Below are 56,536 nucleotides of genomic sequence, written 5' to 3'. Positions count from 1 at the left end.
ACCGTCACGCTCGCCGACGAGCTCGCCTTCCCGCTGCGGCGCGCGAAGCCCGCGCTGCCGAAGCAGGAGGTGCCCGAGGGGCACACGCCGATGTCGTGGCTGCGCTCGCTCGTATGGGATGCGGTGCCGCGGAAGTATCCCGATCTCCGTCCGGAGGACCGGGAGCGCATCGAACGCGAGCTCGGCGTGATCGAGATGAAGGACTTCCCCGGTTACTTCCTCATCGTCCACGGCATCGTCCAGGAGGCGCGGCGGCGAGGCATCCTGTGCCAGGGGCGAGGCTCTGCCGCCAACAGCGCCGTCTGCTACCTGCTCGACATCACCGCGATCGACGCCATCTACTACCGGCTGCCGTTCGAGCGCTTCCTGTCGTCGCTGCGCGACGAGGAGCCCGACATCGACGTCGACTTCGACTCCGACCGCCGCGAGGAGATCATCCAGTGGGTCTACCAGGAGTACGGCCGGGATCGTGCGGCGCAGGTCGCGAACGTCATCCAGTACCGGCCGAAGAACGCCGTTCGCGACATGGCCAAGGCGCTCGGCCACTCGCCGGGACAGCAGGACGCGTGGTCGAAGCAGGTCGAGGGGTGGGGCGCCCACCTCGACACGGCAGCCGGGCACGACATCCCCGATCAGGTGATCGAGTTCGCCGGCGAGCTGCTCAAGGCGCCGCGGCACCTCGGCATCCACTCCGGCGGCATGGTGCTCACCGACCGGCCCGTCGGCGAGGTGGTGCCGATCGAGCACGCGCGCATGGAGAACCGGACGGTGATCCAGTGGGACAAGGACGACGCGGCGTGGATGGGGCTGGTGAAGTTCGACCTGCTCGGCCTGGGGATGCTCGCGGCCATCCAATACTGCTTCGACATGATCCGCGCCTCCACGGGGGAGGACTGGGAGCTCTCGACGATCCCCAAAGAGGAGAAGGCGGTCTACGACATGCTGTGCCGCGCGGACGCGGTCGGGGTGTTCCAGGTCGAGTCGCGGGCGCAGATGGGGCTGCTTCCGCGGCTGCAGCCTCGCGAGTTCTACGACCTGGCCATCGAGATCGCCCTCATCCGCCCCGGACCCATCCAGGGCGGCGCCGTGCACCCGTTCGTGCGCCGCAAGCTCGGCCAGGAGCCGGTCACCTATCCGCACGAGAAGCTCAAGCCGGTCCTGGAGCGCACCAAGGGCATCCCCGTCTTCCAGGAGCAGCTCATGCAGATGGGCATGGTCATCGGCGGACTCAGCGGCGAGGACGCCGATCTGCTGCGCCGGGCCATGGGGTCCAAGCGCGGCATCGAGCGCATCGAGTCGCTGCGCGACAAGCTCTACTCCGGCATGGCCGAGAACGGGCTGGTGGGGGATGCCGCCGACGCCATCTACGCCAAGATCCAGGCGTTCGCGAACTTCGGGTTCGCCGAGTCGCACTCGCTGTCGTTCGCGCTGCTCGTGTACGCCAGCTCGTGGATCAAGCTGCACTACCCGGGGGCGTTCCTCGCGGGGCTGCTGCGCGCACAGCCGATGGGCTTCTACTCGCCGGCGACGCTCGTCGCCGACGCGCGCCGCCACGGTGTGGACGTGCGGCGGCCTGACCTGCACCTGTCAGACGTCGAGGCGGTGCTCGAGGCGGTGGGCGGCGCGCCGGTCGCCGAGCCCGTCGCGGGGCCCACCGGCCTGGATTCGTGCCTCCGACGCCATCAGCCGCCCGTCGGGACCTTCGACATCGATGCGCCCGACGAGTCGGCGGCGCATCGCCGTGACACGGGGTTCGCGGTGCGGCTCGGCCTCGCAGGGGTGAAGGGCATCGGCGCCAAGGTCGCCCAGCGCATCGTCGACGCCCGTGCCTCCGGAGGGCTGTTCCGGGACCTGCGTGATCTCGTGCGTCGCACCAGCATCTCCGCCGCGCAGGTCGAGGCCCTCGCCACCGCGGGGGCGCTGGAGTGCCTGGGACTCAGCAGGCGCGAGGCGATCTGGCTCGCCGGATCGGCGGCGCAGGACCGCCCCGAGTACCTGCCGAACTCGCTGATCGCGGTGCAGCCGCCGCTGTTCGCGGACCCCACCAGCTACGAGCGTCTCGCAGCAGATCTGTGGGCCACCGGGATCTCGACCGACGACCACCCGATGACGCACTACCGCTCCGGACTGGATGCCCGCGGCGTCCTCACCTCGCGCGAACTGCGCGGCCACGAGACCGGTCGGCGGGTGGAGGTCGCAGGACTCGTGACCCATCGGCAGCGGCCGGCGACGGCATCCGGTGTCACGTTCATCAATCTCGAGGACGAGCACGGCCTCGTCAACATCGTGTGCTCGGTCGGGGTGTGGAACAGGTACCGGCGGATCGTCCGCGACTCTCCGGCGCTCATCGCGCGGGGCATTCTCGAGCGCTCCCCGGAAGGGGTCACCAACCTCGTCGCCGACGGCTTCGAAGACCTCCGCGTGGGTGTGCAGCACAAGGCGCGGGACTTCCGCTGATGCCGTACGGAGGATTTCCTAATCCAGCGCGTCCCAGTCCCGTTCGCTGGGCGGCTCGGCGTCGACGACCGCCACCGGGTGGAGCCGGCGCTGGATGGCGTTCAGTCGCTCCACAGCGGTGACATCCACGAGCTCATCCACCTCCACCTTCGCCTCCTTGGCGACGATCTGACTGGCAGGGCCGATGAGCACCGTCATCGTCGTGACGCTCCCGTCAGGCTCGACGATGGGCACCGACACCGTTTCGGCTTCACCTGCCTCGGCGAGAGCCTGGCTGCACTTCAGCAGCGCTGAGGTGATGTCATCCCCGGTCATGAATTCGCTTCCCGCGTAGATCACCCTCTTCACGTGCCCCTTTCTACTCCTGGGTGCGGCGGTACCTCTGGGGGGTTGCAGCCGGGGGAGGGAAGGGGTACAGGGCGAGGGGCGCTCAGCCATGGGTTCCCACGGAGAAGGGCGCCCCCCGGCTGAGTGATTCCTGAGGCTTGGGAGATTCACTAGCTTGTCTAGCGAATCGGCGTACTGTGGAGGCGAACCGAGGAGAGCGCCATGGAGGTTGTCAGGGCTCGCGTCGACGGACAGATGTTCATCCTCGACCCCGAGCAGGACGTCGCGGAACTGCAGCGGCTCATCATCGAGGCCGTCCAGCAGGGCGCGGGATTCGTCGACTTCCAGACCGTGGGTCGCTCCGGCATCTCGGTCATGATCACGCCGTACATCGGCGTCCGCTTCGAGACGATCGAGCGAAGCCCCGAGCAGGTGGAGGAATGGGAGTTCCATCCGCCGAGCATCGAGCCCGGTGACGGCGTCTACGACGACATGATCTATTGAGCGGACCCACGCCGGAGGTGATCTCCGCTGCGGTCATCCCCCGAGAAGCACGAGAAGGCCGCCGGCGAGATTGCTGAGGATGAACCCTCCCGCCAGCACCGCACCCAGGATGAGCGGGATGCGGGCATTGGGCTCATGCTGGGCCGCTGCCCTGTTGCTGTAGTGCAGCGTGAGGAGCAGCGGGGAGGCGAAGATCGCGGCAGCGCTCACGAGTGCGATGGCGATCACCCACCACGGCGGTGTGGTCACCGACGCGTCGGTCCCGGTCAGCAGCACCGGGACGCCTTCGCCGACGACGAAGGCGAGCGCGAACGACACGGGGAAGAGGGCGAGCGACCACCACGCCTTGGGCAGCTGGCGCTGTGCGCGGTGGCCGGCGGTGGTGCGGGTCTCGGTGATCATCGCGGCGTCTGCCTCTCCGCCTCCCGCCCGGACCGACGTGCGCGGCGGCGGGATCGCACATCCAGCGTCGCGCGGCGCATGCTCGCGCGCCGGGACGAACGTCCCTCGAACACGGCGCGGACCCGCCGCTGCCGCTCAGTCGCGCGACCGTCACGCGTCCGGTGTCGCTGGGCCGCGCCCTGGCCCTGCAGCGGCGGCGGCTTCGTCGAGCCACTCCTCCACCTCCTGGTCCACGTCCTCCACCGCGCCGATCTCGAGGTGGTGCATCCAGGTGCCTCGGGACGGCTGCACGACTTGCTTGAACCTCACGGACTCGAGGCGTCGCGATAGGGCAAGGGACAGCACGACTTCTGCGGAAGCGCTGCGCAGATACTGCCGCGGGCGCCACAGGAATGCGAACGCGCGCTCGCGGCGGAAGGCCACCTGACTCTTCGTCGTCCGGACGGCGACGTCCGGCCAGTTCGTCACCAGCAGATGGTGCACCTCGCGATGAACGGCGAGTCCGAGCGGGCTGTCCTGGAAGTACTCCTCCGGCGTGGTGGGATCCATCCTTCCTCCTCCGGATCGCCATCCGATATCGCCGGCGGATCGTCGGACTGATGGTGGAGGGGGCGACGCCGAGCGGCTAAGCCGTCGCGGCGGCGCGGTCACCGCCGGCGACCGGCCACGAGATGAGAGTGCGCCAGGTCGCCGGATCCGGCTCCGTCCCGGGATCGCTCAGGTAGCTCTCCCACATGACGTCACCCGGCGTCCAGCCTTCGGCGGCGAAGAAGCGCTCGATGGCGGCGTACGTCTGCTGCATGGTGTCGTACGGGCCGACGTGCACGGCTTCGACGACCCTGCCCCCAGGCAGCGATCCCGGCACCACATCTCCGGAGCCGGTCACCGGCCGGTCGACGGGGAATCCCGCCTCCACATCCACGGTCTCGCCGGGCATGCCGTAGTACTTGCCGAACGGCGGTCCGGATGGCTGAATCCCCTGCGCCCCGAGCACACGCATGGTCTCGGAGAAGGCGCGCGAGAAGAAGTCGGTCAGTTCGTTCATGGGCACCGTCCTGCGCACTCCGGCGGTGTGCGCACCGGCACGCTCGGTCACCTGCACCTCGGTGGTCATCTCGGCTCCTCACCGATCGGCCCGGTGCGAGAACGCCTCTGCGTCGCTCGCGGGCGGGCGGTTCTCTGCGTGACTCCAGGCTGCGGCGGGAAACCACGCCATTCCGGGCCTTTGGTCCCGCCGCACACCGCCGGGCTGCAGAGGAATCGAAAGGACCTTGGACCCGCCGCCGGCCGCCACCGGCGGACAGGGTCGTCCCATGACCAACATTCTTCCGCTGAGCGGGATCACGATGGCCGACCTGCCCCAGGTCGGCGGGAAGAACGCCTCACTGGGCGAGATGATCACGACGCTGAGCACGGCCGGCGTCCGGGTTCCCGGCGGTTTCGCGACCACGGCCGATGCGTACCGCTCGTTCCTCGCGGTCGACGGCCTGGCCGACCGCATCGAGGCGGAGCTGGCCCGGCTGGACGTGTCGGACGTGGTGGAGCTCAGCCGTGTCGGCGCCGTGATCCGCGGCTGGATCGAGGCGCAGCCCCTTCCTGCCGACCTCGAGCGCGACATCCGCGTCGCCTTCGCCGAGTCGACGGGGACGGATGCCGCGGCCCAGGGCGCGACCTGGGCGGTGCGCTCGTCGGCGACGGCCGAGGATCTGCCCGACGCATCGTTCGCGGGACAGCAGGAGACGTACCTGAACATCGCCGGCATCGACCATCTGCTGCACGCGGTGCGCAGCGTCTTCGCCTCGCTCTACAACGATCGCGCCATCGCCTATCGCGTGCATCAGGGATTCGCCCACGGCGACGTCGCGCTGTCCGCCGCGGTGCAGCGGATGGTGCGTTCGGACATCGGTGCGTCCGGAGTGATGTTCACCGTGGACACCGAGTCGGGCTTCGACCGCGCGGTGCTCATCACGAGCGCCTACGGACTGGGTGAGGCCGTGGTGCAGGGCGAGGTGAACCCGGATGAGTTCATGGTCTACAAGCCTTCGCTCCGAGACGGGCGGCCGGCGATCCTGCAGCGGCAGCTGGGTGAGAAGGCGGTCGCGCTGCGGTTCGCGGAGGGGCACGATGTGGGGACCAGCACCGCCATGACCAGCGTCGCCGCGGAGGACCGGCGTCGTTTCAGCATCTCGGATGACGAGGTGCACGAGCTCGCCCGGTACGCGCTGACCATCGAAGACCATTACGGCCGAGCCATGGACATCGAGTGGGCTCGAGACGGGGTCGACGGACGTCTGTACATTCTGCAGGCCCGACCCGAGACGGTGGTCTCACGCGCACACGGGCCCGTCCTGACGCGGTTCGTCCTGCGCGAGCGCGGGCCGGTGCTCCTCGAGGGGCGCGCGATCGGACAGCGCGTGGGCGCGGGTCGGGTGCGCGTGGTGACCTCCCCGGCGCAGATGTCGAAGGTCGAACCCGGCGACATCCTCGTGGCCGAGATGACCGACCCCGACTGGGAGCCGGTCATGCAGCGGGCCGCCGCGATCGTGACCGACCGGGGCGGTCGCACGTGCCACGCCGCGATCATCGCGCGCGAGCTCGGCATCCCCGCCGTCGTGGGAACGGGCACCGCGACGAGCGACCTCGTCGACGGCACCGAGGTCACCGTCTCGTGCGCGGAGGGCGACGACGGCTTCGTGTACGCCGGCCGGCTCGACTTCGTGGAGCAGACCATCCCGGTCGAGCGGATGGGCCAGCCCCCGGTCCGCGTGATGATGAACGTCGGCACGCCCGAGCAGGCCTTCGCGCTCGCGGCGCTGCCGCACCAGGGTGTGGGCCTGGCCCGGCTCGAGTTCATCGTCGGCCACCAGATCGGCATCCATCCGCGCGCGCTCCTGGACGCCGACGCGCTCGACGAACCTCTGCGGTCGGAGGTGGTGCGACGCGTCGCCGCCTATCCGTCGCCGCGCGACTTCTTCGTCCGGCGCGTCGCGGAGGGCGTGGCGACGATCGCCGCGGCCTTCGCGCCCGAGCCGGTAATCGTGCGCACGAGCGACTTCAAATCCAACGAATACGCCCACCTGCTCGGCGGCGAGCGGTACGAGCCGCGCGAGGAGAACCCGATGCTCGGGTGGCGGGGCGCGTCGCGCTACATCACGCCGAGTTTCGAGGAGTGCTTCGCCATGGAGTGCGAGGCGCTGCGCTTCGTCCGCGACGAGATGGGCCTGACCAACCTCAAGATCATGGTGCCGTTCGTGCGGACCGTCGCGGAGGCCGCGGCGGTGACGGCGGCACTGGAGGCCAACGGGCTGCAGCGAGGGCGCAACGGCCTCGAGGTCATGATGATGTGCGAGATCCCGTCCAACGCGCTGACGGCCGATCGCTTCCTCGATCACTTCGACGGCTTCTCCATCGGCTCCAACGACATGACGCAGCTCGTGCTCGGGATCGACCGCGACTCCGACCTGGTCGCGGCGGGGTTCGACGAGCGCGACCCCGCCGTGCTCGAGATCCTGCGCCTGGCGATCGACGCGTGCAACCGTCGCGGGAAGTACGTGGGGATCTGCGGCCAGGGCCCGTCCGATCACCCCGACTTCGCCGACTGGCTCGTCGACGCGGGCATCCAGTCGATCTCGCTCAATCCCGACTCCGTCGTCGACACGTGGCTGCGGCTCGCCGGCCGCCCGTCGTCGCGCGAACCGGGCCGTGACGCCGCGCCGGACCGCGTCGGCGCCTGAGGGCGCGCGGGGCGCGGCATCCGTCGCACATCAGGCGCCGAGCAGGACGAGCACGTGGTAGATCACGTACACCGGCCAGACCATCGCCTGCAGGAGTCCCAGGATCACGCCCCAGAAGGACCCGTCGGACGCCGAGACGAAGTAGATCGCCGCCCCGATGTACGCCAGCAGGAAGAACACCCCCCACGTGCCGTTGCTCTCGACCACCTGGACGCTGCGGCGGCTCTCGGTCATGGCCGACCCCTTTCGCTCGCCACCAGACTCGACCGCGGGGGCCCTCACGGTCGGGTCGAACGTCCCGCGGACCGGGGTCGTCGGCGCGCGGGACCTTCGGCCTATGGGGGCGGCGCGGCGGGCGCGAGGATGGCGGCATGTCCGAGTCGCAGACCGCTTCCGACCGTCACGCGGCACGCCCGACGCTGCCCTGGTCTGAGCCCGGGATCCTCGTCGGCGTCGACGGCTCCGCCGAGGCGCTGGACGGCCTCGCCTACGCCGCCGACATCGCGCCCAAGCTCGGCCTTCCCGTGCACGGACTGGTCGTCTGGGACTATCCGACCCTGCAGTGGAGCGACGGGCTGGGATGGTACTACCCGGGCACCTACGACGACCTGCAGCGCAACGCGGAAGAGCTGGGGGCGGATGCCGCGGCCCGCGTCTTCCCGGACGGCACGCCGAGCTGGTTCACCAGCAGCGCGTGGAACGGGAGTGCGGCCCGCGATCTCGTCGCCGCGTCGAAGGATGCGGCGATGCTCGTCGTCGGCACCCGCGGGCACGGGGGGCTGACCGGCCTCCTGCTCGGCTCGGTGAGCTCCGCCTGCGCCACGCACGCGCACTGCCCGGTCCTCATCGTCCGCGACCACTAGAGCTGGGGGAGCGGCCCGGGGTGTGGGGCCCCGGGCCGCGTTTTCGCATGCCTGTCCCGGCCGGCCCGGCGGGTCACGCGATAGCCACGGACTCCAGGTGCTCGGGCACGCGAGCGGGCCAGCCCAGCTCGTGGGCGATCCGCGCTCGCAGCGTGTCGGCGGCGGATGGCTCGCCGTGCGTCACGTAGACCGCGCCGGGGGCGCGCGGCGCGGACGTCATCCATTCGATCAGCTCATCGGCGTCGGCGTGCGCCGACATAGTGTCGAGGTTGTGGACCTCCGCGCGGATGGGCACGTCCCTGCCGAAGACCCGCAGCGACCGGATGCCGCGGGCCAGTGCCGCGCCGCGCGTTCCCCCGGCCTGGAACCCGGTCAGCACGATCGCGTTCGATCGCTCAGGGCCGTAGGCGGCGAGGTGATGCAGCACGCGGCCACCGGTGAGCATCCCGCTCGCCGAGATGATCACCATCGGCCCTCCGCGAAGATTCAGCAGCTTCGAGTCGTCGACGCTGGTGACGAGCGTGGGCAGGCGGTACATCCGTTCCAGCTCGTCGACCGCGATCCGATGCTCCGAGGGATGCCGCCGATAGACGTCGACCACGTCGACGGCCATCGGGCTGTTGACGTAGATCGGCACGGCGGGGATCTCGCCGCGGTCGAGCAGTCTCGACAGGTGCAGCAGGACCGTCTCGGTGCGGCCGACGGCGAACGCGGGGATCAGCACCACGCCGCCGCGACCGGTGACGCGGCGGACGACGTCGCCGAGGAGACGCTCCGGGTTCTCGGCGACGTGATGCCGATCGCCGTACGTGGACTCCGTGACGAGGACGTCGGCGGCCGCCATCGGAGCAGGAGGCCGCATGAGGGGGTCGTCCGCCCGCCCCAGATCGCCCGTGAAGTGGATCACGCGGCCGGCGACGCGAAGGCGCACGCCCGCGGCTCCCAGGATGTGCCCGGCGGGAACGAGCTCCAGTTCGACGCCGTCGGCGACGGCCCGCTGCTCGCCGAACGGCTGGGGATGCAGGTGCTCGAGCGCGGCCATCGCGTCGTCCACCCGGTACAGCGGCTCGGGATGAGCGTGCTTGGACCACCTTCCCTTGGCCGCGTACCGGGCCTCCTCCTCGAGCAGGTGTGCGGAGTCCGGCAGCATGATGCGGCACAGCTCTGCGGTGCCGTCGGTGGTGTGGACGCGGCCGCGGAAGCCGTCGCGGACGAGGGCCGGCAGGTATCCGGAGTGATCGAGGTGCGCGTGCGACAGCACGACGGCGTCGATCGACGAGGGCGGCACCGGGAACGCGGCGCGGTTGCGGTCGCGGAGCACCTTGTACCCCTGGAACATGCCGCAGTCCACGAGGACCCGCCGCTCTCCGACCGTGACGAGATAGCGTGACCCGGTCACGGTGTCGGCCGCGCCCAGGAACCGCAGTTGCGCGCTCATCGCCGGGCTCATCAGATCCCCTTTCTCATCTCCGACGACGCCGCGGGTGCGTCAGCGCTGCGGACGGAATCGTCGGCCGGTGACCGTGACCGGTGCGATCTCGACGTAGTCGTACTTGCCGGTCGGGCTGGTGGACTGGAGGTCGAGCACGCCGGACGCCTCGATCTCGTCGTCCCGATCGAGGCGGCGAGCGGTGCCGCGCAGCACGACGCTCCAGCGGAAGCCGTCCGCGTCCCCGTCGGCCTGGAAGGCGACGTGCGGGTTGCGGGCGAGGTCCTTCAGCTTCTGCCCGGGCCCGGAGCGGACGAAGACCCGTCCAGCCGAGACCAGATAGTCCATCGGGAAGATGTCGGGCCGCTCGTCGGAGCCGATCACGGCCAGGCGGCCGACGTGGGCGCCGGCGAGCAGCATCCAGCACTCCGCCTCGTCCAGCTCGTCGATCGCGGTGGCGATCAGCGCGGCGTGCACCGGGGCGGGGAGGATGCGGGGCGGGTCGGCGTCTCGGCGCGGCATCTCAGATCGCCGCCCATCCGCCGTCCACCGGGATGACCGCCCCCGACACGTTCGACGCATCGTCGCTGAGCAGCCAGGTGATCGCGGCGGCCAGCTGCGGGGGCTGCGCGACCGGCGGAAGGTTGGTCTGGAAGAACGGCCCGAGGCGGGTCTGCGCCCACTCCGAGCGGAAGGGGGCTTCGATGCTCGTGGCCACCGGACCCGGAGCCACGGCGTTGCACCGCACTCCCTTCGGCGTGTAGAAGAAGGCCGTGCTGACGGTGAAGCCGTTCACCGCGTGCTTCGACGTCGTGTAGGGGGTGCCGGCGGCCGAGCCGCGCTGACCCGCCTCGGAGCCGACATTGACGATGCTTCCGGCCCCGCGGGCGATCATCCCCGGCAGCACGGCGCGGGTCAGCATCATCATGCCGGTCAGGTTCACCGCGAGGACCCGTTCCCATGTGGCATCCGCGATCTCCGCCGTCGGCTCGAAGCCGTCCATGATGCCCGCCACATTCGCGAGGCCGTCGATGCGGGGCCCCGCCGCGGCGACGATGTCGTCGACGCCCGCCGCGTCCGAGATGTCGGCGGTGACGGTGACGAGGTCGCCGCCGATCTCGTCGGCGAGGGAGGTCAGTCGTTCGGCGGAGACATCGACCGCGATGACGCGGCACCCCTCCGCGGCGAGGCGCTCCACGGTCGCACGACCGATGCCGGCACCCGCTCCGGTGACGACGACGGTGCGCCCGGTGAACCGCTGGGATTGGAGAGTCATGGCTGTCCCTTTCCTGTCACCCTCATCCGAGCCGATCGTCGTCTCCTGGCTCGGGTCGAAGGTCCCGTCGGCGCGGCCCGAGACAGCACGGCGACGGCCGTGGGACCTTCGGCCCGAGCGGGCGACGACGCCGGGGTTTGACTCTCAGCAGCGGCAGACCTGCCGCGCGACACAGGGGAGCGGCTCATGGAACGCATCGTTCTCGGCTACGACGGGAGCCCGGCATCCGTCTCCGCGTTGTCCTGGGTGGCCGGGCGCGCAAGCCGCGAGATCGCGAACGTCGGTCTCGTGAACGTCGTGGGGCGTTCGGCGACGGACCGCGCGTCGGCGCTGGATCAGCTGGCGCACGCCGAGGAGTTCCTCCGCGAGCACGTCCCGGGCATCGGCGTCGAGCTGCACCGGCTCGAGGGCGGGGTGCCGGAGTCGCTGGCCGACATCGCGGACGACACCGATCTCCTCGTCGTCGGCATCAATCCCGGGCACCCGATCCGCACGGCGATGGCCGGTGCGATCCCACTGCGGCTCAGCACCATGGCGCAGGTGCCGGTCGTGATGGTGCCGGCCGGCTGGGTGGATCTCGGAGAACCCGTCACCATCGGGATCTCGGACGACGACTCGTCCGGCGCTGCGCTCGCCTTCGCGGCCGCAGAGGCGGCCGCCACCCGCACCGCGATCCGGCTCGTGCACGCCTGGCTCATGCCCGCTCCGTCCTTCTCCGGCGCCACCGCGCTCGTGCTCACCCCCGAGAGCGCGATGGCCGAGCACCGCGCGACGCTCGACGACGCGGTGAGCTGGGTGATGGACCGGTATCCGACCCTCGAGCTGAAGACCGAGCTCGTGCGCGACAGCCAGTCGTCCGCCCTGCTGCGCTACGGACCCCGCAGCTCGATGCTCGTCATGGGCACGCACCACCGCGGTGTGCTGGCGGGGAGCCTGCTCGGCTCGGTCGTGCAGGAGGTGCTCTGGCGCGCCGAATGCCCGGTCGCCGTCGTTCCACAGGACGTCGCAGCGTCCCGGACTGGATGAGACGCCGCGGCGTCCCGGACTCGATGAGGAGTGAACCATGGTCCGCGTCTCTCGCATGACCCTGCTGATCGTGCAGGCCTTCGTGGCCGTCACGGCGCTCGCGGGAGGTCTCGCGCTCGTCGTGGGAAGCATCGATCCGGCGCTCGCAACGGTGCTGATGCCGCCGGCCGAGTATCTCGAGGGCTCGCCCTTCCGGTCGTACCTCGTTCCGGGCCTGGCGCTCATCGTGCTCGTGGCCGGCGTCCACGCCATGGCGTTCGTCGCCGTGCTGACCGACTCCCGGTGGGGGACGGTGCTCGCGGCGGCGGGCGGGTTCAGCTGCGTCGTCTGGATCTTCGTCCAGATGGCCTACATCCCGTTCAGCTTCCTGCAGGCGCTGTACTTCGTCATCGGCCTGGTCGAGCTCGCGCTGACCATGGTGCTGCTGGGGGTCCTGGACGAGGTGAGGGCGATGCACCGGTCGACGTTCGTCCCCCTCCGGTCCCGCCGCGCGCCGCACGCGCACGGCTGAGCTCCCCGCGGATCAGTCGCCGCGGTGCTCCAGCTCGAACACCGCCGCCTGGGTGCGGCGTTCCAGCCCGAGCTTGCTCAGCAGCGAGGAGACGTAGTTCTTCACCGTCTTCTCGGCGATGCCCAGCTGCTCACCGATCTGCCGGTTGGTCAGTCCGTCGGCGATCAGGCGCAGGATCTGGCGCTCGCGGAGTCCCAGCGATCCCAGCCGCGGGTCGGTGTCGTCGGCGCGCTCGCGGATCCTGGCCGTCGCACGCTGCACGACGGCGTCGTTCATCAGCGAACGACCGGCCGCGACGGCGCGGATCGCGTCGACGAGCCTGGGCCCGCCGACGTCCTTGAGCACATACCCCGCCGCGCCGGCGAGCACCGACGCGCTCACCGCGGCGTCGTCGTCGTAGGCGGTGAGGATGAGGCAGGCCACGGTGGGGATGCGGGAGCGGATGTCGCGGCACAGGTCGATGCCGCTGCCATCGGGCAGGCGCACGTCCAGCACCGCGACATCCGGCACGGTGGCCTCGATCCGCCCTATCGCCTGGCGTACGGTCCCCGCCTCGCCGACGACCTCGAGGTCCGCCTGCGACCGGACGAGGTCGGAGAGCCCGCGACGGACGATCTCGTGATCGTCGACCAGGAAGACGCTGATCACCGGTTGCCTCCCTCACCCTGGGACCGGCTCGGGTGCAGGGGGGCGCTCCACCGGGCCGCGGTCGCGCCGGCGCGGGACTCGATTGCGAAGACTCCGCCGCGCTGTGCCGCCTTCTCGGTCAGGTTGGCCAGGCCGCTGCGCCGTCCGCCCTCGCCGACTCCCACTCCGTCGTCCTCGACCAGCACCACGACGTCGTCGTCCACGACCGCCACCTCCACCGAGATCCGATCGGCGCCGGAGTGCCGCACCGCGTTGCTCAGCAGCTCCCGGGCGACCCCCACGACGTCTTCGAGGAACGCGCCGGTGATCGCGTGGTCCACCGGTCCGGTGAACCTGATGGCGGGCGGATGCCGCAGCGTGGCCGACAGATCGGCCACGACGTCGATCACCCGGTGGCGCAGCGAGCTCTCGTCCCGATGCGACAGGGCGAAGACGACGGTCCGGATCTGCGAGATCGCATCGTCCAGCTGGTCGATGGACTCGTTCAGGCGGTCGGCATCGGGTCCCGGCGCGGTGCTGCCGGCGATCGCCTGGAGGGTCAGTCCGGTTCCGAACAGCTGCTGGATGACGTGGTCGTGGAGGTCTCGCGCGATGCGCCGACGGTCCTCAGCCAGCAGCGACCGCTGGCCCTCCTCCCGCGCGTACGCGAGCTCCAGGGCGATGGTCGCGCGCGAGGCGAAGTCGGCGATGCTCGTCAGCTCCGTGGCGGTGAAGCGTCGCCGGTCCGGGTGACGCGCTGCGCACACCACGCCCCACAGCCGGCTGCGGGTGCGCAGGGGCGCTGCGGCGATCGGTCCCGCCAGGCCGGCCTCCCACATGCGCACCGGGTCGTCCGCGGACGCCGGCTCCCGCCCGACCGCACGGGCGCGGCCCGAGGCGACCACGTCGCCCGCGCACGTGGCATCCGTCTCCACGACCCTTCCGCGCAGCTCCGCCTCATCGAGACCCCGCGCGGCGACGATCTTGAGCGCCGAGGTGGACTCGTCGGCGAGCAGGACGGTCACCTTGTCGTTGCCGGGCACGTCGAACAGCCGGCCGGCGATGAGGTCGAACGCGGTGTCGGTGGCCGACGACAGCAGTGCCGCCGACAGCTCGGCGGCCGCGGTCATCCACCGCTCGCGGGTGCGCGCCTCGTCGAGCAGCCGCGCGTTCTCCACCGCGAACCCCGCGGTGGTGGCCAGGGCCTCGACGAGCCTCTCGTCCTCGTCCGAGAAGGCGCCGTCGCGGTGGTTCGTGAGGTAGAGGTTGCCGAACACCTCGCCGCGCACGCGCACGGGCACACCGAGGAACGAGTCCATCCGCGGGTGGTGCGCCGGGAATCCCGCCGCCCGCGGGTCGTCGGACATCTGCGGAAGGCGGATGGGTCGCGGGTCGGCGATGAGAGCCCCCAGCAGGCCGTGCCCGGTCGGCAGATCGCCGATCTGGGAAGCCCGCTCCGGCGAGAGACCCACGTAGATGAACTCCTCCAGGGCGTCCCCTTCGGGGGCGATCACCCCGAGCGCACCGTACTGCGCGTTCACCAGCGAGGTCGCAGCTTCCGCGATCCGCCGCAGCACCGAGCTCAGATCGCTCTCTTCGACGACGGCCCGGGTGGCGCCCAGCAGTGCGCGCAGTCGTCCCTGGCTGGTTCGCACCCTCTCGGCCTGCACGAGGAGCGTCGCCAGCGCCTCGTCGAGGTCGAGGCGCGGACCATCGGGGAACGCCAGCTCATCCTCCGCCATCCTGTCCGCTCCCCTCGGCGCCGAGGCCCACAGTATGACACCGCGATCGGCCGCACCAGGGTGCGGCCGCCGTGTGCATGATGGCAGCCGCACGCAACAGAGGTCCGACGAAGATCGTCGTCCGGGCTTCTGATCACGAGCGCCAGGGCTCGTGACCTCACCCGTGCGCCGTCACGTAATCGACGATCTGCTGCACGGTCGTGAGCCCGCGGTAGTCCTCCTCCGGCGTGTCGACGCCGGTGGATTCCGCGAGCACCTCGAGCAGCTGGAGGAAATCCAGGGAGTCGAGCTCCAGGTCTTGGCGGAGGCGGGAGGCGGTGTCGAGCTCGGCCAGGTCGACGTCGGGGGCGACCTCGCCGAGGGCGGCGAGCACGGCGGCGCGGGCATCCTGTTCGTTCACAGTTCCTCCGGTTGCTGCAGCAGTTCGTCGATCGCGGCCAGGAATCGGCTGCCCGCGAGCCCGTCGCTCACCCGATGGTCGGCGGAGAGGGTCGCCGTCACCGTGGGGCGCACGCCGATCAGTCCGTCGCGCGCGACGGGCTGCTCGCGGATCGCGCCGAACCCGACGAGTGCGACCTGCGGCGGGTAGATGACACCGAAGATCTCCTGGACGCCGAGGTCTCCGAGGTTGGTCACGGTGATCGTCGGATCGGCCATCTCGGCGCGCTGCAGGCGTCCCGCCTTGGCCCGCCTCACGACGTCACGGAGCCCCCTCATCAGCTCGTCGACGGACAGGGTGTCGGCGTGGTGGATCGCCGGGGCGACCAGCCCACCGCCGCGCACCGCGACGGCGACGCCGAGATGGATCTCAGCACTGGGGTGAAAGGTGTCGTCGACGAAGAATCCGTTCATGTCGGCCGACGTCCTCGCCGCCCTGGCCGTCGCCGCCAGCAGGAGCGCCGACGGCACCAGGCGGTCGGCGATCGGGCGGGCGGCGTTGATGCGACGCATCCAGTCCAGCGCGCTTCCCATGTCGATCGTGGTGCTGAGGTAGTAGTGCGGGATCTCGTGCTTCGAACGCGCCATCAGTGCACCCACGGCGCGATGCAGCTTGGCGGCGCGCGCGTCGTCGTCGACGCGGCCGGCGGGGGCCGGCGAAGGCACGGGGCGGGAGGCGACCTGCACGGGCCCATGCCAGGCGTCGGCGCCGCGCACGTCCGCCGTCGTCACGGCGCCGCCGGGACCGGTGCCGTCGACCGCGGCGAGATCGATCCCCATCTCCTGGGCCAGACGACGCGCGGCGGGAGACGACCGGACGCGCGGGGATGTCGGCGGGGAGGCAGGGGAGCGGCCCTCGGCGGCGCGTTCGACATCGGACCGCGTGATGGCGCCGTGCTGACCTGTTCCCTGCAGGTGCTCCACGTCCACACCCAGTTCGTGCGCGAGGCGCCGCACGGGCGGCGTGACGTGCAGGACGACGGCGTGCGCCGGCGGCGGGAGAGGCTCCGGCGTGGGCTGCGGAACGGGTCCCGCCGGCGACGGAGCGGTCTCGGCGACCGGCGCCGGCTCGCCGGACGCGCCGTCCGCAGGGACGGCGTCGATGCGCGCGATCGGAGTGCCGACCGGCACGGTGTCGCCGATCTCGACCAGCAGCTCGGCGACGACCCCGTCTTCGAAGCTCTCGATCTCCATCACGGTCTTCTCGGTGTCGACCTCGGCGATGAGGTCGCCGCGGTGCACGCGGTCGCCCGGCTTCACCAGCCAGCCGGTGACCTTTCCCTCGGTCATGTCGGCGCCGAGCGACGGCATCCGGAATTCAGTCATTTCTGCCGACCACCTCGCGGGCCGCCGACAGGACCCGCTCGACGGAGGGGAGCGCGGCCTGCTCCAGATGCTTCGAGTACGGGATGGGGACCTCTGCGCTGCAGACGCGCGCGATCGGCGCGTCGAGGTCGTAGAAGGCGGACTCCGTGAGCCGGGCGCTGATCTCCGCCGAGATGCTCCCGCTGCGCCACCCCTCGTCGATGACGACGGCACGGTGCGTCTTGGCGACCGTGGCGAGGATCGACTCGTCGTCGAGCGGCCGCAGCGACCGCAGGTCGAGCACCTCCGCATCGATCGACTCCGAAGCGAGCGCGTCGGCCGCCTCGAGGGCGGTCGGGAGGGTGCCCCCGTAGGTGATGAGCGAGACATCGGTGCCCGTGCGACGCACCCGGGCCCGATCGATGTCGACGGCCGCGGCGTCGTCGGCCAGCTCGCCGGCGACGTTGTAGAGAGAGCCGTGTTCGAAGATCAGCACCGGATCGGGATCCTCGAGCGCCGTCCACAGCATGCCGCGGGCGTCTTCGAGCGTCGCGGGCGCGAGCACCCGCACACCCGGGATGTGCGCCATCCAGCCCTCGAGGCTGTGCGAGTGCTGTGCGGCCAGCTGGCGGCCGCCGCCCGTCGTCATCCGGATGACGATCGGCACGTTGAACTGCCCGCCCGACATATGGAGGAGCGTCGCGGCGTTGTTCACGATCTGATCCAGCGCGAGCAGGCTGAAGTTGACGGTCATGACCTCGACGATCGGGCGCATGCCGCCGAGGGCCGAGCCGATGCCCGCCCCGACGAAGCCGGCCTCCGACAGCGGCGTGTCCCTGACGCGCGTCGGACCGAACTCTTCGAGCAGGCCGAGGCTCACCGCGAAACCCCCGCCGTAGCGCCCGACGTCCTCGCCCATGAGGAACACCCGGTCGTCCCGTTGCAGCGCCTCGCGCAGTGCGGCACGCAGGGCTTCGCGGTACGTCGTCTTCATGTCGGCGTCCGCTCGCTGTACACGAACCGGGTGAGCTGGTCCACCGGCTCGAGGGTCCCGGACTCGGCGAAGGCGACCGCTTCGCGCACTTCGTCCCCGACCTCCTGCTCGAGGGCCGACCACGCGTCGGCAGACAGCTCGCCGGCCGCCTCCAGTGCCGCCTTCAGCTGTGCGATCGGATCCCGTTCCATCCAGCGCTCCACCTCCGCCTTCTGGCGGTAGCGCTCGGGATCGAACATGGAGTGGGCGCGGAATCGGTAGGTGCGCAGCTCGAGGAAGTGCGGACCCGACCCCGCGCGGATCCCTTCGAGCGCGCGGCGGGCGGATGCCTCGCACGCGAGCACGTCCATCCCGTCGACGGCCCACGCGGTGACCGCGTACCCGGACGCCTTGAGGGCGAGGTCGGTCTGCGATTCGGAGCGCTCGAGAGCCGTGCCCATCGCGTACAGGTTGTTCTCGCAGCAGAAGAGCACCGGGAGGTCCCACAGGGCCGCGAGGTTCATGCTCTCGTGGAACTCGCCCTCGGCGATCGCGCCTTCGCCGAAGAAACAGACGGTCACCGCTTCCCGGCCCGACATCTTGTCGGCCAGCGCGAGGCCGACGGCCAGCGGCAATCCGCCGGCGACGATGGCGTTGCCGCCGAAGAACCGGGTGTCCCGGTCGAAGAGGTGCATCGAGCCGCCCCGCCCCCGGCAGCACCCCTCTGCGCGGCCGTACATCTCCGCCATGATCGCCGTGGCAGGAACGCCCCGCAGCAGTGCGTGGCCGTGCTCGCGGTAGGTCGCCACCACGGAGTCCTCGGGTCCGATCGCGGCCATCACCCCCGCCGCGACCGCCTCCTCGCCGATGTAGACGTGCAGGAAGCCGCGGATCTTGGTCGCGCTGTACTGCTCGACGCACGCCTCCTCGAACCGCCGCACGCGCAGCATCTGCCGGAGCATTCCGCGGACGTGCTCGGGGTCGTGGACGATGGCCGCCGCCGTGCTCTCCTCGGTCATCTCCCGCCCTCCAGCGTCGAGGTGTCGCCCTCCGGCAGACCCAGCTCGCGGGCCTTGAGCAATCGCCGGAGGATCTTGCCGCTGCGCGTCTTGGGGAGCGCGGCGGCGAACTCCAGCCGGCGCGGTGCCACCGCGGCGCCGAGCCGCTTGCGGGCGAACCCGATCAGCTCGCGCTCGAGGGCGGCGGATGCCTCGAATCCGGGTTTCAGCTCGACGAAGGCCTTCACCACCTCGCCGGCGACGTCGTCGGGCACCCCGATCACACCGGCTTCGGCGACCGCGTCGTGCTCCATGAGGCAGCTCTCGACTTCGAAGGGGCCGATGAGGTGCCCGGCGGACTTTATGACATCGTCCGCGCGTCCGACGAACCAGAAGTAGCCGTCCTCGTCGCGGCGGGCGAGGTCGCCGGTGAGATACCAGCCGCCCACGAAGCAGCGGCGGTAGCGCTCCTCCTCGTCGAGATACGCGCGGAACATCGACGGCCAACCGGGGCGGAGGGCCAGTTCGCCCATCTCATCGGGATCCGTCACCAGCTGGGCCTCGTCGTCGTTGACGATCGGCTCGCCGGCGGCGTCCCGGGCCACGATGGCGGCATCGATTCCGGGGAGCGGACGGCCCATCGAGCCCGGACGCACGTCCATGGCCGCGTAGTTGGCGATCATGATGCCGCCCGTCTCGGTCTGCCACCAGTTGTCGTGGATGGGCAGGCCGAACGCCTCCTGCCCCCACACGACGACCTCGGGATTGAGGGGCTCGCCCACGCTCGCGATGAAGCGCAGCGCCGAGAGGTCATGCTCTCGCGCCCGATCGGCACCGGCCTTCATCAGCATCCGAAGCGCGGTGGGCGCGGTGTACCAGACCGTCACGCGCTGCTGGGCGAGGATCCGGTACCACCGATCGGCTTCGAGCTCGTCCTCGTCGACGACGGCGGTCACCCCGTGCACCAGCGGAGCGATGATCCCGTACGACGTGCCGGTCACCCATCCGGGGTCGGCGGTGCACCAGTAGACGTCGTCGCGATGCAGGTCGAGGGCGAAGCGGCCGGTGGCCGAGTGCGCCGTCACGGCGTCGTGGACATGCACGGCGCCTTTCGGCCGGCCGGTCGTGCCGCTCGTGAATGCAGCAGGGCCATGTCTTCGGGTCGTGTGGCCGCGATGGGGCCGTAGGGGGGTGCGCCGGACATCAGCGCGAGGAGGTCGAGCGTGCCGGGCTCCGGCGTTCCCTCCGCGTCGACCAGCAGGACGTGACGCAGAGATGTGAGACGGTCGCGCTGCGCGGCGATCCTCTTGGCGTACAGGGCCCGGGTCGTCACGAGCACGGAGCCGGATCCCAGTTCCAGGCGCTGCGCGACGGGCTCCGGTCCGAACGCCGAGAAGAGCGGGCAGAAGACCGCACCGTGCTTCATGGTGCCGAGGGCCGCGGCGTACAGCGCGGGCATGCGTCCGAGCAGGGAGAACACGCGCTCGCCGCGCCCCACCCCGAGCCCGCGGAGCACGGCGGCGAACCGGTCCGTCTCGGCCGCCAGGTCGCCGTAGGTCAGCGAATGCGTCGCGCCGTCCGCGCGCACGAACCGCAGGGCGTCGTGTCCGCGACGGTCGCCGGCAGCATGACGGTCGACGGCTTCGTGAGCGATGTTCAGGTGGCCGCCCGGGAGGCCGTCCAGCGTGCGGCGCTCGAGGTCCCACCGGAACCCGGCTCGCGTCTGGTCGTAATCCGGGAGATTCGGGGGGACGGGCAGCGCGCCGACGTCCTTCGTGATCGTCGGCCAGCGAGTCGGCGCCGTTGCCCTCATGGCACGAGCGTAGGGACGCGGCCGCTCGCGGCACGGGACCTTCGTCCCTGGTGCGCTGCCCGCGTCGGCGCGATCGTCGAAGCGGGATGCCGGCGCGCCATTCCCGCGCGCGGCCCGCACGGAGGGGCGCCGCGCAGGGTCACGCGTCCGGCAGAGGGGCGGCGGCATGTCGACCGAGGCGAGGATGCGGGCGTGGCGGACCCACGGCCGGGGCGACGCGACGCTGTCGACCGTCGGCGTGCGTTCGCTCGGTGAGTGGGAGGTCCTGGTGAGAGTGGTCGCCTGCGGTGTGTGCAGGACCGATCTCCACGTGATCGACGGCGATATCGCGCAGCACCGTGACCCGGTGATCCCCGGCCATCAGGTCGTGGGCGAGGTGGTCGCGACGGGTCCCGGCGCGTCGCGCTTCCGCCCCGGCGACCGCGTGGGCGTCGCCTGGCTCGCCGCCACGTGCGGCAGCTGCCGCTGGTGCATGTCGGGGCGGGAGAACCTGTGCCCGAGCGCCCGATTCACCGGATGGGACACCGACGGCGGGCACGCGGATCTCCTCGTCGTCGATGAGCGATTCGCTTACTCTCTGCCCTCCACCCTCGACGCCGTCGAAGCCGCACCGCTCCTGTGCGCGGGCATCATCGGGTTCCGCGCGCTGGCTCGCGCCCGGCTGCCGGTCGGCGGGACGCTGGGCGTCTACGGCTTCGGCTCGAGCGGGCACCTGACGGCGCGGATGGCGGCTGCGCAGGGTGCGACCGTGCACGTCATGACCCGTGGCGAGCAGAACCGAGCTCTCGCGAGATCGCTGGGCCTGGGGTTCGTCGGGGCGGAGGCCGACAGCCCTCCCGCGCCGCTCGACGCCGCCATCGTGTTCGCGCCGGCCGGCCCGCTGGCGGCGGTGGCCCTCGAAGCCACCGCACCGGGCGGGACGGTCGTGCTCGCGGGCATCCACATGAGCGACATCCCCGCCATGTCGTACGAGCACCACCTGTTCCGGGAACGCGACCTGCGCACGGTCACCGCCAACACCCGGGCGGATGGCGAGAGCTTCCTGCGGCTTGCGGGCAATCTGGGGCTGAAGGCATCCGTCACCCGCTACCGCTTCGAAGACACGGGGCGGGCCTTGGACGACCTGAGGTCGGGACGCGCTGCCGGATCGCTCGTGATCGACCGCTCGCTGCGCTGAAACCGACGACGCTGCGCGGGCGTCACGGGCGCCGGGATGAGGGGCGGGGACGAAGGTCCCGACATCTGCGGCGTCCCGGGCGGGACGATACGGGGGTGGTCTTGAACGACACCGGCCTCACGTCGAGAGAAGCAGCAGCCCGTCTCGCGGAAGTCGGGCCGAATGTCGTGCCCCACGGCAGAAGCGTGTCGCCCTGGCGGATGATCCTCCGTGAGCTCACGCACCTCCTGGCGGTGCTGCTGTGGATCGCCGCCGCGCTCGCGGTGCTGGCCGGCATTCCGGCGCTGGCGATCGCCATCGTCGTGATCGTGGCCCTGAACGCCGCGTTCGCGTTCGCGCAGGAGTACCGGGCCGACAGGTCGGCCCAGCGGCTGAGCCGGCTGCTTCCGATGGCAGCCCGCGTGATGCGTGACGGCGAGGCGGTCACCGTCCCGGCGGCCGACCTCGTGCCGGGGGACGTCGTGCTGCTGGCGGCGGGCGATCGCGTGGCGGCGGACCTTGATGTCGTCAGCGCCGCAGACCTCGCGCTGGACGAGTCGCTCCTGACGGGGGAGAGCGCCGTCGTGCGACACGCCCCCGGAGACATCCTGCGCGGGGGGACGTTCGTCGTCCAAGGCGAGGCGCGCGCCGTGGTCGTGGCCACCGGCTCCCGGACGGTGCTGGCCGACATCGGCCGTCTGACCGCCGGTGCGCAGCGCCCGCCGAGCCCGATGACCCTCGAGCTCAAGCGCGTCGTGCGCGTCATCGCCGTCATCGCCGCGATCGTCGGGGTGGGCCTCGGGGCGACCTCCCTCCTGCTGGGGCTGGGGCTGACCCAGGCCTTCGTCTTCGCCATCGGCGTGTCGGTGGCGCTGGTGCCAGAGGGGATGCTGCCGACGGTGACGCTCTCCCTGGCGCGCGGTGCCGAGCTCATGGCCGAGAAGCACGCTCTGGTGCGCCGGCTGGACGCCGTCGAGACGCTCGGCGCCACGACCTTCATCTGCACCGACAAGACCGGCACCCTCACCGAGAACCGCATGAACGTGCTCGAGGTCGTGACGGCTGCGGGGATCGTCCGGATCCGCGGCGAGGGGTACGCTCCCACCGCCGACCTGGCCGGGCCACCCGAGGCGGTCGCCCTCGTTCCCCGCGCCGCGCGGGCCGCGCTGCGGTGCGTGGCCGGCAGGGTGGTCGAGCGCGAGGGCCGGTGGGAGGCGGCGGGCGGCCCGATGGAGGCGGCGTTCCACAGCCTCGCGCTGCGGGTGGGGACGGATGCCGAGGCCACAGGTCATCGCGTGCCCTATACGGCCGACCGCCTGCTGAGCTCGTCGCTGGACGGCGATCAGGTGTCGGTGCTCGGTGCGACGGAGGCGGTCCTGGCCCGCTGCCGCGCGGTTCCCCCTCATATCGCGGTCGCCGTGCACGAGCTGACGGGCGCGGGCAGGCGCGTGCTCGCCGTCGCCACCCGCACCTGGACCGCCGCGCCGTCGCCCGAGATGGAGCACGACCTCGACTTCGCCGGGGTGCTGGCCCTGGAGGATCCGCCCCGCGCGGGGGTGCGCGAGGCGCTGGAGAAATGCCGGGCTGCCGGCATCCGGATCGCGATGATCACCGGCGACCACCCGCGCACCGGTGCCGCGATCGCCCGCGAGGTCGGTCTGCTCGGCCCCCGGGGGGTCGTCCTGGACGGGCCGAGCCTGCCCACCACGGACGAGGAGCTGGCCGACGCTGTCGACCACGACGACGGGGTGGTGGTGGCGCGGGCGACGCCCGCCGACAAGCTGCGGATCGCCCGGGCCCTTCGTGGCCACGGGCACGTGGTCGCCATGACGGGGGACGGTGTCAACGACGCGCCCGCGCTGCGCGAAGCCGACGTCGGGGTCGCCATGGGGGCCAGCGGAAGCGACGTCGCGCGCGAGGCGGCCGACGTGGTGCTGCTGGACGACCATCTCGTGACGATCGTGGCCGCCGTCGAGCTCGGCAGGGCGACCTTCAAGAACATCCGGCGCTTCCTCACCTACCACCTCACCGACAACGTCGCCGAGCTCGCCCCGTTCGTGGTGTGGGCGCTCTCGGGCGGCTCCGTCCCGCTCGCGATCGGGGTGATGCAGGTGATCGCGCTCGACATCGGGAGCGACATGCTGCCCGCCCTGGCGCTCGGTGCCGAACCGGCGCGGGATGACGTGATGCAGGGGCCCGCGCGACGGTCGATCGTGGACCGGGCCCTGCTCTCACGCGCGTTCTTCCTGCTCGGGCTCACCGAGGCCGTCGTCGCGCTCGGCGCCTTCCTGGGCGTCCTGCTCGTCGCGGGGTGGCAGTGGGGTGACGGCGTGGACCCGGCGGTGATGGCCGGCGCCTCGGGGACGGCGTTCGCCGCGATCGTTCTGGGCCAGATGGCGACGGCGTTCGCGTGCCGCAGCACGGTCCGGCCGGTGTGGCGAATGCACCCGCGGACCAACCGGCTGCTGCTCGTCGCGGTCGCCGCTCAGGCGGTCCTGCTCGTCGCCTTCCTCGGCATCCCGTTCCTCGTGGACCTCCTCGGCGGTGCCTGGCCGCCGCTTCTCGGATGGGGGCTGGCAGCGCTTGCGGTGCCCGCGATCGTGATCGTCGACGGGCTCTCGAAGCTTCGGCGTCGCCGGATCCGCGAGCGGGAGGGGAGGCTCCCGGCATCAACGGCGCCGGATGCTACGACCCGCGGCTCGTGAAAGATCGGCTGAGGCTCCGCAGCAGCAGGAGGAGCCCGCCCAGGGTGAGCACGCTGCCCAGGAACGAGAACGCCGGCACCTGGTCGGTGATCATGGGGCCGGTGTCGCTGACGCTGAGCATGACGCCGGCGATCACGAGGGTCACGCCCACGATCGTGATCGTCATGCGGGAGACGATCCCGTCGACCCACGAGCGCTCCCGTCCGTCCTCGAACATCCGAACGCGCACCGAGAACGTGCCGCTGTCCAGGTCGCGCGAGATGCTCTCGATGCGGCGGCTGAGGCGGCGCGCCCCCTCGATGAGCACGGCGCCCTGCGACTGCGCCGTCAGGAGCATGTCGTGCATCGAGATCCGCCGCAGCGCCGTGGCCGGAGCGAGCTCCAGGCCCCGCCGCGTGAGGTCGTAATCCGGCTGGAGCAGCCGCAGTGTGCCCTCGAGCGAGCCGAGGGTGCGCAGCACGAGGAGCAGCGACGGCGGTATGGCCAGGCGGTGCCGGCGCAGCGCATCCAGGAGCAGCCGGAAGATGTTCTCGTGTGTGGGGCTGTTGTGCACGCGGGTGATCACGACGCCGATGTCGCGCTGGAGCGCCGCCTTGTTCAGCGATTCGCCGTGTCCGCAGATCAGCAGCACGAGGTCCGTGGTCACGGCGTCGTCCTCGTTGGAGATCGCGATCAGCAGCGGGATGAGGAGGCGGCGCAGGCTCTTCTCGACGATCCCGACCGAGCCGAAGTCGATGAGGGTGACCTCGCGCGCGGCTCCGTCCTCTCGGGCGTCGCCCAGGATGAGATTGCCGGCGTGGAGGTCGGCGTGGAAGACGCCGCGCACCAGCACCTGGTCGAACACCGACCTCACGATCTCGTCCGCGATCGCCGACGACTCCTCCGGAGGCAGGATCGCCGATGAGACGTGCGTGAACGGGGTCCCCACCACGCGCTCCAGCAGCAGCATCCGCTCCGTCGAGAGCTCGCGATACGTCCGGGGGATGCGCAGCGACGAGGCGAAGGCCGCAGTGGCGGCCCGCAGCATCTCGGTGTTGTCGAGCTCGATGCGGTAGTCGAGCTCGTCGTGGAGCGCGCGGGCGAACTCGTCGACGAGTGCGACCGCGCCGTACTCCTTCGCCCAGTCCGTGCGCCGCTCGAGGTCGGTGGCCAGTCGGTGGAGGATGTCGAGGTCGGTGGTGACCTGCCGCCGGGCGAGCGGGCGCTGGATCTTGATGACGACGTCGTCGCCGTTGCGCAGCTGCGCCGCGTGCACCTGGGCGACCGAGGCGGCGGCGAGCGGCTCCGGATCGATGTGCGCGAAGACGTCGTCGATCGTCCCGTTCACCTCGGCGCGGATGGCCGCCTCGGCTTCGGACCAGGGGATCGGAGTCGACTCCATCTGCAGTGTCGCGAACGCCGTCACCAGCTCGCGAGGGAGCACGTCGTCGCGGGCGGAGAGCACCTGCCCCAGCTTGACGAAGGTGACTCCCGCTTCGTTCATCGCGGCGACGAGGGCGACCGCCAGCTCCCGCGGTGCGGGCGGGGTGCGGGGCGTGCCGAACAGCCCGATGCCGTGACGGGAGGCGATCGAGAGGATCTGCGTGTACCGCCGCGCGCGGTCGCGGCGGCGGAACGCCTCGCGGATGGAGGTGATCGGATTCCGCAGCCCGTGCGACGGCCAGGCGAACTCGAGGGTGACGACGCAGGCCACGACTGCGGCGAACAGCCAGCCGAGCGTGAGGGCGAGGAACGAGAGGGCGATGGGGGTGTCTGCCACGATCCGGTCGCCCTCCACCACACCGGCGACCTGCAGCGACCAGGTGGCCAGCGGAAGGGCGGCCAGGAACACGACGAGCGCCGTCACGACGGAGCGGACCCAGCCCACCGTCCCGTCCAGGAGACGCCGCGCGGCCCAGGCTGCGAGCGCGGCGAAACCGACCGAGAACAGACCGAACAGGAGCCATTGCGGCATGTCCGAATTCTTGCAGACGCGACTGCCGCGGCGGCGGGGAAGGACCAAAGACCCCATCCCTCGCGGCGCCGACGACGACGCTGGAGGGGGAGCGGCGACAGGAGCCGCCGACGGAAGGAGTCGCCATGCGCGCGCTGGTGGTCTACGAATCGATGTTCGGCAACACGCGTCGCATCGCGCAGGCGATCGCCGACGGCATGGCGGACGGAGCGGATGTCGCCGTCGCGGACGTCGTCGATGCGCCCACCGCGGTGCCCGCCGACATCGACATGGTCGTCGTCGGGGCGCCCACCCATGTCTTCTCGCTGTCCCGGGATGTCACACGCCGGGAGGCGGCTCGTCACGGCGGCGCGTTCACGGATGTGCCCGAAGGCATCCGCGAGTGGCTGGAGGCACTGCCGGCGCCGGAACGGCCTTACGCCTTCGCCGCGTTCGACACGCGCGTCGACGACATGGCGCTCCTGCCCGGGGCGGCCTCGCACACGGCCACGCGCCTCGCGAGGAAGCTCGGGTTCGACGTGCTGGATCCGGCGAGCTTCCTGGTGAAGGGCTACGAGGGACCCCTCGTCGACGGGGAGCTCCAGCGCGCCCGCGAGTGGGGGCATGGCCTGACCGAGCAGCTCGCGGGGTGAGCGCCGGTCCCGAACCGCTCCCGTCCCGCCCCCGGCCCGCCGGGTTTCTCAGTGCGATGCGCCGGTGCGGCTCGCCGCGTCTTCGGCCTGGCCGCGGGCGGCGGCGTCGTCGTCGTGGTGTCTGCGGGCGGTCGCGAGCCACAGGATGACCGCCGGAAGAACGGGTGCGACGAGCGCGTAGAGGACGCCGGCGCTTCCGAAGACGACGGTCTGATAGGCGATGATGGCGGCCGCGCCGACGGCCCATGAGAGGAGGGCGGCGGCGGCACGACGCGACGCGCCCTCGGCGGTCGCGAAGAACGCGATGATCCCGTTGGCGAGGAACGGCGCGACGAACACGCCCTGCACGGCGGGGGAGAGGTTCTCCGACGCCCCGACAGCGGCCCCTGCCGCAAGAGCGAAGACCACGGAGACGACGGCGTAGCCGACGAACGACAGGCACGCCACCACGAGCGCGCGGACGATGCGGTCGAACACCGGAGGAAGGGCGGTGAGCACTCCCTCGGGGTGGCGCGCGATGAACGCCGTGAGCACGCTGAACAGCAGCGTCTGCACCAGCATCTCCGGCATCCCGATGAGGTGGTACCACCACGGCAGCTGGCTGTACACCGCGCCTTCCAACGACCCGGGCGCCGCCGCCGGGGTCGAGAGGATGCCGATGCCGATGAACAGCAGCCACAGCCAGAGCCACCCGAGCCGTCCGGCGAGGACGGATCGGAACGGCAGCAGCACCGCCGCGATGAGCAGTCCGCGGACCACCTGCAGCAGGGGACCCACGATCACCGCCACCGAGCCGAACGGGCGCATGAAGTCGCTGATGACCGGTTGGGTGAACAGCTCCTCGTAGTCGAGCAGCGCCGCCGCGACGAGACCGATCGCGAAGTACGTCACGACGTGCGCGACCGTGACCCGCACGAGGAAGCCGGCGACAGGCCGGGATGAGAGCATGACCCCAGCCTGGGCCGCAGGCGCACGCCCCCCCGGGCCGAAGGTCCCGCGCGGGAGGCCGGTGCTCACCGGATCGACTCGAGCGCGGCCAGCTCGGTGCGCACCGCGGATGCCACAGCGGCTCCGTCGATGTAGCCGGCGTCGAAGTGCACGCCGACGCAGAGCCGCCCGGCATACGAGACCACCGCGACGCCCAGTCGCACGTTCGCGGCCAGCACCGAGACCGGCCAGAGCTGGGTGAGCGCAGCGCCGGCGAGGTGCAGCTCGTGAGCCGGACCGGGCACATTCGTCACGAACCCGCCGACCAGATGCTGCCGGTGCGCGATGCGGTCCATGATCCGAGCGCCCACCGGGCCGCGCATGAGCTCCAGCGTGCCCTGGCGGCGCGCTTGCACCTTCTCCGTCCTCGTCTGCACGGCGATCCGGGCGACGTTGTCCCTCACCTCAACACCGCGCAACGGCAGGCGGACGAGCATGACCCCCACCTGGTTGCGGGAGTCCCCGCGCCGCGTCAGCGCGACGGGGACCGACACCGGCAGCTCCGACGGCACCGGATGACCGCTCTGCGCGAGTGCGGCCCGGTACCCGGCCGCGGCGACGGCGAGCGCGGCGTCGTTCACTGTGGCGTCCACGCCGTGGGCGGCCGCGGCGATCCGCCCGAGATCGCCGTCGGCGAAGATCACGCCGTGACGACTGCTGCGCGCACCCAGCAGCACCGTCTCGGGAAGGCCTCGCGCGGTCAGCGTCGTCATGGTCCGCCGCAGCCCGAACAGTGCGCGGCCGACGCGGCTGCCCGCGGGCAGGGCGGGGGACGAGCGGCGCGGCGGAGCGATCGGCTCGTCGGCGGTTGCCGTCGCGTCCGCCAGCAGCCTCTGGATGAGGTCCGCCGCGGCCATGCCGTCCGCGAGGACGTGGTGGATCCGGAGGATCATCGCGGCGCCGCCCCGTGCCGGCGCGAGGAGCAGCTCCCACGGCGGTCTCGTGAGCGGCAGGGGCTCGACCATGAGGGCACCGCACCTTCGCTCGAGCTCCTCGAGTCCCTCGATGGCCGGGACGACGCGGACCTGCGCAGCGAGATCCGGTTCGCAGTCCGCCCACTCGTGGTGGCGGCCGGCGCGGACGGGCACCTGGCGGAGCTCCGGGATGCCGGCGACCCGGCGCCCCACCGCCGCCCGGACGGCCTCCGCGTCGAGTTCGCCGGCGTCCGAGACGAACCCTCCCGGTGCGAGCAGGCCGGCGACCAGGAAGACGTTGACCTGGCCGGGGTGGTCGAGGACGAGATTGGCCTCGTCGGCCGGTCTGAGTGCTCGCTCCCGTCGCACGTGAGGCCTCCCTCCCGCGCCGTGGTGCGGCATCCGTTCCGCTCACCGACGGCATCGCGGCACCGATGGCGCGTGCTCCAGTGTGCGGCGGTGCCCACCGGTCCCGCGGGTCGATGGTCCCACCGGGCGCGGCACGGCGCCGGAGGACTTACGTCCCACCGGCGCGGCAGCCATGCCGCAAGGCTGGTTCCGTACAGATCCCACAGAGGAGAGACAAATGCGAAGTGCAGTCGTCCGACAGCTCGGAACGCCGGCCCAGGTCGAGGAGCGTCCCGTCCCGCAGCCGGGGCCCGGACAGATCCTGATCCGGCTCGAGGCCTGCGGACTGTGCCACACCGACATCCACGCGATGCAGGGAGACTGGCCTGTGAAGCCGAACCTGCCCCTGGTGCCCGGGCACGAGGGCGTCGGGATCGTCGAGGCGCTCGGCGAGGGCGTGACCACGCGTCAGGTCGGACAGCGCGTCGCGATGCCGTGGCTCGGGCACGCGTGCGGCGAATGCCGCTACTGCGTGGACGGCCGCGAGAACCTCTGCGAGAGCCAGTACAACAACGGCTACGCGGTCGACGGGGCGTACGCGGAGTACATGCTCGCCGACGCGCGCTATGCGGTGGTGGTCCCCGACGGCGTCACGCCGCTGGATGCTGCGCCGCTCACCTGCGCCGGCGTCACGACGTACGCCGCGATCAAGAACGCGCACGTGATCCCCGGCGAGACGGTCGTCGTGTTCGGCGTCGGCGGCCTCGGCCACCTCGCGGTTCAGTACGCGCGACTGGTGGGCGCGAAGGTGATCGCGGTCGACGTCACCGAGGAGAAGCTCGCCCTCGCGACCGAGCTCGGCGCGGACCACACCGTCAACGCCCGGACCACCGATCCGGTGGAGGCGATCCGCGACCTCGGCGGAGCGGACGTCGCCGTCGTGCTCGCCGTCGCTCCGGCGGTCTTCCGTCAGTCGTTCGACGCGCTCAACCGCGGCGGCCGGCTCGTCCTGGTGTCGCTGCCTGCCGACGGCACGATCACGCTCCCCATCTTCGAGACGGTGCTCAAGGGCATCAGCGTGATCGGCTCGATCGTGGGGACCCGCCAGGACCTCACCGAGGTCTTCACCCTTCACGCCGCCGGTCGCACCCGGGTCATCACCGAGACGCGCGACCTGGACCAGGTCAACAGCGCGGTCGACGAGGTGCTGGAGGGGACGGTTCCGGCGAGGCTCGTCTTCACCTACCACACCGCGGACGTGATGCAGCGCTGACGGCCGGGCGGAGGGCGGATGCCACGCGGCATCCGCCCTCCGCCGCGCGCAGGACCGCGCCGACACCGCGGAGCGGGCGCCGAGCGTGGTGCGATCAGGCCTGGCCTCCGCCGCCGGCGGTGCCGTCAGAGCCGCCTGGCGCCGAGCCGGACCGCGGGGCGGCGGGCGCTTCGGACGACCCGCCGGTCGTCGCCGAGACGGCGCCGGCGCCCAGCAGGGCTCCCAGGATGCCGATCCCCGCTGCGGCGTCGAGGATCTGCGACGCCATCAGCGCCGAGATCACCCCGACTCCGAACAGGACGATGACCAGCCGCCCCCAGTTCTTGACCACGAACGGGATCACGATGGGGGGAGCGGATGCCGCGGCCGCCGGCTTCGGCCCGATCTCCACCTCCTTCGCCTCGAGCTCGATCCGGTTCCCATCGGCCTGCGTCACGGTGGCGGCGACCTTGTGGCTGCCGTCGGCCGCGAACGTCGCGAGGATCGTGCGGCCGCCGTCGATCCGTTCGATCGTCGCCCCCTCCACGTCCCACGCGACGGTGGCGTCGTCGGGGAGGTTCTCGACGGTGAACATCAGAGCCGTGTCCTTCTGCCCGGTGCTGCCGCCGACGATCGCCGGCCCCACGCGAACGCCCCGCTCCACCGCTGCGCCGGAGTCGATCCCCACCGGGGGGCCGCCCTCCGTGGTGGCGAGCTTCTCGATGACCCGGAGCGCGTCGCGATGGTAGAGCCAGGCGAAGGCCAGGGCCAGGATGATGACCACGATGGCGCTGACGAGCAGCCCGACGGCCAGGTAGTAGTTCGACAGTGCGACGTCGACCGCGGCCGGATCGGCCGGCGTCGGACCCGGCGACGGTTCCGCCGCCACGGCGAGTGCAGCATCAAGAGACATGAGCGCCCCATTCCCCAGTTGGGCTGAGCATGCACCCATCTCAGAGCGCCGTCAATCACCCGCCCGCTCCGCGTCGTCGGGGGCCGCCGTGACGGCTTATGCTTCGAGCCATGGGAACGATCTTCTACGGCGGTGACGCCACGCCGATCCACATCGAGGATCGCGCGCTGGCTCACCTGAAAGTCGTCATCGCCACGAAGCTGCGTCGCAACGAGAGCTTCACGCTGACGTGGCGTCACCAGGACGATCAGCCGGGCGGACGCAGCACCATCTGGCTGCACCCGTCCATTCCGCTGCGGTTCGTGTTCGATCACGCGGAGCCTCCCGAGCTGAGCCGCCGGTGGATCGAGGACCTCGCGCAGTCCGCGAACAGCTCGGGTGGCGTCACCCTGGTGGACGAGAACGTGGCTGCCGGTCCGGTGCCTGAGGAGCAGGGTGTCCCCGGCGACGTCTCGCTCGGCAGCGTCGAAGTCGAGAGCCTCGAGGTGAGCAGACTGACCGTCGGGGGCGCGGAGGTGTCGGGGGACAGCGTCCGAGGGTAGCTCAGCTCGACAGCTGTCTCGGGTCGATCACCAGTTCGCGGCTCACGAGCCTTGCCGCCACGCCGCTGAGACTCTGCTGGTGGCTGCGTGCATACGCACGGATGATCTCGAACGCCTCGTCGATGGCGACGCCGTGAGTGTGGGCGACCACTCCCTTGGCCTGTTCGATGATCACCCTGCTCCGCAGCGCGTGCTGCAACTGTGCCGTCAGCTGCTCGCCCCGCCGGATGGAACGCTCCTGGAGGATGCCGATCGTCGCCACGTCGGCGAAGGCCCGGGCCGCGGTCAGGTCGGATTCCTCCAGGGGGCCGTCTCCGGTGACGAGGAGATTGAGCGTGCCGATGATGTGTTCGCGAAGCTTCATCGGGATCGCCGTGACCGCCCCGAACCCCAGCTCGACGGCGCTCTCGCGGAAGGCGGACCACTCCGGAGGCGACTCCGAGATCCGGGGCACCGTCACCACTTCGCCCGTGCCGAACGCCTCGATGCAGGGACCGGCCTGCGCGGCGAGCTGGATGAGTTCGACGAGCCGGCTCGCTTCGCTGGTCGACGCCACGAGCTCGAGGCGATTGTCGTCGCCGGCGAGGAGGATTCCCGCCGCGGACGCGCCGAGGATGTCACGGCAGGCGTCGACCAGCACCTGGAGGAGGTCGACGACGTCGTATTCGGCGACGAGCGTGTCGGCGAGCTTCGCGAACGTTCGCACCAGCTCGGCCTCTCGCACGATGGCGCTCATTGCTCCACCTCGATACGGCCATCGTGGTTCACGAACCGCAGGCGCCTCTGAACGATGTCCTCGGCGATCTCGGCGACCGCGCGTCCGGAGGCGAAGGCGTGACCCTGGATGGCCAGAAGCGCGGCGTCCGGACCGACCTGCAACTGTGCGAGCACCATGCCGGTCGCCTGGTGGACCACTCGGCGAGAGGCGGGGCTCGTGGAGCTGAGGTCGCCCTGTTCACCGATCGCACGGGTGAGGATGTCGCGTCCGATGGCGTCCGCGATGGCGGATGCCTCCCCGGTGTGCCGCGTGGTCAGCGCGACCGGCATCAGCGAATAGAGGTCGACGGCGCCCAGACGCAGCGGCCCGACGGCGAGCGGGAACGCGAAGATCGACGCCACGGACTCCGCGCTGCTGGCAGCCGAGAAGGCGGGCCAGCGGGTGCGGCCCGCGGTCGCGAAGCTCGGCTCCTCGACGGGTGCCATCGAGCGCAGCGCGTCCCAGCACGGCCCCTCACCGAGGTCCATCTGCCATTCGTCCAGTCGGGCGGCGCGATCGTCCGACGCCGACAGCGTCTCGCTGCCCAGCACGTCGCCCAGTGTGGACACCGACGCGCCGCTCACGGGGAAGAGGCGGACGAAGGGCGCGCTGTAGTCGGCAGGCCGGAACGATCCACGATCGAGAGCCTGCATGACGTCGCCCACGCTGTCGCTCATACAACTGAGAGGTTAGTCGCCCCCCGCACCGGATGGGTGCGGCACGAGCGTGCCGTCCGGGCCTTGGATCAGGACCTCACCGCGTTCGCGGCGGAGGACGATCGCGGCCGCCGCCTCGACGGCCTCCGCCTCGGTGTCGTAATGCGCCGACGGCCGCCGTGCGTGGCCCTTGCAGACATCCCATCCGCCTCGTGACTCGTTCCGCGCCACCACCCAGATCTCGCCACGGCGGCGACCGCCTGGCTCGGTCCTCCGTGACCGGGGCGGAAAGCTCGCGGGACCTGACCCGCCCGGCAGGCCGGGCGCGTCCTGATCTTCGAGTTCGCCGTGACCGCCCGCTGTCGTCATGACCTGACCGTACGCCGTGAACATGTGCGGCTCACAGACAAGCGCCCGCGGGCGTAGCCTCACAGAATGGAATCCGGCGAGCCGTACACCGCTCAGTTCGATGAAGTGAGCGTCGGCGGGCAGGTCCGGCTCACCGTGGGCGTCGAGCTTCGGGATCGAGAGTCCGACGGCTCGATCCCGACCGAGGCCTGGTTCCACGGCGAGGAGTTCCGTCTGGACGTCGAAGACCAGGACGGCGTCGCCGTCTACGTGAGGCGGCTCTGACAGGCCGGCATCATGATGTCCGGGGCGGCGACGTCGTCGTAACCGGGAAGCGGTGTGCATTAGGCTAGCCTTACCTGTCTCGTCCCCAGGAGATCTCCCATGCCTTCACGCCCGCGCTTGTCCGCGCGCCCCGGCCGCCTCCTCGCCGGTTCGGCGGTCCTCGCCGTCCTCGCACTCGCCGGCTGCGCCGGCGGCGCGGGCGGTGCGGACACCGCCGCTGACGCCGACGCCCTCGTCGTCTACAACGCCCAGCACGAGCAGCTGACCGAGGAATGGGCCGAGGCGTTCACCGCTGAGACCGGCATCGACGTGGTGCTGCGCAACGGCGATGACAGCGAGCTGGCGAACCAGCTCGTGCAGGAGGGCACGGCGTCGAAGGCCGATGTGTTCCTGACCGAGAACTCGCCCGCGATGTCGCTCGTCGAGGAAGCAGGCCTTTTCGCACCGGTCGACGACGGCACGCTCGCCCTGGTGCCGGAGCAGTACCGGCCCGCGTCCGGCCTGTGGACCGGCATCGCCGCTCGCTCCACGGTGCTGGTCTACAACCCCGACCTCATCTCCGAGGATGAGCTTCCGGCGTCGCTTCTCGATCTCGCCGAGCCGGAATGGAAGGGACGCTGGGGTGCCGCGCCCGCCAAGGCGGACTTCCAGGCGATCGTGTCCGCGGTGCTCGCCACGCAGGGCGAGGACGGCGCGCGGGAGTGGCTCGAGGGCATGGCCGAGAACGCCGTGGAGTACCGCAACAACATCGTCACGATGAAGGCCGTCAACGCCGGCGAGGTGCCGGTCGGGATCATCTACCACTACTACTGGTACCGGGATCAGGATGCCGCCGCCGAGGACAGCTCGAACACGGCGCTGCATTACTTCGGCAACCAGGACCCAGGTGCGTTCGTCAGCGTGTCGGGCGGCGGCGTGCTCGAGAACGCGCCGCACGCCGACGAGGCCCAGCAGTTCCTGGCGTTCCTCGCCGGGGCGCAGGGCCAGGCCATCCTCGGCGAGGGCTACAGCTTCGAGTACCCCGTCGCCTCGGGCGTCTCGGCCAAGACCGAGCTGCCCGCGCTCGCCGAGCTCGGCGCTCCCGTCATCGACCCCTCCACGCTCAACGGTCCCGCCGTCATCGAGCTCATGACGGAAGCCGGACTCCTCTGACCCAGCTGCACACGCGCGCGACGGCGGGCGGAGCGGCCGAGAGGCGCCCGCCCGCCGCGCTCGTGGCTGTCGTCGTGGTGCTCGCGCTCGGCGCGCTGGTGCCCATCGTGTACGTCGTCCAGGCCGCCGTGGCGATGGGTTGGGACCAGCTGTCGGCGCTCGTGCTGCGGCCCAAGGTCGGCGAGCTGCTGGTGAACACCGTGCTGCTGGTGCTCATCGGCGTGCCGGCCACGATCTTCCTCGGGGTGGGCGGGGCGTGGCTGGTGCAGCGTACGACGCTTCCCGGCCGCGCCGTCATCAAGGTCGCGCTCGCCGCTCCGCTGGCCATCCCGGCGTTCGTCGCCAGCTACGGCTGGGCGAGCGCGATCCCCTCCCTCAACGGGCTGTGGGCCGCCGTGCTGGTGGCGACGCTGGCGTACTTCCCGCTGGTGTACCTGCCGGCGCTCGCCGCCATCCGCGGCCTGGATCCGGCGCTGGAGGAGACGGCCCGCACGCTCGGCATGGGGTCGTGGGCGGTGTTCTTCCGCGTCGTCGCGCCTCAGCTGCGTCTGGCGGTGCTGGGCGGGGCGCTGGTGGTCGCGCTGCACCTCCTCGCCGAGTACGGAGCGTTCGCGTTCCTGCGCTTCGACACGTTCACCACGGCGATCGTGGTCGCCTACCAGAGCACCTTCGCCGGTCCGAACGCCGCCGCGCTCGGCCTGGTGCTGGCGCTGCTGTGCCTCCTGCTGCTCGTCGCGGAGTCGGCCGCGCGCGGCCGCGCCCGGTATGCCCGCCTGGGGAGCGGCTCGCCCCACCCCGCCGCCACGCTGCGGCTGGGCCGCTTCACCGCACCATCGCTGATCGCCGTCGCGGTGGTGCTGACGGGTGCGCTCGTGGTGCCGCTCAGCAGCGTCGGGCGGTGGCTGATGCGGGCCGATCCGGCTGCGTTCGCAGAGGTCGGGGTGGCCGCGCTGCAGACGCTGGGTCTCGCACTGGCCGGGGCGGTGTGCACGATCGCCGTCGCGCTGCCGTTCGCGTGGCTCGCCGTGCGCTATCCGGGACGGGTCTCACGGGTGCTCGAGGGGGCGGCGTACCTCGCCAGCAGCCTGCCGGCCATCATCGTCGCGCTGGCGCTCGTCGCCGCCACGCTCGCGTTCGCACCGGCGCTGTACCAGACCCCGTTCACCGTCGTGGCGGCGTACGTCGTCATCTTCCTCCCGCGCGCACTGGTGCCGCTTCGAGCCGGCCTCTCGCAGGTCCCGGAGTCGCTCGAGGAGGCCGCGCGCGCGTTGGCGGTGAGCCCGGCGGCCGCCCGCATGCGCGTCACCGTGCCTCTCCTGCTCCCGGCGATCGGAGCGGGAGCCGCCCTCGTGGCGCTGGGCGCGGCGAACGAGCTCACCGCCACCCTCCTGCTCGCCCCCACGGGCACCAGCACCGTGGCGACGAGCTTCTGGTCTGCGGCATCCGCTCTCGACTATCCCGCCGCGGCGCCGCACGCGGTGCTGCTCGTGCTGCTGTCGGTGCCGGCGGTCGCGCTGATGTTCACCCACGCGACGGGGAGGACCGTTCGATGACCCTGCGACTGGACGGCGTGTCGAAGGCCTTCGGCGACACCGAGGTGCTGCGCGACGTCTCGCTCGAGGTGCCGCGCGGCACGCGCCTTGCACTGGTCGGCGCCTCGGGCAGCGGGAAGACGACGCTGCTGCGTCTCGTCGCGGGTTTCGTGGATCCCGACGCCGGCGTCATCAGCCTGGGCGGCGACGAGCTGTCGCGACCCGGCCGCAGCGTCCCTACCCACCGCCGCGGCATCGGCTACGTGGCGCAGGACGGCGCGCTGTTCCCGCATCTGTCGGTGGGGCGCAACATCGCCTTCGGCCTGCCCCGCGGCCCCGGCCGCGTCCAGAGAGTGCGGGAGCTGCTCGAGCTCGCCGCGCTGCCCCCGGCCTACGCCGATCGCATGCCGCACGAGCTGTCCGGCGGGCAGCAGCAGCGAGTCGCCCTGGTCCGGGCGCTCGCCCAGCAGCCCCGCATGATCCTCCTCGACGAGCCGTTCAGCGCCCTCGACACCGGACTGCGCTCGTCCACCCGGGACGCCGTCATCGAGGTGCTGGAGCGCAGCGGCGTCACCGCCGTTCTGGTCACGCACGACCAGGAGGAGGCGCTCTCGTTCGGCCACCAGGTCGGCGTGCTCGTCGGCGGCCGGCTGGTGCAGTCGGGCGACCCGATGGCCGTGTACGACGCGCCTGTCGACGCCTCGGTGGCGCTCTTCCTCGGCGACGCCCTCGTCATCCCCGCCCACGTCGACGCCGACGGCGTCGAGTGCGGATTCGGCCGCCTCGCCGTCCGGCACGATCTCTCCGGCGGAGCGGAGCACGTGCGCGCGATGGTCCGGCCGGCGCAGCTGCGGGTCGCCGCGGCCACGCACGGTGCCGCCGCCGCACTCGCCGCGGTGGCCAACGCGGTCGTGACGGCCGTGCGTCCCGCGGGGTCGACCGCCGACCTGCGCCTGCGCGTCGGGGCGGGGGAGCTCGCGACCGAGCTGGTGTACCGGGTTCCCCAGCACCGTGCCGCGGCGTTCGCTCCCGGCACGGCGGTGCGGGTGGTCGTCGAAGGCGGTGTCGTGCTCTACTCCGCGGCCGCCGCCACGACGGGGAGCATCGTCACGGCTGGAGGGCCCGGGACCGCTTCCGCCCCGCTTTGAGCCTCTTCATCACGGCTGGCGCGGCACCGCTGGCGGTGGCATAGGCCCGGTAGGCGAGCACGCCGACCACGAACGAGAGCAGCGTCCCGAGCCACGGCGCGCTCTGCTCGAACGGCGGGTAGACCTGCCAGTGCGTGAGATACACGAACAGCGACGCGGCGGCGACCGTGACGAGCACCGGCACGGCGACGCGCGGCACCGGGACGGCTCGAATCCACAGGAGCGCCAGGATGCCGCCGACGACGATCGCCTCGCGCCCGGGGTCGCCGAAGAAGCCATACGCGGATGCCACGGCGAGCGCCGACACCGCCAGCCGCCGTGCCGTGGTGTCGGCCCGCGCGACCAGCCAGCCGAGCGCGACCAGCCAGAGCACGACGGGGGCGGTGTAGCGCTCGACGTGCTCGGCGGTGAGGCCGGTGAGTGCGAACCGCGCGGCGAGCGCGGCACTGAAGACCACGAGCGCGAACGTGAAGGGCGCGCGCCGCTCCAGCCGGTCGACCGGGCGCACCGCGAACAGCAGGGCCGCACCGGCGATGGCCCACACCATCGCCTCGAGGAACCAGAACTGCCACTGTTCGCTCCACCGGCCGTCGCCGGGGACGAAGTTGTTGACCAGTGCGACCGTCGTCGGCGCGTACTGCCCGGTGACGAGCGCGACCGCTCCGATCCAGAGCACGGCCGGCACCACCAGCTGGGACGCGCTGCGTCCCAGGCGCCGCAGCCGCGTCGTGCCGGCGACGGGCGCCAGCTGGAACCTCGCCAGGTTGTACCCGGCGACGGCGAGCAGCAGGTGTGCGCCGCCCTGCAGGGTGAGGAGGTCGGCATGCGTGGCGACGATGAGGAAGATCGCGGCCGCGCGCAGCAGCACCGGCGTCTCCAGCCGCGTCCAGACTCTGCGGCGCGGTGGAGAGGCCTGGCGCGCCGGGGGAGCGGTCGCTGCCGGCAGCTCGCTCCCGGTCGTCGGTGCGGCTCTGCCGTCTGCCGACGGGGCAGGCGGTGCCGGTGGCCGGTGCCGCGCTGCCAGCTCCCGCGGCGTGAGGGCCGGCCAGTCCCGCGGCATCGATCCGAGCATCTCCCCGAGTCGCAGCGAGATCTCGACGTAGCTGAGCGAGTCGCCGCCGAGCCCCGCGAACGAGTCGTCGAGCCCGGCATCCGGCTCTCCCAGCAGTGCCGCGTAGAGATCGCGCACGCGTTCGGCCGTCACCGCGTCGCCCGGTGGCGCGGTCGCCTCGCTCGCGCGGATCGCAGGGTCGCGCAGCTCGGCGTACCGCGCGAGAGCGGCATAGTCGCGCTTCCCGTTGGACGTGCGAGGGAACTCGGCGACGGCGTATGCCGAGATCACGCGCGGCGGCAGGCCGGTCAGCGCGGCGGCGCGAGCGCGGGCCCGCTCGGCCGTGCGTTCCGATGTCGCGAAGAGCAGCAGGCGCTCGTCGGCGCTCGTCGCGCGCGCCTCGATGCCCTCCTCGGCCAGCAGCTGCTCGATGCGGTCGAGGTCGAGGCGCAGGCCGAAGACCTTCACGAAGCGGTTGATCCGGCCGACGATCTCGTACAGGCCGTCGTCGCGTCGTCGTCCCACGTCGCCCGTGCGCAGCTCGGTCAGGCTGGGACCGAGCGCGAAGTCCTCGGGAGTGTGCGCGTACCCCATCATGACGTTCGGGCCCTGGTAGACCAGCTCCCCGGTTCCGCTTTCGTCGACGGCGTCGATGCGGAAGGACCCGCCGGGGATCGGCCGGCCGATCGAGCCCGCGTGGGTCGCGGCCAGGTCCGGCGGGAGGTATGCCATGCGCGCCGTCGCCTCTGTCTGCCCGTACATCACGAACAGCTCGAAGCCGCGCTCTCGGCCGAGCTGCGCGATCCGCCGCACCGATTCGGGCGCCATGCGCCCGCCCGCCTGGGTGACGTAGCGGAGCGAGGGCAGCTCGCGCGCGGCGAAGCCCGCCGCATCGAGGAGGTCGAAGGTGTACGGCACCCCGGCGAACGACGTCACCCCGTCGCGGCGCGCCTGGATCCAGAACTCCTCATCGGCGACCGACCTGCCGGTGAGCACCACACTGGCGCCCGCGAGCAGGTGACTGTTGACCACCGAGAGTCCGTAGCAGTACTGCAGCGGAAGCGTGGTCGCCGCACGGTCCGCGGGGCTCAGCCGCAGGTACTCGCCGATGGCCGCCGCGTTGCTGCGCACGTTCTCCGCCGACAGCCGCACGAGCTTGGGAGACCCGGTCGACCCCGACGTGCTCGACAGCACCGCGAGATCCGGGTGGAAATCGTGCCGGCTGCCGACGCGACGCTCCTCGAGCACCCAGCCCGACGGGCCGTCCGCGGCGACGAGATCGGGGTCGAACCGGGCGATGAGGGCGGCGCGGTGCGCTCGCGCGCCCTCCTCGCCGGACCCGTCCACCAGCAGCACCGGGTGTCCGCCCTCCAGGGCTGCGAGGTACGTCACGATCGGTTCGACCGCATTGCTCGCCGCGATCATGACGAGTCGACGGATGCCGCCCATCTCGTCGCGACGACGTGCCACACGCTCGCGCAACTCGTCGTAATCCACGCGAACGCCGTCGGCGATCAATGCCGGGTGGTCCGGGCTACCTCCCAGAAGCGAGAGGCCGGGCGCGGTGGCGGTCGCAGTCATCGAGGTGGGGGATTCCTCCGAGGGTGCGGCTGGCGGGAGCACGCGACGGGCAGGGCAGGTATGGCTATCCTAACCTGCTCGTCCGCGTCAGCCGCTCGCGAGGAGCTCAGCGGAACGGCCACTCGGAGTGATCACCGGGGAGTGCCTGCTCCTCGCCGGGTGCGTCCGGAATCTCCATGCGCTCGACGAACACGGGAACGCCGGGACTGATGAGAACCGACACGGACGCGCTCGTCGACGCCGTCGGCAGGTCGACGACACCTCCGCCCGCGAGGATCCCCGCCATCAGCTGCGCCAGCACAGCTGCCTCGTCGACGTCCATCGGGAGGCGATGGACGTAGTCGCCGATGATCAGATCGATTGCGTGCACGTAATCTCCCTTCCCCCGCACGGTACGTCGGCTGAACCGGCACCACCTCGGGGGTTGCGCACGGCCGATGTCCGTGCTCAGTGCCCGGTGATGACGGGCCGCCTGCTCCGCCCATTCCTGCGACGCCGTCCCGGGGGCATGCCCGCCTGCGGTGAACACCGGATCGGATGCCGCGCCCGCGCCGAACTGACCGACGCGGCCGTATTCGGCGAGGACTCTGCTGACACCGAATCCCTGCGCGTCTTCATTGCTGTCGATCACGGCCGACGCTATGAACAGACCGACGAGTATGTGTCGCGACGGTGGGCGCGAAAAGCAAGGGGGGCGCGCATATCCAGACAGTCTGATTCGCTCGTAGCAAGGGTGCACGCGCGCCCGGCTCGTCGGCGACAACGCCGATGATCGCGACTGGACAGAGGAACGCACCAACCGATGGACGAGGCCACGCCATGACTGATGTAGCGGATACCGACCGCCGGAGCGGGGATGCCGCGCGATCCACACAACTGGCAGCCGTCATCTACAACCCGATCAAGGTCGACCTGCCGGCGATCAGGGCCGTCGTCGCGGCCGAGCAGACGGCTGCGGGCTGGGGTGAGACGCTGTGGTTCGAGACCAGCGCCGAAGACCCGGGGCAGGGCATGACCGAGGAGGCGCTTGCCCAGGGCGCGACGATGATCATCGTCGCTGGCGGTGATGGCACGGTGCGGGCTGTGGCCGAAGCCGTGCGCGCGCGGCCTGTCTCGCTGGCTCTGCTGCCTTCCGGCACCGGCAACCTCCTCGCCCGGAATCTGAAGCTCACGCTGGATGATCTCGAGCACTCCATCCACTCCGCGTTCACGGGGGAGGATCGGCAGATCGATCTCGGGATGATCGAGATCCGCCGCGAAGACGGCACTGTCGACCGCCACGCTTATCTGGTCATGGCGGGGCTCGGACTCGACGCGAAGATGCTCGCTCACACCGATGACGAGCTGAAGGCCAAGGTCGGCTGGCTCGCCTACGTGAAGGCCATCGCGACCGCGTTGCGCGACAAGAACCAGCTCAGGGTGCGCTACCGCCTGGACGGACACCGAGTGCGGTCGTTGCGCGCGCACACGATCATCATCGGCAACTGCGGTTCGCTGCAAGCGAATGTGCTGCTCCTGCCGGACGCGGCCGTCGACGACGGTCTGCTGGACATCGTCCTGCTCCGGCCCGAAGGATTCATCAGCTGGGCGCAGATCGTGACGAAGATCATCTGGGAGAACGGCGTGCTCAGCCGCACCCGCTTGGGCCGGAAGTTCCGCACCAAGGAGGTGGACGCCCTCAACTACATCAGGGGAGCCCTGTTCACCCTCATCGTGAGTCGCCCCGAGCTGATCGAGCTCGACGGCGACGAGTTCGGCCGCGCGGTGGCCATCCGCACCTGGGTGGAGCCGCGACAGCTCACTGTGCGGGTGCCCGCCGAATCCAGCGACTGACGCGGAACGTATCAGGTGCCGACGCGGGCCAACTCTGGTTCTCGGTGCGCGGCACCGTCGAGCGACAGGTCGACAGGTTCGGGAATGAGCCACAGGCCGGCGGTGGTGGCGGCGGCGGCGGCCAGGATCGCCAGCCAGGCCGGGTTGATCGTCGCGGCGGTGGGTCGGTCGAACGCGAACCTCAGGGGAATGTCCGGTGACATCCAGAAGCTTTCCGCGGAGCGGATGTGCTCATCCATGTCGCACCGGAACAGAAACCGTTCGCCACGGCGCAGCTTGGTGACGATGACGACCTGCAGATGCAGCAGCATGCGGTCGTCGATCACGGAGCCTTGCCCCAGCTGGCCATACGTGAAGGTGCCCATCGTGGTTTTCCAGTCCGCGTTCCCACGCCGTCGGGTCGGTGGAGTTGACCGGGGTCTGGGGCACTCACTTCAGAGTATGTCGCGTCCATAGGCCCCGCAAGGGCGAGCGCTCGGGCCCGATGCGCCGCGGCCGGCCGCCTATGAGTATGAGGACGAGCTTGCGCGTCGCTACGATCTCCGAGGCGCGGGGGCCCGCGCTGGCAGCGCGAGCATTGACCGCGCGGCTACCTCTTCCTACCGCGCCGCTGCTTCCGGGTTAGCGGCGAGACGTGGGCCAACCTGTTCGTGGTCTGCCCGGGCGAACCCCGCGAAAGCCCGACCCGGCCCTGCCCACCCGCCGAGAGCGTGGGCGAGGGACCCGCACGAGACTCGAGTGTCGAGATAGACATCGTGGTCACGGTCGAGCTCGAGGCACCTCGACACCGAATTCTCACCCGGGCAGGTCGCCTCTCTGGAGCGACGAGGCATGCGATAGATCAGATCCAAGACTGGCGCGAGTGGCTAACGCTGCACGTCGGCTACGCACAGACCGGGCTTGGACTGCACGGGATCACGAATCGAGCGCCAGGTCTCGTGATAATCGGTCGTGACGACCCCGTCACCGATCCGCAACCCGCGCGTCTCAATAGCGGAGACCAAAGCCGGATCGACGTCCACTCATGGGATTGGCTCCTGCGACACGTCCGATCGCATCGGGCAGCCGAGTTCGCGTATGACAACCTCCGGGAGCAATCGCCTGCGCTCCGCGCGGTGGCATCGATGCGAACCGCAGAAGCACCCTCGAGCTTCGAGGAGATGCTCTCTGACTCCGAAGACTTGGAACTCGGCTAGACCTCTGAACTCCCGTTGGGGGACGGACCCCATGAGCCAAAACATCAGGCCACCGATGATGAGGATGAATGCCATCTGCGCAAGGAGCGGCAGCCAGTAGCCCTTGATGCGCGTGGCACCGGCGTAGCGCACGCTCAAGTCCATTCGGTAGCGCGAGTTCCTCATCGGCCCGGTCGTCATCCAGTCGTTGTCAGGAGGCGAGCATCGTTGGAGGCGAGGCCACCGTGGTCACCGCGACTCCGCAGGCACGTCAACATATCCGCTCACAGTGCGGTGAGCGGGACGCACACGTTGTCGCCAATCATGTACGAACCGACGTTGAGACCCGGGTCGAAAGGGTCCACCGGCTTGTGTCCAGTTGCGCCCCCACAAGAGCACGTCAAACTCGCGGTCGGGGTCGATACCCTCGTGCGCCGTTTGCGGGCGTTCCTCTTCGGGCGCCGATATCAAGATGACGAGGAAGTGCTCCCTACCAACGCGTGGCGTAGAACACCGCATCCTCGAGGGAAGCGACAGTCGTGTCGCGCGACCGCTCTCCGCGGCCGGTGCGAGCCACATAGCGTTCGCCATCACGAATGAAGGAACCTGTTTCGCGCCCGTCCACTTCGACGACGTATACGCGACCCTCGAGGTGGATGGTCGCGTGTACTCCTCGGTAGTCGATCTCGACCCTTTCCCCCACAGCATGCGGCAGCTTGATTGTCACATGGCCGAGAGTACATCCCCGATCGCCGACCGTGCGGGAGATCTTGAGCGGACGCAATGCCGGTCCTCTGCCGTGCGCTCTGCGTCCCTTGCGACATTGTCGCGACGCGCCGGAGCGACGCCGCCCACCGTCCCGATAGGGTCCAGTCATGAGGCTTGTGAGAGTGCAAATCGCCGGGTACGGACGACTGCGCCATTCGTCGTTCTCCACGGAGCGAAAGCTAACGGCTATCCTGGGGCCGAACGAAGCAGGCAAGTCCACCATTCTACGCGCGCTCCTCGCCCTGAACGACGATTTGCCGGTTCCCTTCGCCGTGCGGAATCGATCTTCTGTCGTCGCCGACGAAGATGTGGTGCTTGAGGCTGAGTACCTCCTGGATGACGCCGACTCCGCACCCTTCGCCGACCGGCCATGGACCCATCGACCAGCCAGAGTGGTCCTCAAGAAGCGCGCCAACGGGGCTCGCGAGTTCGAGTTCGACGCGCTCCCCAGTTACAAGCCCGACGTCTGGACAGCCATCACGCGATCGCTGAACACCTTTAATTCGATCGTGAGCGACGCCCTCGCGGTGTCCGATGACTTGTCGGAGGAAGACAATCAGCGCCGAGTCGAGATCTCCGATCAGTACGAGCGGCTGGAGGCCGAGGTCGCCGCAAAGAATCTCACGATCACCCCTGATGAATTGACGACTCTGCGGGCTCAGATTGCGGAACAGCTCGGATCTACTCTGGCGAGCCCAGATCTCTTCGATCCCGTAGTCCGCGCGACCGAACTCGTGGCAGCCGAGCCTGATCCCGCCGCATTGATAACGGAGCACTTGCAGGAACGACGGCCGCGATTCGAGTTATTCGATGACGCTGATCGGCGCCTCGAAGCGGAGTACCTTCTCCAGGACCTCGAGAGTTCGGTACCCAAAGCTCTCCAGAATCTCCTATCCCTGGCGGGCACCACGCTTGTCGACATTTTGCCCGACTCATCTCGCCGAACCGCGGTCTCGACCGCTCAGGATGAGGCCACCGACACTCTCGAGCATGTGTTCGCGAACGCTTGGACACAGCACCCCATCGCAGTGAAGCTCGGATTCGAGTCAGATCGCATCACCGTCCTGGTTCGTGATCGCGGCCCGGGTGGAAAGACTATTTCGTTCGATGAGCGTAGTGACGGGCTTCGCACCTTCGTTGCGTTGACGGCGTTCCTTGCAACCCGAGGAGGCGCCGTTCCGCCGATCCTGCTGCTCGATGAAGCCGAGACACGGTTGCACTGGGACGCGCAAGCGGACTTGATATCAGTCCTGCAGACGTCTTCTGAAGTCGGTCAGATCATCTACACAACGCACTCACCGGGTTGCCTGCCACCGGATCTTGGGACGGGCGTGATCTTCGTTCAACCGGATGTCACAGATTCGAACTCGAGCCAGGTTCGGAGAGACTTCTGGACCGTCGAGGCGGCTAACGCGTTCGGCGCGAGTCCAATCTTGTTTCTGATGGGGGCGAGCGCCGCCGCCTTCTCGCGAGTCCGCCGAGCGATTGTCGCAGAGGGGCCGAGCGACATGATCCTCCTGCCGACCTTGTTCCGAGCGGCAACGAAGTTGCAGGAGTTGGACTTTCAAATTGTTCCGGGAATCTCGACTACCTCGAAGGAGCGCCTCGGAGGGCTGGATGACTACGGAGTCAAGGTCGCCTACCTCGTTGATGGTGATGCACAGGGTGCAGAGTGGACGAGGCAACTGGTCGAGGCAGGGGTCGATGAAGACCGCATCAAATCGCTCCCCAAGGATAAGGCTGCGGAGGATCTACTCGACCGGGATTATTACGTTCAGATCTTCCTGGGCCTCGCGGGGCGACCCGAGACCGTCGCAGACTTGGCGCTGGCGCCGGGTCCGCTGAAGCCTCAGCTGGAGGAGCTTTGCGCTAACAATTGGGGCATCGATCCTCCTTCTGCGGTCGATGTCGCTGAGCGCATCATTGGCGATCTCGACGCACGATCGCCGGGCGAGCCTGACCATCGCCGAGTGCGCCTCGCGAAGGGCGCCGGTCCGGCATTACGCGCCCTGCACGAAGAGTTCATTCGGCTACTTGACGGCCGACGCTCGTCCGCGGACGTGTGAGCGCATCGGGTGTTGGTGCGGGCCGAGGCGACGCTCCCCTAGGTGTAGTGCCCAGGGACGTTGTTTGATCTGGGCGTCCTGATGTGACGAGAACCTCCAAGGCAGCCTGGAGCTGCTACCGCTTCCGCTCTGAACCGAGGAGGTTCTCGTGTCCCACGCTAACGCGGCGCTCACCCCGCGCCAACGCCTCAGGCTTGCCAGGCAGATCGTCGACGACGGGTGGTCGGTTTCAGCTGCCGCTGATTACTCCCGGGTGTCGTACCCGACCGCAGCGAAGTGGGCCCGACGCTACGTCGAGCTCGGCCCCGACGGCATGGTTGATCGGTCGAGCAGACCGCACCGGCACCCGAACAAGACCCCGCAGCCGCTCGTGAAGCGGATCGTGCATCTGCGGATCAGGAAGCGCTTCGGCCCGGTGCAGATCGCCGGACGCCTCGGGATGCCAGCCTCGACGGTTCACGCGGTGCTCGTACGCTGTCACCTCAACCGTCTCTCCCACGTCGACGTGCGCACTGGTGAGCCGGCCCGTCGCTATGAGCACGATCATCCCGGATCGCTGATCCATGTCGACGTGAAGAAGCTGGGGAACATCCCGACGGCGGCGGGTGGCGCGCCGTGGGACGCAAGCAGGGTGGCCGCAACCGCGCCGCGACACCCGGCAAGGCACGCAACCAATACCGGGGCGTGCTGATGCGTCACGCCTACGTCCATACCGTCATCGATGACCACTCCCGACTCGCTTACGCCGAGATCCACGACGACGAGACAGCAGAGACCGCGATCGAAGTCCTGCGACGCGCCGTCTCGTGGTTCGCAGACCGCAGCGTCACGCTCGAGCGCGTGCTATCCGACAACGGTCCTGCCTACAGGTCCAACGCCTGGTGCTACGCCTGCGCCGAACTCGGCATCAGCCCCAAGCACACTCGCCCGTATCGACCCCAGACCAACGGCAAGATCGAGCGCTTCCACCGCACCCTCGCCGACGGCTGGGCGTTTAGCCGCGCCTACTCCTCCGAATCAGCCCGCCGGGCGGCCCTGCCCGCCCGGCTGCACTTCTACAATCACCACAGGCCCCACACCGCCATCGGCAAGCTCCCGCCCATCAGCCGGATCTCAAACAACCTGCCTGGGCACTACAACTAGCCGTGCAGTGACGCCAGACCATCCGCCGCCGTGCTTGGTATCAGATTCAGCTCGAGGCCTGGCCATGTGGATTTGCGACCGAAATCGAAACCTTCGCCAGAAGCGCCAGCGGCCAACCGTGCGACGTAGCCGAACCGGTGGACGCCCGCAGTCCATTTCTCGACGTCGGGGTCGATGATCGACAGACGTCGAGCGACATCGCTATTCATCCATCTCGTGATCGCAGCGTTGATGTGTTGATCGCGGAAGGAATACCCGACGACCGTGAGCCACTCGCTCTGCGCCAGAAGCCGGTCCAACTCGACCAGCATTGCAAGGAAGGGGCCGTCTGATCGCAGCTTCGAGTTGAGGCCGAAGACAAGGGCTGGGTTAGCCGCGATCTCCCCATTCGTGCGCACCAAGTGCTCCGTCTGCATCCGCCTTCCCGTGGGACGGGCGTGGTGCATCGCGTAGTCGAGCGAGCCGTGCAGCTTCAACAGGCGGACGTCGACCTCCTCCTCCCATACCCAGCTATAGCCGCCTCGCCAATCATCAAGACCGGTGGCGAGGGAAACGCCGAGCTGATTGGCAGCGCTCTCGATCGCCAGGTCGTAGTTGAGCGTCGCAATTGCAGTCAGGTCTGGCGCCAGGAGCATCGGGTACAGGTAAAGGAGATGCGTCTCATCGACCTGGAGAAGCCGAATGAGTGTTTCAAGCATCCGACGCTCGAGCTCCGCCAGGAGTGTAGAAGACGTTGGTTCGGTGAGAGCAAAGACACCCCGCTCAAACTCGGCTTGCACTTCGTGGCTTCCTGCATGCTCGCCAAGGAGCGCGTCTCGGAATTGTCGACCCCAGGATTCTGGGAGACCCGCAGGGCCTGTCGCTGCGTCGAGGCTGCCATTCCAGCGCTCAACGAACGCCGTGATGTCGAGCTCGTCGCGTCGCTTCAAATCTCCGACAGCCGAGAACACACGCTCCACATCCGGAACCGCGAAGGCGTCGCCCCCAGTGCTGGCATCCTGCTGAATCATTGCGCCGACCACAGCATGCAGGAGTTGCCCGACCGGATCTGGATAGAAGCCGCGGCCGAGGTGGCCCGCAATCGCCTTCGTGAGGCCAGCGCTTGGCTCAAGCCCAGCATCGACGGACGCGCCGGCTCCAAGGAGGAACATTCTTCTCACTCCCTTTGTGTACACGGCGTGCGGGCGCAAATGCCAATCTGCGTCGATTCCCCGATCGCCAGTGGCTGGCTCAGCCCGGTTCCCGGGCCGCGGGCGCTAACCGATTGCCGGTAGAACCCCGCTTGCTTGCTCCGGTGCGCTCCACAGGGTGCGGTGAGGTGATATTTTCAGCCGGGGGTCCGGTCGTCGTTCCCCCACGGAGGTGGGGGCAATGTATCCAAGCGCACTATGTGCGGCTGTCTTCGGGCGGCGAAGCTTCAACGTAAGCAGTGATGATCTGTGAGCAATCGTCCTGACGATTCGCCTCGCAACGGCTCTGACCGGGGCGACCGGGCCTCCCTTGGAAGCGGCAAGTCCAGTGAGGACGCCCTGGAAATGCTTGCTCGGCGAACGTACGCGACTTACTTAGCTCGGTTGCGTACTGCGAATCGCACCAGGTTACGCGGTCAGTTGTGGAATCTGCCGCTCGTCACCTCGCCGGTCGTCACGTTGATCGTCGCAGTGGTGTCCCTGAACGCACCGGATGTTTATAGTGACCGCACCGACCTTCTGCTGGTTGTCTTGTCGGTTCTCACGTTAGTCGCCTCGATCATCGTTCCCAGCGCGAACTACGCGGTGAACGCTGAGCGCCTATTCACTGCGTATCGGGGTCTTCAGCGACTGTCAGTAGACCTCGAGCGGGACAGTCAGCGGCTGCGGCTTGGCTGGCGCAGGAATCGGGTTGCAGCGCGTGCTTCCCATGAGTACCAAGAGATTCTCGATCGCACGCAGAACCATTCGGGCGCGGACTATTGGGGTGTCATTCGTTTTCAGAACGTCGGTCGTCGCGCGAAGGGCGACGACCTCGTGAAGATCCCGTTCAGCGGCTACGCACAGCTCGTCGCGAGCTGGTCGTTAACGGCCCTGCCCGTCGCACTCGCACTCGCGTTGGTGCCGCTCTTGTTCCCGGCAGTCGGGTGGATGTTCGGTGACTGACGCGCTCGCGCGGCTCGCGTTCAATCTGGCGACTGAGGAGTCAGCGCTTGCGAGTTTGATCGCCCGACTTGGTCGGGTGTCAACTGCGAGAGGTCGCGACGGACAGCTCCCGGAGGCGTATGCGAAGGCGGTTGACGAGGCGCATCTCCTGTCCCTCCGCGATAGGCTGAGAGCCGGGGAATGGTCGTTCATCGCATATCGAGAACGGTTGGCGCCCAAGTCTCATGAGGTCCCTCCGCGGCAAATTTCCATCGCTGCCGCACGGGACCGTGTGCCGTTGCAGGTCATGAATAACGCGCTGATGTTTAGTGCACAGCACGCGCGGCGACAATCGCCGCACCGAGTGATGCGGCGTCTTGTGGAGACGGCACAGAGCGCTGGGTACGACCATGTGATCCGGCTCGACATCAAGAACTTTTATCCGAGCGTCGAACACGCGGCCGTCGAGGAAGAGCTAGACAAACATGTTCCGCTCGACGCGGTAAGGAACATCATTCTCCGCGCGCTGCGGACGCCAACGATCGCCGACCACGCGCCCGCACACGGAGGGCCTGGCACTCGTGGTATCCCGCAGGGACTCGCGATTTCCAACTCGCTGGCCGAGCTGGTCATGCACGAGTTTGATGCGAAGTGGCGCGAAGACGATTCGGTTCACTACTTCCGGTACGCAGACGACATGATCTTTCTCACGCAACGGGACAGACACCAACAGATCTATCGCGAAGTGCGAAAGGACCTTACACCGATAGGGATCGAGCCACACCCTTATAAGACAAGCAAGAAGAGCCAGTGGGGACATTTGAGTGGCGGCGTCGAGTTTCTGGGCTACCGGGTTTCCCCTACTGGGGTGAGCGTGAGGTCGTCAGGCGTGCACCGCCTGAAGCGTTCCATAGCTTTGTCCTTCGCGCGTTACACCACCGAGCGTGCATCGCCGGATACGCGAGTCCAACTCCTTGCGCCCGCGCGACTCACGTGGTTCCTGAATCTGCGCATCACGGGTTGCCTCCTTGATAAGGAGAGCCGCGGATGGGTGCAGTACTACGCTCTTCTGACCGACATCGGCCTATTGAAGGACCTCGACTACTTCGTGCAAGCGCTAGCCGCCGCTAACGGCGTCAGCGGTTGGCTCGAGCAGAGGTCGTTCGTTCGAACCTATCGAAAGTGGGCAAGACGCTCGGTCGACACCAGTGGCTACATCCCGAACTTCGACGAGTACACGGACAGTGACAAGCGGGCAGTCCTTGAGAATGTCTTCGGCGTGACCGAACAACGGATGAACGCCAACGGGCCTGTGTGGGTGGAGCGTGAATTCGCCCGTCGCACTCGTCTCCACGTGTACAGCATGGAACGCGACCTCACGCCGAACTATTGACGGACTGGGCACAACCTGGCGATGTAGAGCGAGTAACGCACGGCGTCAGCGCAAGCGGCCGGAGCGCGATGTCCAGACCGCTAAAGCCGACCCCCCTGCCAGCGGGAGCAAGGCAAGCGCAACGCGTATAGGCATCGCGACAACTCAGGAGTCTATGGCGAGGTGATAGAGGCTCAGCGGCTTGCAGCGGCGTCCTCGTCCGGCACGCGCTGTGACGCAGCGACGGCGCGTGTGAGGGCGATCTCACACCTCGACATCGGGATCCTCACCGATCGCGTGCTGCCGCTCCAGATCGTCGACACGTGCCTCGAGGGCGTTGAGTCGATCGAGTAGCTCGAGTACGACGTCTCCGACACCACCTCTCATCGCCGGAGCAACCCGAACCGTGTTCCGAATCTCTTCATCCGCAAGTGCCATGGGGCGGAGTCTAGATCCCGCTCAATCATGTTCGAGGGGTCTAGCAACGACGGCCTACGGCATTTATCCCTGCGCGCAGGTCGGTCGTTGGCGCGAGACGCGAGGAGACTTTATGAGCCAGGTCGAAACTCGCGCTGATCACGCCCGAAAAGCCCGCGCGAGCCTCTTCTCGTTGGGCTCCCGGCAATCGAACGCCGCTACATACCTATCCCGCGCCCCACACTCGGCGCCCCAACCACCGACCCCATAGCCATCGCCGCCTCCCGGTTCCGCGCCGCGCGTCGCATCTCCGCCTGCGGCGCGCGCAGAGCATCCTGAATCGTCAACTCCGGAGTGCCGCGTTGCATGGACTCGGCGAGGCGCTCGCGGGCCGCAGCATCCGTCCGCGCGACGACGATCGCGACGTTGTGCACCCGCCCGCGCGTGAGGCCTACGTAGAGCCCCGCGGCATCGACATCAGGACCGACCACCGACGCGTGGGCGGTGTCGCCCTGCACGCCGTGCACGGTGGACGCGTAGGCGAGTTGCAGGTGCTCGCGCGCGTACTCGGTGGACACACGCGCCACCTCGCCGCTGTCGCTCACGGAGACCAGAGACAGGTACTCGTCGCGGATGCCGCGCACGATCCACTGCGCGCGATTCTCGACTCCCGTGAGCCGGTCGTTGCGACGGGTCTGGACGGTGTCGCCGACGAGGATGCGCTGCTGCCCGATTCCCCAAGCGGCGACGCGCACGTCGAGCTCGCCCTGGTCGACCCGCCGCTGCTGGATGGCGTCGTTGATCGCATCCGCCTCAGCATTCGTCCCGGAGACCAGCGTCACCCGCTTACCGCGTGCGTGCCAGTCGAAGTACGCGTCGATCATCCGCTCGCGCGCCGCGTCGTGATGTTCGACCCGGTCGACGTGACCGTGTTCGGCAAGCTCGCCCGCAACCACCAGCGCACGCTCGCGATCACCCGCATCGCGGAGCCGCAGTGTGAGCGCCGCGTAGTCGGGATCGCGGAACCGGTGCACCGTGTCGAGCTCGACCGCAGCGTTCGCGTGTCGGATCGCAGAGCCCATCGCACCCGCATGTCCGACCGGCAACGCCTGATGCGTGTCACCCACGAACGCCAGCCCGACACCCTGCTCGATCGCGAGCTCAACGAGGACGTTCGCCGTCTGGAGGTCGACCATCCCGGCTTCGTCCACGACGATCCGATCGCGAGATCGCACCACGTACTGGGTCGGTCCGCCGTATGCGGCGCCCGTACTGGGATCGACTTCTCCCACTCGAAGCCTGGTCCACACATTCGCGCCGGCCTTGTCGGTGCCCCATCGGTAGCCGTGGTCCAAGAGCAAGGCATGAATACTGGATGCCGCCGCCCCAACCTCGCGAGACGCCACCGACGCGGCCTTCCGCGTGGGAGCAACAACGAGCATCCGCCGCCGTTGCGACGTGAGCGCCGTGAATGCAGAGCGCAGCATCGTCGTCTTGCCCGCGCCGGCGGGGCCGGTCACCGTCACGAGTCCGTCCGTGCCGGCGATGGCGCACGCGGCAACGCTCTGCGACGCATCCAGCGACGAGAGCTCTTCGTTCCGTGCGAGCCGGTGCAACTCGCTTGGCAGCAGGGAGCGCCCGGGTCGGGCGACCACGTCCAAGCGGCCGGCGAGACGCACCTTCGCGCGCACGGTCTCGGTCGCCATGAACGCCTTGACGTGCGCCGGCGGATCATCCGCAACGAGCCGGTAGACGGAAACCATCGCACGCTGCGAGATCTCGGCGATCACGTCGTCGAGCCGGTCGCGCTCCGCAACAACGCCCGTGCGCGAGAGCGCGCGTATTGCTCCCGCGCGGATGTCGAAGATGCTCAACCTCCCGCCGCATGATGTGGACCGTTCGTCCGCGTCGACGATCGCCTGTGCAGCGAGCAGATCCAGGTCGAGGGCTTGCGGGTCTGTTGCAGTGACTGGAATGGGCGCGCGCGGGGTGATCAGACTCGGATCGATCGCTGCGATTTCGTCGCGGACGCGCGCCTCCCACGACGCCTCATCGACATCGGCCGGCTTGTTCGGACGCGACACCGCCCACGCGCGTCGGTCGATCTGCTGCAGCACCTCCACGCTCGGAGCAGATCCTCCGTGCGCCGCTGACCACTCCGCGATCAGGCGCGCGCGGTTGGTTTCGATCTGCGCCGACCGACGGGAGACGCGTCGGATGCAGCCGGCGAGTCCCGCGATCTCGCCATCCTCGGCGAGCGTGTACCCGTGCTGGGCGAGCACGGCGATCCAGGCGGGATCGGTGCGGGCGGCGAGCTCACCCTCGGCGTTGACGACGGTGTGCAGCTTCATCGCGACGCGCGAGTCGAGGTTCGACCATTTGCCGTCGGCACCGAGCACCTTGATGTTCAGCCAGAGGTGACGATGAATGTGCGGGTCGAGCGCGCGCGAGCGCCGATGCTGCAGCTCGACGACCTCGATGCGGGCGATCTCCTCGCGGATGAGCCCTCCATGCCCGCGCCGCGCGTTGAGCTCCGCCTGCCACGTCAGCAGGATGCGATCACGTAGCCGGTCCTGCAGTGCTTCGAACTCGGCGGCGAGTTCGGGATGCAGCAGCGCTGCGATGCTGTACGACTTCGGGTGGTTGAGCGTTCCGTCGAGCAGCAGGTCGGCGTCGGGGTTCAGCCGCTGATGGCCGCGCACTTCGCCGGTGACCGGGTCGTGTCCGGTGAGCCAGACACGAAGGCCGCCGGCGGTGAGCTCGTCTTTGCCGACCCTGCCGCTCGCGACGATGAATCGTGAGACGGTCGTATTGGATGCCGCACCATACGCTTTGAGCGCGTCAACGCCGGGGGAGTGGTGCAGATGAGCGTCGCAGATGCCCTCGAGCGCGTAGCCGATCGCCTGTCGAACTCCTCGGGAATCGACACCTCGCTTCCAGCGTTCGAGGCCTCCTCGCATGCCGCCAGAATAGGACGCGTTCTCGCGGTTATCCAGGGATTTTTCCGGTGTGCACGTACGTGTAGGGGAGTGCTTCTAAAGGGTGTCGCTCACCCCGGGTGCCTGCGTGCATCGCTGTTCGTTTGGTCGGCTCGGCGGGTCGCGGTGCGGTCGTGCTGGCCATGCCTCTGAGGTGGCGGTCGGTGGTGTGGTTGGCGGTAGTTCCTCGGGCATTCGTGCGTGCGGGTCATGCGGGCGCTGAAATTTCGTACGGACATCGGTCACCTAGGCACCCAGGCCACCGTGCGCACGACGACCGGCTTGCGTGCGCGTTCTTCACGAGTCGTCCACTGCCGTGCTAGTCGACCTCGGTAGGGAATGATCGATCTATGACTTCGGAAAGCAGATTTCGTCGGGGCGGCCGGTGGGCAGCCGTGATTCTGATTGCTTTCTTGTGCGGGACCCTCGGCGGATTAGTCGTCTTCTGGGTGAACGGTGCCTCGACGAATCCGGTTATCAGTTGGTTCGGAGACTTCCTCAAGAGTCCTGGCTTCACAGGTCTCTGCGCCGTTATCGCGGCGGGCATAGCGATCGTCGGCATCTCTCTACAGATTCATGCGAGTCGCCAGCGCGACACGGATGCGGCCTGGTGGCAGTCTTTTGAATGGGCAAGTGACCGGGGGCTCCCTCGCGACAGGTCTGAGCTGAAGCTTCCCGCTGACGCCGCGATCGACACGCTCAACGCATTGGCAACTGCGGCCCGCACCGACATCCAGAGACACGCCGTCGGAGGCGTCGTTGACGAGCTTGTTCGTACGCGTGTACCCGACGTCCTGGACTCGGTGCAATCCGACGACAAGCATGATCCGGGCGACATTCTCGCGAAGGCACCCGAAGCTCCGGGCGAGATCTCTCGCCGCGAGGAGGCCGGCGGAGCCAAGACCGACGAAGAGGTTAGTGGTTCGTCTGAAGCGGACGCCAAAGCCGACGAAAACCCTGATGTCTCTGACAGCCGGGCACTGGCTCTGTGGCGTTACGCGGTCGACCAGATGGGAACCGCGGCCGAATCACGGCGCGCCGCCAAAGCGGGCTACGAAGACGAAGTGTTTCGTGCATTGAGGCACCAATTCGAGAACGTGGTGCGGACGCATGGACGCGGCCCGGGTGATCTGATGGTGGAAGTCGGAGGGCGGAATCTTGTAATCAAGACTCAATGGGCTCCAGGCCCTAAGCAAGGTTCGCTAGAACGGGGACGGCTCCATGGCGTAGACGTGGTGATAACCAACGCGCCCGCGGAGTCGGTTCCTCGATGGCTACAGCAGGTCGTGTGGAACCCGAGGCAGGGTTCATCCGCACTTCGTAGACGTCTCGAAGCCCTCCGCTAGCGCGTTGTCCAGACTGACCGCAATCGACGCGCTCAGTCCTCCCGCGTGCCGCGCGTCCAAGCACTGCGTGTGTGACGACCGACCGACCATCGATCATTGGGCCGTGAAGATCCGCCACCAACTGCGAATATCGGGCGAATGTGAGCCAGCCCGATATGCTCGCTCCCTGTGGGGTGTGGGCCAGAAAGGGATGACTGTTGACTACCAACAGCGGATGGCGTGCGGGCGCAGTGAGGGCGCCCGTCAATGACTCACTTCAGCGGCACATCGTTCAGCTTGAGAGTCGGTTCCCCGTCGCCGGACAGCATCGACGCGCACTAGCGGAACTGGGCTCGCAGATGGTCCACGCTCAGAAGTGCACGGTCAGCGGACTGGATCGATGCAGCCTCGCCCTCGTTCGATTCAGCGGTGCGATCGAGGCCGCCTTTGGTCTCACACGCGAAGTGATGTTTTTCTACTCGCCCTACCCGGATCTGCAGATTCGCGAACTTAAGGCGGCAAGAGACGCAATTCTAAAGCTTCATCGGGACGTCACGCCGGACATCATCTTCATCTCGTCTCCGGATCCGCGCGCTCGGCAGAAGCTGGACGACTGGTCCACGGGAGGATTCCTGGCCGTTCCACTTACGGGAGTAGACGCCTCCGACCCCGTAAGCCTCGTCTCGCTGTTCCGCGATTACATTTATGCGCGAGACCTCTTCTACGAATCGACCCCAGTCCGCGGTGACCGGTTCTTCGGCAGGCGGCAACTGATGCAGGCACTCCGCGACGATGTGCGAAATCAACGCGTCGCGGGACTGTTCGGGCTGCGCAAAGCAGGAAAGACCAGCGTCCTGACTCAGCTGGCCGACGACATCTCCTCCTCAAATCGCGTCGTCATTCTTCGGGATCTCGAAAGTCTGCCATCGCCGCCGACGGATCCGATCCCTAGCCTGATCAAGGATCTTCGCGCGGACATTCGGGAGGTCTTGCATAAACGAAGCTTG

50 protein-coding genes and 2 pseudogenes (2 of these 52 running past the window's edge) are annotated in these 56,536 nt (G+C 69.4%); 22 read left to right on the top strand and 30 right to left on the bottom strand.

The genetic code is table 11. The features are described from left to right. Positions 1–2,457, top strand: the 3' portion of a protein-coding gene (locus tag ACWGUG_RS14275; protein ID WP_452325078.1) for an error-prone DNA polymerase. The gene continues 969 nt to the left of window position 1, outside the view; 2,457 of the gene's 3,426 nt are visible here — the last part of the coding sequence; its start codon lies off the left edge, out of view; the stop codon is at positions 2,455–2,457. Between the two features lie 18 nt (positions 2,458–2,475). On the opposite strand, the gene ACWGUG_RS14270 is transcribed toward ACWGUG_RS14275, so the two are convergent. Next, positions 2,476–2,805 (bottom strand): hypothetical protein, encoded by a 330-nt coding sequence (locus ACWGUG_RS14270; protein ID WP_336396642.1) that lies wholly within the window; start codon positions 2,803–2,805, stop codon positions 2,476–2,478. A gap of 201 nt (positions 2,806–3,006) precedes the next feature. Between ACWGUG_RS14270 and ACWGUG_RS14265 the strand changes: the two genes are divergently transcribed. Beyond that, on the top strand, positions 3,007–3,288 hold the full coding sequence (locus ACWGUG_RS14265) for a hypothetical protein (RefSeq protein ID WP_336396641.1): 282 nt from the start codon (positions 3,007–3,009) through the stop codon (positions 3,286–3,288). A gap of 33 nt (positions 3,289–3,321) precedes the next feature. Here the strand turns inward: ACWGUG_RS14265 and ACWGUG_RS14260 are convergent, their stop codons facing one another. From ACWGUG_RS14260 to ACWGUG_RS14250, 3 genes are all read right to left on the bottom strand, one after another. Then, positions 3,322–3,690 carry a hypothetical protein gene (locus tag ACWGUG_RS14260; protein ID WP_452325077.1) on the bottom strand — a complete coding sequence of 123 codons (369 nt, stop codon included), beginning with the start codon at positions 3,688–3,690 and terminating at the stop codon, positions 3,322–3,324. 150 nt (positions 3,691–3,840) lie between these two features. After that, positions 3,841–4,239, bottom strand: coding sequence for a DUF5655 domain-containing protein (locus ACWGUG_RS14255; protein ID WP_452325076.1), 399 nt, complete (start codon positions 4,237–4,239; stop codon positions 3,841–3,843). Positions 4,240–4,315: 76 nt separating this feature from the next. Then, positions 4,316–4,804, bottom strand: coding sequence for a GyrI-like domain-containing protein (locus ACWGUG_RS14250; RefSeq protein ID WP_452325075.1), 489 nt, complete (start codon positions 4,802–4,804; stop codon positions 4,316–4,318). Between the two features lie 199 nt (positions 4,805–5,003). Here ACWGUG_RS14250 and ppsA point away from each other — a divergent pair, with 199 nt between their 5' ends. After that, on the top strand, positions 5,004–7,424 hold the full coding sequence (ppsA, locus tag ACWGUG_RS14245) for a phosphoenolpyruvate synthase (protein ID WP_452325074.1): 2,421 nt from the start codon (positions 5,004–5,006) through the stop codon (positions 7,422–7,424). Between the two features lie 30 nt (positions 7,425–7,454). Here the strand turns inward: ppsA and ACWGUG_RS14240 are convergent, their stop codons facing one another. Then, complete coding sequence (locus ACWGUG_RS14240; protein WP_336396636.1) at positions 7,455–7,658, bottom strand: hypothetical protein; 204 nt, start codon at positions 7,656–7,658, stop codon at positions 7,455–7,457. Between the two features lie 137 nt (positions 7,659–7,795). Between ACWGUG_RS14240 and ACWGUG_RS14235 the strand changes: the two genes are divergently transcribed. Beyond that, the gene (locus ACWGUG_RS14235; protein WP_452325073.1) at positions 7,796–8,287 is read left to right on the top strand and encodes a universal stress protein; all 492 of its coding nucleotides are present in this window, start codon (positions 7,796–7,798) and stop codon (positions 8,285–8,287) included. A gap of 73 nt (positions 8,288–8,360) precedes the next feature. Here the strand turns inward: ACWGUG_RS14235 and ACWGUG_RS14230 are convergent, their stop codons facing one another. The 3 genes from ACWGUG_RS14230 to ACWGUG_RS14220 are packed head-to-tail and all read right to left on the bottom strand — an operon-like array spanning position 8,361 to position 10,992. Then, a complete protein-coding gene (locus tag ACWGUG_RS14230) occupies positions 8,361–9,725 on the bottom strand; it encodes an MBL fold metallo-hydrolase RNA specificity domain-containing protein (RefSeq protein WP_452325072.1) in 1,365 nt (454 codons plus the stop codon). Positions 9,726–9,776: 51 nt separating this feature from the next. Then, positions 9,777–10,238 (bottom strand): pyridoxamine 5'-phosphate oxidase family protein, encoded by a 462-nt coding sequence (locus ACWGUG_RS14225; protein WP_452325071.1) that lies wholly within the window; start codon positions 10,236–10,238, stop codon positions 9,777–9,779. A gap of 1 nt (position 10,239) precedes the next feature. Next, the gene (locus ACWGUG_RS14220) at positions 10,240–10,992 is read right to left on the bottom strand and encodes an SDR family NAD(P)-dependent oxidoreductase (RefSeq protein ID WP_336396631.1); all 753 of its coding nucleotides are present in this window, start codon (positions 10,990–10,992) and stop codon (positions 10,240–10,242) included. Between the two features lie 186 nt (positions 10,993–11,178). Between ACWGUG_RS14220 and ACWGUG_RS14215 the strand changes: the two genes are divergently transcribed. Continuing rightward, the gene (locus ACWGUG_RS14215; protein WP_452325070.1) at positions 11,179–12,018 is read left to right on the top strand and encodes a universal stress protein; all 840 of its coding nucleotides are present in this window, start codon (positions 11,179–11,181) and stop codon (positions 12,016–12,018) included. A 37-nt stretch (positions 12,019–12,055) separates the two neighbouring features. Beyond that, complete coding sequence (locus tag ACWGUG_RS14210) at positions 12,056–12,529, top strand: hypothetical protein (protein ID WP_452325069.1); 474 nt, start codon at positions 12,056–12,058, stop codon at positions 12,527–12,529. A 12-nt stretch (positions 12,530–12,541) separates the two neighbouring features. On the opposite strand, the gene ACWGUG_RS14205 is transcribed toward ACWGUG_RS14210, so the two are convergent. The 8 genes from ACWGUG_RS14205 to ACWGUG_RS14170 all read right to left on the bottom strand — a co-directional run bounded on the left by ACWGUG_RS14205 (position 12,542) and on the right by ACWGUG_RS14170 (position 20,425). Next, positions 12,542–13,177, bottom strand: coding sequence for a response regulator (locus ACWGUG_RS14205; protein WP_452325068.1), 636 nt, complete (start codon positions 13,175–13,177; stop codon positions 12,542–12,544). Next, a complete protein-coding gene (locus ACWGUG_RS14200) occupies positions 13,174–14,898 on the bottom strand; it encodes a sensor histidine kinase (protein ID WP_452325067.1) in 1,725 nt (574 codons plus the stop codon). The genes ACWGUG_RS14205 and ACWGUG_RS14200 overlap by 4 nt, the downstream gene beginning before the upstream one ends. A 157-nt stretch (positions 14,899–15,055) precedes the next feature. Beyond that, entirely contained in the window at positions 15,056–15,298 is a 243-nt protein-coding gene (locus tag ACWGUG_RS14195) for an acyl carrier protein (RefSeq protein ID WP_452325066.1), read from the bottom strand. Then, entirely contained in the window at positions 15,295–16,662 is a 1,368-nt protein-coding gene (locus ACWGUG_RS14190; RefSeq protein ID WP_452325065.1) for a 2-oxo acid dehydrogenase subunit E2, read from the bottom strand. The genes ACWGUG_RS14195 and ACWGUG_RS14190 overlap by 4 nt, the downstream gene beginning before the upstream one ends. Next, positions 16,655–17,635 carry an alpha-ketoacid dehydrogenase subunit beta gene (locus ACWGUG_RS14185; RefSeq protein WP_452325064.1) on the bottom strand — a complete coding sequence of 327 codons (981 nt, stop codon included), beginning with the start codon at positions 17,633–17,635 and terminating at the stop codon, positions 16,655–16,657. The genes ACWGUG_RS14190 and ACWGUG_RS14185 overlap by 8 nt, the downstream gene beginning before the upstream one ends. Then, the gene (pdhA, locus tag ACWGUG_RS14180; RefSeq protein ID WP_452325063.1) at positions 17,632–18,633 is read right to left on the bottom strand and encodes a pyruvate dehydrogenase (acetyl-transferring) E1 component subunit alpha; all 1,002 of its coding nucleotides are present in this window, start codon (positions 18,631–18,633) and stop codon (positions 17,632–17,634) included. Before pdhA ends, ACWGUG_RS14185 begins: the two co-directional genes overlap by 4 nt. Beyond that, entirely contained in the window at positions 18,630–19,715 is a 1,086-nt protein-coding gene (locus ACWGUG_RS14175) for an AMP-binding protein (RefSeq protein ID WP_452325062.1), read from the bottom strand. The genes pdhA and ACWGUG_RS14175 overlap by 4 nt, the downstream gene beginning before the upstream one ends. After that, positions 19,694–20,425 (bottom strand): AMP-binding protein, encoded by a 732-nt coding sequence (locus ACWGUG_RS14170; RefSeq protein WP_452325061.1) that lies wholly within the window; start codon positions 20,423–20,425, stop codon positions 19,694–19,696. The genes ACWGUG_RS14175 and ACWGUG_RS14170 overlap by 22 nt, the downstream gene beginning before the upstream one ends. A gap of 166 nt (positions 20,426–20,591) precedes the next feature. Between ACWGUG_RS14170 and ACWGUG_RS14165 the strand changes: the two genes are divergently transcribed. Further along, a complete protein-coding gene (locus tag ACWGUG_RS14165) occupies positions 20,592–21,602 on the top strand; it encodes a zinc-dependent alcohol dehydrogenase family protein (protein WP_452325060.1) in 1,011 nt (336 codons plus the stop codon). 95 nt (positions 21,603–21,697) lie between these two features. Continuing rightward, the gene (locus tag ACWGUG_RS14160) at positions 21,698–24,286 is read left to right on the top strand and encodes a cation-translocating P-type ATPase (protein WP_452325059.1); all 2,589 of its coding nucleotides are present in this window, start codon (positions 21,698–21,700) and stop codon (positions 24,284–24,286) included. Here the strand turns inward: ACWGUG_RS14160 and ACWGUG_RS14155 are convergent. Beyond that, entirely contained in the window at positions 24,267–26,240 is a 1,974-nt protein-coding gene (locus ACWGUG_RS14155; protein ID WP_452325058.1) for an ABC1 kinase family protein, read from the bottom strand. The genes ACWGUG_RS14160 and ACWGUG_RS14155 overlap by 20 nt on opposite strands. A gap of 125 nt (positions 26,241–26,365) precedes the next feature. Here ACWGUG_RS14155 and ACWGUG_RS14150 point away from each other — a divergent pair, with 125 nt between their 5' ends. Continuing rightward, complete coding sequence (locus tag ACWGUG_RS14150) at positions 26,366–26,872, top strand: flavodoxin family protein (protein WP_452325057.1); 507 nt, start codon at positions 26,366–26,368, stop codon at positions 26,870–26,872. 48 nt (positions 26,873–26,920) lie between these two features. On the opposite strand, the gene ACWGUG_RS14145 is transcribed toward ACWGUG_RS14150, so the two are convergent. Together ACWGUG_RS14145 and ACWGUG_RS14140 are read right to left on the bottom strand one after the other, a co-directional pair. Then, complete coding sequence (locus ACWGUG_RS14145) at positions 26,921–27,820, bottom strand: hypothetical protein (RefSeq protein ID WP_452325056.1); 900 nt, start codon at positions 27,818–27,820, stop codon at positions 26,921–26,923. A 65-nt stretch (positions 27,821–27,885) separates the two neighbouring features. Then, a complete protein-coding gene (locus ACWGUG_RS14140; RefSeq protein WP_452325055.1) occupies positions 27,886–29,142 on the bottom strand; it encodes a WS/DGAT domain-containing protein in 1,257 nt (418 codons plus the stop codon). 217 nt (positions 29,143–29,359) lie between these two features. On the opposite strand from ACWGUG_RS14140, the gene adhP reads away from it, so the two are divergent. Beyond that, on the top strand, positions 29,360–30,394 hold the full coding sequence (gene adhP / locus ACWGUG_RS14135) for an alcohol dehydrogenase AdhP (protein ID WP_452325054.1): 1,035 nt from the start codon (positions 29,360–29,362) through the stop codon (positions 30,392–30,394). A 94-nt stretch (positions 30,395–30,488) separates the two neighbouring features. Here the strand turns inward: adhP and ACWGUG_RS14130 are convergent, their stop codons facing one another. Beyond that, positions 30,489–31,286 (bottom strand): hypothetical protein, encoded by a 798-nt coding sequence (locus ACWGUG_RS14130; RefSeq protein ID WP_452325053.1) that lies wholly within the window; start codon positions 31,284–31,286, stop codon positions 30,489–30,491. A gap of 110 nt (positions 31,287–31,396) precedes the next feature. Here ACWGUG_RS14130 and ACWGUG_RS14125 point away from each other — a divergent pair. Next, positions 31,397–31,690, top strand: a pseudogene (locus ACWGUG_RS14125) (DUF7882 family protein); the annotation flags it as partial. Positions 31,691–31,829: 139 nt separating this feature from the next. Here ACWGUG_RS14125 and ACWGUG_RS14120 read toward each other — a convergent pair. Genes ACWGUG_RS14120 through ACWGUG_RS14110 form a run of 3 tightly spaced genes read right to left on the bottom strand, consistent with a single transcriptional unit; the run spans position 31,830 to position 33,610 of the window. Further along, the gene (locus ACWGUG_RS14120) at positions 31,830–32,564 is read right to left on the bottom strand and encodes a GAF and ANTAR domain-containing protein (protein ID WP_452325052.1); all 735 of its coding nucleotides are present in this window, start codon (positions 32,562–32,564) and stop codon (positions 31,830–31,832) included. Continuing rightward, a complete protein-coding gene (locus ACWGUG_RS14115; protein ID WP_378881840.1) occupies positions 32,561–33,262 on the bottom strand; it encodes an ANTAR domain-containing protein in 702 nt (233 codons plus the stop codon). The genes ACWGUG_RS14120 and ACWGUG_RS14115 overlap by 4 nt, the downstream gene beginning before the upstream one ends. A gap of 12 nt (positions 33,263–33,274) precedes the next feature. After that, entirely contained in the window at positions 33,275–33,610 is a 336-nt protein-coding gene (locus ACWGUG_RS14110) for a DUF2188 domain-containing protein (RefSeq protein ID WP_378881838.1), read from the bottom strand. Between the two features lie 66 nt (positions 33,611–33,676). Here ACWGUG_RS14110 and ACWGUG_RS14105 point away from each other — a divergent pair, with 66 nt between their 5' ends. The 4 genes from ACWGUG_RS14105 to ACWGUG_RS14090 all read left to right on the top strand — a co-directional run bounded on the left by ACWGUG_RS14105 (position 33,677) and on the right by ACWGUG_RS14090 (position 37,706). After that, on the top strand, positions 33,677–33,874 hold the full coding sequence (locus ACWGUG_RS14105; RefSeq protein WP_336396616.1) for a hypothetical protein: 198 nt from the start codon (positions 33,677–33,679) through the stop codon (positions 33,872–33,874). Positions 33,875–33,973: 99 nt separating this feature from the next. After that, positions 33,974–35,026, top strand: coding sequence for an iron ABC transporter substrate-binding protein (locus ACWGUG_RS14100; RefSeq protein WP_452325051.1), 1,053 nt, complete (start codon positions 33,974–33,976; stop codon positions 35,024–35,026). 62 nt (positions 35,027–35,088) lie between these two features. Beyond that, positions 35,089–36,579, top strand: a complete 1,491-nt coding sequence (locus tag ACWGUG_RS14095; RefSeq protein WP_452325050.1) for an ABC transporter permease — start codon at positions 35,089–35,091, stop codon at positions 36,577–36,579. Then, the gene (locus tag ACWGUG_RS14090) at positions 36,576–37,706 is read left to right on the top strand and encodes an ABC transporter ATP-binding protein (protein WP_378881830.1); all 1,131 of its coding nucleotides are present in this window, start codon (positions 36,576–36,578) and stop codon (positions 37,704–37,706) included. Before ACWGUG_RS14095 ends, ACWGUG_RS14090 begins: the two co-directional genes overlap by 4 nt. Here ACWGUG_RS14090 and ACWGUG_RS14085 read toward each other — a convergent pair. Next, complete coding sequence (locus ACWGUG_RS14085) at positions 37,666–40,338, bottom strand: AMP-binding protein (RefSeq protein ID WP_452325049.1); 2,673 nt, start codon at positions 40,336–40,338, stop codon at positions 37,666–37,668. The genes ACWGUG_RS14090 and ACWGUG_RS14085 overlap by 41 nt on opposite strands. 106 nt (positions 40,339–40,444) lie before the next feature. Then, positions 40,445–40,708: a hypothetical protein gene (locus tag ACWGUG_RS14080; protein ID WP_336396611.1), complete on the bottom strand. Its 264-nt coding sequence runs from the start codon at positions 40,706–40,708 to the stop codon at positions 40,445–40,447. Positions 40,709–41,106: 398 nt separating this feature from the next. On the opposite strand from ACWGUG_RS14080, the gene ACWGUG_RS14075 reads away from it, so the two are divergent. Beyond that, entirely contained in the window at positions 41,107–42,171 is a 1,065-nt protein-coding gene (locus ACWGUG_RS14075; RefSeq protein ID WP_452325048.1) for a diacylglycerol/lipid kinase family protein, read from the top strand. A gap of 11 nt (positions 42,172–42,182) precedes the next feature. Here ACWGUG_RS14075 and ACWGUG_RS14070 read toward each other — a convergent pair whose 3' ends face one another. Further along, complete coding sequence (locus tag ACWGUG_RS14070) at positions 42,183–42,536, bottom strand: DUF7882 family protein (protein WP_452325047.1); 354 nt, start codon at positions 42,534–42,536, stop codon at positions 42,183–42,185. Between the two features lie 1,300 nt (positions 42,537–43,836). After that, positions 43,837–44,073, bottom strand: coding sequence for a hypothetical protein (locus ACWGUG_RS14065; RefSeq protein ID WP_452325046.1), 237 nt, complete (start codon positions 44,071–44,073; stop codon positions 43,837–43,839). A 148-nt stretch (positions 44,074–44,221) separates the two neighbouring features. On the opposite strand from ACWGUG_RS14065, the gene ACWGUG_RS14060 reads away from it, so the two are divergent. Together ACWGUG_RS14060 and ACWGUG_RS14055 are read left to right on the top strand one after the other, a co-directional pair. Continuing rightward, positions 44,222–46,180 carry an AAA family ATPase gene (locus ACWGUG_RS14060; RefSeq protein ID WP_452325045.1) on the top strand — a complete coding sequence of 653 codons (1,959 nt, stop codon included), beginning with the start codon at positions 44,222–44,224 and terminating at the stop codon, positions 46,178–46,180. A gap of 148 nt (positions 46,181–46,328) precedes the next feature. Further along, positions 46,329–47,323 (top strand): annotated as a pseudogene (locus tag ACWGUG_RS14055) (IS481 family transposase). On the opposite strand, the gene ACWGUG_RS14050 reads toward ACWGUG_RS14055, so the two are convergent. Next, the gene (locus tag ACWGUG_RS14050; protein ID WP_452325141.1) at positions 47,320–48,474 is read right to left on the bottom strand and encodes an SIR2 family protein; all 1,155 of its coding nucleotides are present in this window, start codon (positions 48,472–48,474) and stop codon (positions 47,320–47,322) included. The pseudogene ACWGUG_RS14055 and the gene ACWGUG_RS14050 sit on opposite strands and share 4 nt — an antisense overlap. Positions 48,475–48,858: 384 nt before the next feature. Here ACWGUG_RS14050 and ACWGUG_RS14045 point away from each other — a divergent pair, with 384 nt between their 5' ends. After that, positions 48,859–49,458 (top strand): SLATT domain-containing protein, encoded by a 600-nt coding sequence (locus ACWGUG_RS14045; protein WP_452325140.1) that lies wholly within the window; start codon positions 48,859–48,861, stop codon positions 49,456–49,458. Next, entirely contained in the window at positions 49,451–50,830 is a 1,380-nt protein-coding gene (locus ACWGUG_RS14040; RefSeq protein ID WP_452325044.1) for a reverse transcriptase domain-containing protein, read from the top strand. Before ACWGUG_RS14045 ends, ACWGUG_RS14040 begins: the two co-directional genes overlap by 8 nt. A gap of 243 nt (positions 50,831–51,073) precedes the next feature. Here ACWGUG_RS14040 and ACWGUG_RS14035 read toward each other — a convergent pair whose 3' ends face one another. Continuing rightward, entirely contained in the window at positions 51,074–51,247 is a 174-nt protein-coding gene (locus ACWGUG_RS14035; RefSeq protein WP_452325043.1) for a hypothetical protein, read from the bottom strand. Between the two features lie 197 nt (positions 51,248–51,444). Then, entirely contained in the window at positions 51,445–54,186 is a 2,742-nt protein-coding gene (locus tag ACWGUG_RS14030) for an AAA family ATPase (RefSeq protein WP_452325042.1), read from the bottom strand. A gap of 368 nt (positions 54,187–54,554) precedes the next feature. Between ACWGUG_RS14030 and ACWGUG_RS14025 the strand changes: the two genes are divergently transcribed. Further along, complete coding sequence (locus ACWGUG_RS14025) at positions 54,555–55,550, top strand: hypothetical protein (RefSeq protein WP_452325041.1); 996 nt, start codon at positions 54,555–54,557, stop codon at positions 55,548–55,550. A gap of 197 nt (positions 55,551–55,747) precedes the next feature. After that, positions 55,748–56,536, top strand: the 5' portion of a protein-coding gene (locus tag ACWGUG_RS14020) for an ATP-binding protein (RefSeq protein ID WP_452325040.1). It continues 774 nt past the right edge of the window; 789 of the gene's 1,563 nt are visible here — the first part of the coding sequence; it begins with the start codon at positions 55,748–55,750; the stop codon falls past the right edge of the window.

It is taken from the genome of Microbacterium sp. NPDC055455, from assembly GCF_053619935.1.
This window is presented reverse-complemented; position numbering and strand designations above follow the sequence as displayed.

Excerpts from the sequence above, each read along its gene's own strand:
- ACWGUG_RS14265 (WP_336396641.1), top strand. The coding sequence starts at position 3,007 with ATGGAGGTTGTCAGGGCTCGCGTCGACGGACAGATGTTCATCCTCGAC.
- ACWGUG_RS14260 (WP_452325077.1), bottom strand. The coding sequence starts at position 3,690 with ATGATCACCGAGACCCGCACCACCGCCGGCCACCGCGCACAGCGCCAG.
- ACWGUG_RS14255 (WP_452325076.1), bottom strand. The coding sequence starts at position 4,239 with ATGGATCCCACCACGCCGGAGGAGTACTTCCAGGACAGCCCGCTCGGA.
- ACWGUG_RS14250 (WP_452325075.1), bottom strand. The coding sequence starts at position 4,804 with ATGACCACCGAGGTGCAGGTGACCGAGCGTGCCGGTGCGCACACCGCC.
- ppsA (WP_452325074.1), top strand. The coding sequence starts at position 5,004 with ATGACCAACATTCTTCCGCTGAGCGGGATCACGATGGCCGACCTGCCC.
- ACWGUG_RS14240 (WP_336396636.1), bottom strand. The coding sequence starts at position 7,658 with ATGACCGAGAGCCGCCGCAGCGTCCAGGTGGTCGAGAGCAACGGCACG.
- ACWGUG_RS14235 (WP_452325073.1), top strand. The coding sequence starts at position 7,796 with ATGTCCGAGTCGCAGACCGCTTCCGACCGTCACGCGGCACGCCCGACG.
- ACWGUG_RS14230 (WP_452325072.1), bottom strand. The coding sequence starts at position 9,725 with ATGAGCGCGCAACTGCGGTTCCTGGGCGCGGCCGACACCGTGACCGGG.
- ACWGUG_RS14225 (WP_452325071.1), bottom strand. The coding sequence starts at position 10,238 with ATGCCGCGCCGAGACGCCGACCCGCCCCGCATCCTCCCCGCCCCGGTG.
- ACWGUG_RS14220 (WP_336396631.1), bottom strand. The coding sequence starts at position 10,992 with ATGACTCTCCAATCCCAGCGGTTCACCGGGCGCACCGTCGTCGTCACC.
- ACWGUG_RS14215 (WP_452325070.1), top strand. The coding sequence starts at position 11,179 with ATGGAACGCATCGTTCTCGGCTACGACGGGAGCCCGGCATCCGTCTCC.
- ACWGUG_RS14210 (WP_452325069.1), top strand. The coding sequence starts at position 12,056 with ATGGTCCGCGTCTCTCGCATGACCCTGCTGATCGTGCAGGCCTTCGTG.
- ACWGUG_RS14200 (WP_452325067.1), bottom strand. The coding sequence starts at position 14,898 with ATGGCGGAGGATGAGCTGGCGTTCCCCGATGGTCCGCGCCTCGACCTC.
- ACWGUG_RS14190 (WP_452325065.1), bottom strand. The coding sequence starts at position 16,662 with ATGACTGAATTCCGGATGCCGTCGCTCGGCGCCGACATGACCGAGGGA.
- ACWGUG_RS14185 (WP_452325064.1), bottom strand. The coding sequence starts at position 17,635 with ATGAAGACGACGTACCGCGAAGCCCTGCGTGCCGCACTGCGCGAGGCG.
- pdhA (WP_452325063.1), bottom strand. The coding sequence starts at position 18,633 with ATGACCGAGGAGAGCACGGCGGCGGCCATCGTCCACGACCCCGAGCAC.
- ACWGUG_RS14170 (WP_452325061.1), bottom strand. The coding sequence starts at position 20,425 with ATGAGGGCAACGGCGCCGACTCGCTGGCCGACGATCACGAAGGACGTC.
- ACWGUG_RS14165 (WP_452325060.1), top strand. The coding sequence starts at position 20,592 with ATGTCGACCGAGGCGAGGATGCGGGCGTGGCGGACCCACGGCCGGGGC.
- ACWGUG_RS14155 (WP_452325058.1), bottom strand. The coding sequence starts at position 26,240 with ATGCCGCAATGGCTCCTGTTCGGTCTGTTCTCGGTCGGTTTCGCCGCG.
- ACWGUG_RS14150 (WP_452325057.1), top strand. The coding sequence starts at position 26,366 with ATGCGCGCGCTGGTGGTCTACGAATCGATGTTCGGCAACACGCGTCGC.
- ACWGUG_RS14145 (WP_452325056.1), bottom strand. The coding sequence starts at position 27,820 with ATGCTCTCATCCCGGCCTGTCGCCGGCTTCCTCGTGCGGGTCACGGTC.
- adhP (WP_452325054.1), top strand. The coding sequence starts at position 29,360 with ATGCGAAGTGCAGTCGTCCGACAGCTCGGAACGCCGGCCCAGGTCGAG.
- ACWGUG_RS14130 (WP_452325053.1), bottom strand. The coding sequence starts at position 31,286 with ATGTCTCTTGATGCTGCACTCGCCGTGGCGGCGGAACCGTCGCCGGGT.
- ACWGUG_RS14120 (WP_452325052.1), bottom strand. The coding sequence starts at position 32,564 with ATGAGCGCCATCGTGCGAGAGGCCGAGCTGGTGCGAACGTTCGCGAAG.
- ACWGUG_RS14115 (WP_378881840.1), bottom strand. The coding sequence starts at position 33,262 with ATGAGCGACAGCGTGGGCGACGTCATGCAGGCTCTCGATCGTGGATCG.
- ACWGUG_RS14110 (WP_378881838.1), bottom strand. The coding sequence starts at position 33,610 with ATGACGACAGCGGGCGGTCACGGCGAACTCGAAGATCAGGACGCGCCC.
- ACWGUG_RS14105 (WP_336396616.1), top strand. The coding sequence starts at position 33,677 with ATGGAATCCGGCGAGCCGTACACCGCTCAGTTCGATGAAGTGAGCGTC.
- ACWGUG_RS14100 (WP_452325051.1), top strand. The coding sequence starts at position 33,974 with ATGCCTTCACGCCCGCGCTTGTCCGCGCGCCCCGGCCGCCTCCTCGCC.
- ACWGUG_RS14090 (WP_378881830.1), top strand. The coding sequence starts at position 36,576 with ATGACCCTGCGACTGGACGGCGTGTCGAAGGCCTTCGGCGACACCGAG.
- ACWGUG_RS14085 (WP_452325049.1), bottom strand. The coding sequence starts at position 40,338 with ATGACTGCGACCGCCACCGCGCCCGGCCTCTCGCTTCTGGGAGGTAGC.
- ACWGUG_RS14075 (WP_452325048.1), top strand. The coding sequence starts at position 41,107 with ATGATCGCGACTGGACAGAGGAACGCACCAACCGATGGACGAGGCCAC.
- ACWGUG_RS14070 (WP_452325047.1), bottom strand. The coding sequence starts at position 42,536 with ATGGGCACCTTCACGTATGGCCAGCTGGGGCAAGGCTCCGTGATCGAC.
- ACWGUG_RS14060 (WP_452325045.1), top strand. The coding sequence starts at position 44,222 with ATGAGGCTTGTGAGAGTGCAAATCGCCGGGTACGGACGACTGCGCCAT.
- ACWGUG_RS14050 (WP_452325141.1), bottom strand. The coding sequence starts at position 48,474 with ATGTTCCTCCTTGGAGCCGGCGCGTCCGTCGATGCTGGGCTTGAGCCA.
- ACWGUG_RS14045 (WP_452325140.1), top strand. The coding sequence starts at position 48,859 with ATGCTTGCTCGGCGAACGTACGCGACTTACTTAGCTCGGTTGCGTACT.
- ACWGUG_RS14035 (WP_452325043.1), bottom strand. The coding sequence starts at position 51,247 with ATGGCACTTGCGGATGAAGAGATTCGGAACACGGTTCGGGTTGCTCCG.
- ACWGUG_RS14030 (WP_452325042.1), bottom strand. The coding sequence starts at position 54,186 with ATGCGAGGAGGCCTCGAACGCTGGAAGCGAGGTGTCGATTCCCGAGGA.
- ACWGUG_RS14025 (WP_452325041.1), top strand. The coding sequence starts at position 54,555 with ATGACTTCGGAAAGCAGATTTCGTCGGGGCGGCCGGTGGGCAGCCGTG.